The 57,671-nt window shown below is 58.1% G+C and carries 46 protein-coding genes and 9 pseudogenes (1 of these 55 running past the window's edge); 40 read left to right on the top strand and 15 right to left on the bottom strand.

The features are described 5' to 3' along the window. Nucleotides 1-59, top strand: partial view of a hypothetical protein gene (locus FQ187_RS24485; RefSeq protein WP_149631446.1) — the final stretch only. Its footprint begins 337 nt before the window's first position; the window shows 59 of its 396 coding nt (coding positions 338-396); its start codon lies beyond the left edge, outside the window; its stop codon occupies nt 57-59. A gap of 98 nt (nt 60-157) precedes the next feature. Further along, a pseudogene (locus tag FQ187_RS24480) lies at nt 158-408 on the top strand (DUF2933 domain-containing protein). A 2-nt stretch (nt 409-410) separates the two neighbouring features. Here the strand turns inward: FQ187_RS24480 and copD are convergent. From copD to FQ187_RS24460, 4 genes are all read right to left on the bottom strand, one after another. Further along, nucleotides 411-1,349, bottom strand: coding sequence for a copper homeostasis membrane protein CopD (gene copD, locus FQ187_RS24475; protein WP_149631445.1), 939 nt, complete (start codon nt 1,347-1,349; stop codon nt 411-413). Nucleotides 1,350-1,352: 3 nt separating this feature from the next. Then, nucleotides 1,353-1,736 carry a copper homeostasis periplasmic binding protein CopC gene (copC, locus tag FQ187_RS24470; RefSeq protein WP_149631444.1) on the bottom strand — a complete coding sequence of 128 codons (384 nt, stop codon included), beginning with the start codon at nt 1,734-1,736 and terminating at the stop codon, nt 1,353-1,355. A 309-nt stretch (nt 1,737-2,045) separates the two neighbouring features. Next, nucleotides 2,046-3,428: a heavy metal sensor histidine kinase gene (locus tag FQ187_RS24465; protein WP_149631443.1), complete on the bottom strand. Its 1,383-nt coding sequence runs from the start codon at nt 3,426-3,428 to the stop codon at nt 2,046-2,048. Then, nucleotides 3,425-4,120 (bottom strand): heavy metal response regulator transcription factor, encoded by a 696-nt coding sequence (locus FQ187_RS24460; protein WP_149631442.1) that lies wholly within the window; start codon nt 4,118-4,120, stop codon nt 3,425-3,427. The genes FQ187_RS24465 and FQ187_RS24460 overlap by 4 nt, the downstream gene beginning before the upstream one ends. Nucleotides 4,121-4,296: 176 nt before the next feature. Here FQ187_RS24460 and FQ187_RS24455 point away from each other — a divergent pair, with 176 nt between their 5' ends. The 9 genes from FQ187_RS24455 (at nt 4,297) to dmeF (ending at nt 13,749) form a co-directional block, all read left to right on the top strand. After that, the gene (locus FQ187_RS24455; RefSeq protein ID WP_149631441.1) at nt 4,297-4,833 is read left to right on the top strand and encodes a plastocyanin/azurin family copper-binding protein; all 537 of its coding nucleotides are present in this window, start codon (nt 4,297-4,299) and stop codon (nt 4,831-4,833) included. A 95-nt stretch (nt 4,834-4,928) separates the two neighbouring features. Beyond that, nucleotides 4,929-5,180: a DUF2933 domain-containing protein gene (locus tag FQ187_RS24450; protein ID WP_149631440.1), complete on the top strand. Its 252-nt coding sequence runs from the start codon at nt 4,929-4,931 to the stop codon at nt 5,178-5,180. 2 nt (nt 5,181-5,182) lie between these two features. Continuing rightward, nucleotides 5,183-7,531, top strand: a complete 2,349-nt coding sequence (locus tag FQ187_RS24445; RefSeq protein ID WP_149631439.1) for a heavy metal translocating P-type ATPase — start codon at nt 5,183-5,185, stop codon at nt 7,529-7,531. A 111-nt stretch (nt 7,532-7,642) separates the two neighbouring features. Then, the gene (locus tag FQ187_RS24440; RefSeq protein ID WP_149631448.1) at nt 7,643-7,843 is read left to right on the top strand and encodes a heavy-metal-associated domain-containing protein; all 201 of its coding nucleotides are present in this window, start codon (nt 7,643-7,645) and stop codon (nt 7,841-7,843) included. A gap of 203 nt (nt 7,844-8,046) precedes the next feature. Then, complete coding sequence (locus tag FQ187_RS24435; protein WP_149631438.1) at nt 8,047-8,253, top strand: co-regulatory protein PtrA N-terminal domain-containing protein; 207 nt, start codon at nt 8,047-8,049, stop codon at nt 8,251-8,253. 220 nt (nt 8,254-8,473) lie between these two features. Beyond that, nucleotides 8,474-10,438, top strand: coding sequence for a copper resistance system multicopper oxidase (locus FQ187_RS24430; protein WP_149631437.1), 1,965 nt, complete (start codon nt 8,474-8,476; stop codon nt 10,436-10,438). 12 nt (nt 10,439-10,450) lie between these two features. After that, a complete protein-coding gene (locus FQ187_RS24425; protein WP_149631436.1) occupies nt 10,451-11,407 on the top strand; it encodes a copper resistance protein B in 957 nt (318 codons plus the stop codon). 781 nt (nt 11,408-12,188) lie between these two features. Continuing rightward, nucleotides 12,189-12,467, top strand: coding sequence for a metal/formaldehyde-sensitive transcriptional repressor (locus tag FQ187_RS24415; RefSeq protein ID WP_149631435.1), 279 nt, complete (start codon nt 12,189-12,191; stop codon nt 12,465-12,467). 7 nt (nt 12,468-12,474) lie between these two features. Continuing rightward, the gene (dmeF, locus tag FQ187_RS24410; RefSeq protein ID WP_149631434.1) at nt 12,475-13,749 is read left to right on the top strand and encodes a CDF family Co(II)/Ni(II) efflux transporter DmeF; all 1,275 of its coding nucleotides are present in this window, start codon (nt 12,475-12,477) and stop codon (nt 13,747-13,749) included. A gap of 22 nt (nt 13,750-13,771) precedes the next feature. Here the strand turns inward: dmeF and FQ187_RS30545 are convergent. Both FQ187_RS30545 and merR read right to left on the bottom strand, forming a co-directional pair. Then, nucleotides 13,772-13,900: pseudogene (locus tag FQ187_RS30545) on the bottom strand (cytochrome B); the annotation flags it as partial. Between the two features lie 196 nt (nt 13,901-14,096). Continuing rightward, nucleotides 14,097-14,494: pseudogene (gene merR / locus FQ187_RS24400) on the bottom strand (Hg(II)-responsive transcriptional regulator). 75 nt (nt 14,495-14,569) lie between these two features. On the opposite strand from merR, the gene FQ187_RS24395 reads away from it, so the two are divergent. The 3 genes from FQ187_RS24395 to FQ187_RS30540 are packed head-to-tail and all read left to right on the top strand — an operon-like array spanning nt 14,570 to nt 15,424. Further along, a complete protein-coding gene (locus FQ187_RS24395; RefSeq protein ID WP_149631433.1) occupies nt 14,570-14,917 on the top strand; it encodes a mercuric transporter MerT family protein in 348 nt (115 codons plus the stop codon). Between the two features lie 12 nt (nt 14,918-14,929). Beyond that, the gene (merP, locus tag FQ187_RS24390) at nt 14,930-15,205 is read left to right on the top strand and encodes a mercury resistance system periplasmic binding protein MerP (protein WP_149631432.1); all 276 of its coding nucleotides are present in this window, start codon (nt 14,930-14,932) and stop codon (nt 15,203-15,205) included. A 6-nt stretch (nt 15,206-15,211) separates the two neighbouring features. Then, nucleotides 15,212-15,424, top strand: coding sequence for a GDCCVxC domain-containing (seleno)protein (locus tag FQ187_RS30540; protein WP_149631431.1), 213 nt, complete (start codon nt 15,212-15,214; stop codon nt 15,422-15,424). A gap of 131 nt (nt 15,425-15,555) precedes the next feature. On the opposite strand, the gene FQ187_RS24380 is transcribed toward FQ187_RS30540, so the two are convergent. Continuing rightward, entirely contained in the window at nt 15,556-16,419 is an 864-nt protein-coding gene (locus FQ187_RS24380; protein WP_256667422.1) for a F510_1955 family glycosylhydrolase, read from the bottom strand. A gap of 83 nt (nt 16,420-16,502) precedes the next feature. Then, nucleotides 16,503-17,047: pseudogene (locus FQ187_RS24375) on the bottom strand (redoxin domain-containing protein). Between the two features lie 210 nt (nt 17,048-17,257). Between FQ187_RS24375 and FQ187_RS24370 the strand changes: the two are divergent. The 10 genes and pseudogenes from FQ187_RS24370 to FQ187_RS24330 all read left to right on the top strand — a co-directional run bounded on the left by FQ187_RS24370 (nt 17,258) and on the right by FQ187_RS24330 (nt 25,483). Beyond that, complete coding sequence (locus FQ187_RS24370) at nt 17,258-17,593, top strand: heavy-metal-associated domain-containing protein (protein ID WP_371925555.1); 336 nt, start codon at nt 17,258-17,260, stop codon at nt 17,591-17,593. Continuing rightward, nucleotides 17,593-18,012, top strand: a complete 420-nt coding sequence (locus FQ187_RS24365) for a MerR family DNA-binding protein (protein ID WP_149631429.1) — start codon at nt 17,593-17,595, stop codon at nt 18,010-18,012. The genes FQ187_RS24370 and FQ187_RS24365 overlap by 1 nt, the downstream gene beginning before the upstream one ends. Beyond that, a complete protein-coding gene (locus FQ187_RS24360) occupies nt 18,002-18,244 on the top strand; it encodes a DUF2933 domain-containing protein (protein WP_149631428.1) in 243 nt (80 codons plus the stop codon). The genes FQ187_RS24365 and FQ187_RS24360 overlap by 11 nt, the downstream gene beginning before the upstream one ends. A gap of 159 nt (nt 18,245-18,403) precedes the next feature. Further along, nucleotides 18,404-18,745: a hypothetical protein gene (locus FQ187_RS24355; RefSeq protein WP_149631427.1), complete on the top strand. Its 342-nt coding sequence runs from the start codon at nt 18,404-18,406 to the stop codon at nt 18,743-18,745. A gap of 98 nt (nt 18,746-18,843) precedes the next feature. Beyond that, nucleotides 18,844-20,100, top strand: coding sequence for a TolC family protein (locus FQ187_RS24350; RefSeq protein ID WP_149631426.1), 1,257 nt, complete (start codon nt 18,844-18,846; stop codon nt 20,098-20,100). After that, on the top strand, nt 20,097-21,581 hold the full coding sequence (locus tag FQ187_RS24345; RefSeq protein ID WP_149631425.1) for an efflux RND transporter periplasmic adaptor subunit: 1,485 nt from the start codon (nt 20,097-20,099) through the stop codon (nt 21,579-21,581). The genes FQ187_RS24350 and FQ187_RS24345 overlap by 4 nt, the downstream gene beginning before the upstream one ends. Beyond that, nucleotides 21,578-24,736: an efflux RND transporter permease subunit gene (locus FQ187_RS24340; RefSeq protein ID WP_149631424.1), complete on the top strand. Its 3,159-nt coding sequence runs from the start codon at nt 21,578-21,580 to the stop codon at nt 24,734-24,736. Before FQ187_RS24345 ends, FQ187_RS24340 begins: the two co-directional genes overlap by 4 nt. A gap of 6 nt (nt 24,737-24,742) precedes the next feature. Then, nucleotides 24,743-25,118, top strand: a pseudogene (locus FQ187_RS24335) (copper-binding protein). Between the two features lie 8 nt (nt 25,119-25,126). Further along, nucleotides 25,127-25,300 (top strand): hypothetical protein, encoded by a 174-nt coding sequence (locus FQ187_RS30035; RefSeq protein ID WP_178122758.1) that lies wholly within the window; start codon nt 25,127-25,129, stop codon nt 25,298-25,300. Then, on the top strand, nt 25,301-25,483 hold the full coding sequence (locus FQ187_RS24330) for a hypothetical protein (RefSeq protein ID WP_149631422.1): 183 nt from the start codon (nt 25,301-25,303) through the stop codon (nt 25,481-25,483). A gap of 116 nt (nt 25,484-25,599) precedes the next feature. Here FQ187_RS24330 and FQ187_RS24325 read toward each other — a convergent pair whose 3' ends face one another. Genes FQ187_RS24325 through FQ187_RS24315 form a run of 3 tightly spaced genes read right to left on the bottom strand, consistent with a single transcriptional unit; the run spans nt 25,600 to nt 29,209 of the window. Beyond that, nucleotides 25,600-26,526 (bottom strand): LysR family transcriptional regulator, encoded by a 927-nt coding sequence (locus tag FQ187_RS24325; protein WP_149631421.1) that lies wholly within the window; start codon nt 26,524-26,526, stop codon nt 25,600-25,602. A gap of 5 nt (nt 26,527-26,531) precedes the next feature. Then, a complete protein-coding gene (locus FQ187_RS24320; RefSeq protein ID WP_149631420.1) occupies nt 26,532-28,745 on the bottom strand; it encodes a molybdopterin cofactor-binding domain-containing protein in 2,214 nt (737 codons plus the stop codon). After that, nucleotides 28,745-29,209 (bottom strand): (2Fe-2S)-binding protein, encoded by a 465-nt coding sequence (locus FQ187_RS24315; protein ID WP_129443731.1) that lies wholly within the window; start codon nt 29,207-29,209, stop codon nt 28,745-28,747. The genes FQ187_RS24320 and FQ187_RS24315 overlap by 1 nt, the downstream gene beginning before the upstream one ends. Nucleotides 29,210-29,327: 118 nt before the next feature. Between FQ187_RS24315 and FQ187_RS24310 the strand changes: the two genes are divergently transcribed. The 10 genes from FQ187_RS24310 to FQ187_RS24255 all read left to right on the top strand — a co-directional run bounded on the left by FQ187_RS24310 (nt 29,328) and on the right by FQ187_RS24255 (nt 48,987). Beyond that, on the top strand, nt 29,328-30,218 hold the full coding sequence (locus FQ187_RS24310) for a LysR substrate-binding domain-containing protein (RefSeq protein ID WP_129443730.1): 891 nt from the start codon (nt 29,328-29,330) through the stop codon (nt 30,216-30,218). Nucleotides 30,219-30,529: 311 nt separating this feature from the next. Continuing rightward, the gene (locus FQ187_RS24305; protein WP_090183042.1) at nt 30,530-31,459 is read left to right on the top strand and encodes an amidohydrolase family protein; all 930 of its coding nucleotides are present in this window, start codon (nt 30,530-30,532) and stop codon (nt 31,457-31,459) included. A gap of 4 nt (nt 31,460-31,463) precedes the next feature. Beyond that, nucleotides 31,464-32,369, top strand: coding sequence for an amidohydrolase family protein (locus FQ187_RS24300; protein WP_149631419.1), 906 nt, complete (start codon nt 31,464-31,466; stop codon nt 32,367-32,369). A 117-nt stretch (nt 32,370-32,486) separates the two neighbouring features. Then, on the top strand, nt 32,487-33,872 hold the full coding sequence (locus FQ187_RS24295; protein WP_149631418.1) for a UbiD family decarboxylase: 1,386 nt from the start codon (nt 32,487-32,489) through the stop codon (nt 33,870-33,872). Then, on the top strand, nt 33,869-34,480 hold the full coding sequence (locus FQ187_RS24290) for a UbiX family flavin prenyltransferase (protein WP_149631417.1): 612 nt from the start codon (nt 33,869-33,871) through the stop codon (nt 34,478-34,480). Before FQ187_RS24295 ends, FQ187_RS24290 begins: the two co-directional genes overlap by 4 nt. Next, complete coding sequence (locus FQ187_RS24285; RefSeq protein ID WP_129443726.1) at nt 34,477-35,514, top strand: GTP-binding protein; 1,038 nt, start codon at nt 34,477-34,479, stop codon at nt 35,512-35,514. The genes FQ187_RS24290 and FQ187_RS24285 overlap by 4 nt, the downstream gene beginning before the upstream one ends. Before the next feature lie 248 nt (nt 35,515-35,762). Next, the gene (locus FQ187_RS24275) at nt 35,763-37,118 is read left to right on the top strand and encodes a nucleobase:cation symporter-2 family protein (protein WP_149631416.1); all 1,356 of its coding nucleotides are present in this window, start codon (nt 35,763-35,765) and stop codon (nt 37,116-37,118) included. 12 nt (nt 37,119-37,130) lie between these two features. After that, nucleotides 37,131-38,519 carry an amidohydrolase family protein gene (locus FQ187_RS24270; RefSeq protein WP_149631415.1) on the top strand — a complete coding sequence of 463 codons (1,389 nt, stop codon included), beginning with the start codon at nt 37,131-37,133 and terminating at the stop codon, nt 38,517-38,519. Nucleotides 38,520-38,653: 134 nt separating this feature from the next. Continuing rightward, on the top strand, nt 38,654-39,826 hold the full coding sequence (locus FQ187_RS24265) for an XdhC family protein (protein ID WP_149631414.1): 1,173 nt from the start codon (nt 38,654-38,656) through the stop codon (nt 39,824-39,826). A gap of 491 nt (nt 39,827-40,317) precedes the next feature. After that, nucleotides 40,318-48,987: a GH36-type glycosyl hydrolase domain-containing protein gene (locus FQ187_RS24255; RefSeq protein ID WP_149631447.1), complete on the top strand. Its 8,670-nt coding sequence runs from the start codon at nt 40,318-40,320 to the stop codon at nt 48,985-48,987. 103 nt (nt 48,988-49,090) lie between these two features. Here the strand turns inward: FQ187_RS24255 and cydB are convergent, their stop codons facing one another. Together cydB and FQ187_RS24245 are read right to left on the bottom strand one after the other, a co-directional pair. After that, complete coding sequence (gene cydB / locus FQ187_RS24250) at nt 49,091-50,092, bottom strand: cytochrome d ubiquinol oxidase subunit II (RefSeq protein WP_149631413.1); 1,002 nt, start codon at nt 50,090-50,092, stop codon at nt 49,091-49,093. Between the two features lie 12 nt (nt 50,093-50,104). Next, on the bottom strand, nt 50,105-51,481 hold the full coding sequence (locus FQ187_RS24245; RefSeq protein ID WP_149631412.1) for a cytochrome ubiquinol oxidase subunit I: 1,377 nt from the start codon (nt 51,479-51,481) through the stop codon (nt 50,105-50,107). Nucleotides 51,482-51,771: 290 nt separating this feature from the next. Between FQ187_RS24245 and FQ187_RS24240 the strand changes: the two are divergent. From FQ187_RS24240 to FQ187_RS24220, 5 genes and pseudogenes are all read left to right on the top strand, one after another. After that, a pseudogene (locus FQ187_RS24240) lies at nt 51,772-52,394 on the top strand (transposase); the annotation flags it as partial. Between the two features lie 1,125 nt (nt 52,395-53,519). Next, entirely contained in the window at nt 53,520-54,215 is a 696-nt protein-coding gene (locus tag FQ187_RS24235; RefSeq protein WP_149631411.1) for a hypothetical protein, read from the top strand. Nucleotides 54,216-54,236: 21 nt separating this feature from the next. Continuing rightward, nucleotides 54,237-54,734 carry a PAAR domain-containing protein gene (locus tag FQ187_RS24230; protein ID WP_149631410.1) on the top strand — a complete coding sequence of 166 codons (498 nt, stop codon included), beginning with the start codon at nt 54,237-54,239 and terminating at the stop codon, nt 54,732-54,734. A gap of 133 nt (nt 54,735-54,867) precedes the next feature. After that, on the top strand, nt 54,868-55,473 hold the full coding sequence (locus FQ187_RS24225) for a hypothetical protein (RefSeq protein ID WP_218580710.1): 606 nt from the start codon (nt 54,868-54,870) through the stop codon (nt 55,471-55,473). Further along, complete coding sequence (locus FQ187_RS24220) at nt 55,470-55,883, top strand: hypothetical protein (RefSeq protein ID WP_149631409.1); 414 nt, start codon at nt 55,470-55,472, stop codon at nt 55,881-55,883. The genes FQ187_RS24225 and FQ187_RS24220 overlap by 4 nt, the downstream gene beginning before the upstream one ends. Before the next feature lie 55 nt (nt 55,884-55,938). Here FQ187_RS24220 and FQ187_RS24215 read toward each other — a convergent pair. Both FQ187_RS24215 and FQ187_RS24210 read right to left on the bottom strand, forming a co-directional pair. Continuing rightward, nucleotides 55,939-56,455, bottom strand: a pseudogene (locus tag FQ187_RS24215) (lysis protein). Further along, nucleotides 56,452-56,820 (bottom strand): annotated as a pseudogene (locus tag FQ187_RS24210) (cell wall hydrolase); the annotation flags it as partial. The pseudogenes FQ187_RS24210 and FQ187_RS24215, both read right to left, overlap by 4 nt. On the opposite strand from FQ187_RS24210, the pseudogene FQ187_RS24205 reads away from it, so the two are divergent. Then, a pseudogene (locus FQ187_RS24205) lies at nt 56,820-57,542 on the top strand (site-specific integrase); the annotation flags it as partial. The pseudogenes FQ187_RS24210 and FQ187_RS24205 sit on opposite strands and share 1 nt — an antisense overlap. Nucleotides 57,543-57,671 lie beyond the last annotated feature (129 nt).

Raw genomic sequence — 57,671 nt, 5'->3', positions numbered from 1 at the left:
AGCGCCCTGCTCCAGCTGGACCGCCTGCCCGCCTGATTTTCGTCCGTTTCAACGATTAAACCGACCTTCAGCGCACCGAATTCCGGGCGCACTTCCTGGCGCTACATCAACCTTGTCCGACGCCCTACTGGATTTCACTCCCCAGGAGTACCAAACCATGATGAGCTCACAGCACTCGAACAAAGGTTCTCTAATATTCTGGAGAAGCAAAACCGGCATAGCGCTCGGCATGCTGCTGGTCATCGCATTGTTCTATCTGGCCAGGGAACACTACGGCCATATCCTGGGTCTGCTGCCTTACATGATTTTGCTGTTGTGCCCACTGATGCATGTGTTCGGGCACCACCACGGTGGTCACAGTCATCACGGTGAAACTGCAGCTCAACCAAGGATGAGAACAGGACGTAGCTTTATTCAACCCCCATGTTCATCTCTGGGCTCAGGGTTCCTAACCAAGCGACAAGGCACACTATGATTATTGCTACCGAGAACTCCAGGGCCATACTGCGCCGCAAAACACTAACGGCGCCAGTGTATTCTCCGCTCTGGATTGATCGTTCTAAAAGTGGGCTCAAGTGAAAACGGTTCAGCGTAGCTAATACAACCATCGCTGCAAATAGTAAAATCTTCAAACACAGCAGCGCACCATAAGTGCTAAACGTTATCCCATCCAATGTTGGACCTACAATGAAAAGATAATTTACGATACCCGTAATACTTAGACTCACGACGATCAATGCACCAGCCGATTCAAACCCGGTAAGAACTCGGGAGAGAATTCGCACCTCTTGTTCGCCATTTAGAATTTTCGTGCGCAGCAGTAAAGCGAATGCGGCCAGCGCTCCCATCCAGCCGCCGGCTGCCAAAAGGTGAAAGATATCGCTAGTGAAATGTATATAACGACGATTGCCTTCGTCCATCGCGCCATGTCCTGTCCACGCCAGGGTAGCGAGAGCAATAGCACCAAGGACGGTAACCGCCCAAAGACTGAGGGTGGGGAAGCGTTTATTAAGTGTGACGGCTATACCGGCCAGCACCAGGGCTGCTATTCGGACCATCCAGGTTAGCCCGACGTCGGTACCCGTGATAACCATTTCGAAGATGTGTTGGCGAAGCTCCATAAACTCTGAAACGCCGCTCATTGCTTTCGCAAGCAGCAACATCGCGCCCAAAGACAGAAGTAAACCAACAACGACTGTACCGAAAAGGAGCGACTCAAAGTACAAGACAGCGCCGGATACCCGTTCTTTTCCCCTAAGGCTATACAAGCCAAAAATTGCCAATCCAAACAGCAGCATCAGGTCTAAATAAAGAACGAACCGAAGGGCGATGTTGATTGAGTCGCTCATGGATCATTTCACTTTAAAAGAGAAGTTGCCTGTGATGGGATGAGTATCGGAAGAGACCGCCCGCCATTCGACCTTATAAGTACCCGTGGTTAACGGAGCGGCAGGCGTGATAACCATCATTTTCGGATCATCGCCGCCTGCGACACCCGCCTTGACGCCCATTGGGGAATTCGGCATGCCTGGCATGTCGGTCATGATCAGTTTTGCCCCTGAGAACTGAGTCGTGAGGTTCTCAGAGAAGTGCAGCTCAATTTTTGAAGGAGCTGCCAAGGTCGAGCCTTCCGAAGGAGTAGAAGAAACTAGCTTTGGATGTGCTTGAGCAAGCGAGCTCAAGAGCAAACCAGCGGTAAGCGCAACAGCTACGGTGGTAGTTTTAAAGAATGACATGCAAGACTCCTCACAGCTTGAGCTGTTGATTCGAGGTTTGGTTGGGGGAGATCTAGTTTTTATTTCTCGATTCTTGTTAACACCACAGACGAATACCAAACGTAGGCCGCGTCCTGGTACGCACTGCACATAGGGAATAGGTCAAGACTCCCGCATCACAGTGCTGGTACACGATGCCACATGAAGGCCGACCGTTCGATTACAATTCAGTCAGCTTGGGGCCGGTTCGCTGGCCCAGATCGGGAGCGCCACCAGGCTACTCACTTTCACTCCCCCACTGCCGGGACCGTTCAGAGACCTGAAGACAAGTCAGTCCATCTCGGGGCAAGGGAGCTCCAAATGGAAGGCTGTTTGTCCGTTTGATGAAGTGCACCAGATCTTGCCCGCATGAGCTTCTATGATCGACCGCGTAATTGAGAGCCCCAGTCCAGCGTTGCTTGGGCTTCCTTCGCGCCGTGCCGGATCTACTCGGTAGAATCGATCAAAGAGCTTTTCAAGGTGTTCGGGCGCAATGATTTCTCCTGGGTTTTCCACGACCACCAATGTCGACATCCCTTTCTGTTGGATATCAACATTGATGGTCTGCCCCTCCGGGGTGTACCGCAGCGCATTAGAAAGCAAATTCGAGATAGCTCTGTGCAACATCAACACGTCACCCCGGACATTTCCTTGCCCCGAAACCGTAAGGTTGATGCCGCGCTCATCTGCCAGCAGGCGGTAGTACTCGAGCAGCTTCTCCACGACCGCCAAAAGGTCTATCGGTTTGTTCTCATGGATAATCAGACCGTTGTCAGACTTGGCCAGAAAGAGCATGTCATCGATCATCCGCGACATACGCTTCAAGTCATCCAGATTCGAATACAGATTGTCTTCGTAGTCCTCGATGCCCCTTTTTCTAGAGAGCACCACTTCGGTATGAGTCATCAGATTACTGACTGGCGTACGCAGTTCGTGAGCAATGTCCGCAGAGAAATTTGATAACCGGACAAAAGCGTCATCCAGCCTGGATAACATCGCATTAAACGACAACACCATCTGCTGAAGCTCTTTTGGTACCGGCGCTAAGGGGATGCGCTCTTTGAGTGATTTGGCCGACATCGACGCAGCGACCCTGGTCACCTGCCGAATAGGACGCATGCCACTGCTGGCAACCATCCAGCCCAGTGCGGCACTGACGAGCGCGCTGATCACCAACCCTATCCAGAACCATCGCTGAAGCGTCGCGAAGAAGGACATATGCTGAGTAACGTCAAAGATCAAAATGACGGTCAGTGGTTTGTCTTGCCCCGTAACGATGGCTTGTGCCGTCACCCCGCGGAACATCTGATCTTGGTCCTGCCATTCCCAGACATTGTCGTTTGTCGCCGTGCGGAAACTCTCCGGAACGTTTACTGGCCCCGGATCAGCGAAAAGCAATCTCCCATCGCTGTCCAGGATTAGGGCCGTCAAATCACGGTGAGCACCGAGTAACGCCTGTAGCTCAGGCTTAAAATCGCTGAATTGATCGATACTTTTCAGCTCTCCCAAAATTCTTTGGGTCGAGTGGAGCTTTTCGTTTAGAGCCTGCTGATCCAGCATTTTGAAATGATGCCGGCTGAGGTTATTGAAGCTGAGCCCGGCAACGGTGAGCACCGCCGTTACCGCAAGCATGAACATCAAACTCATGCGGGTAGTCAGGGATAGACGGTTCATTCCGGTTCCGATTCCGAATCGGGTGCATCGAGCATGTAGCCCATGCCGCGGCAGGTCTGGATCAGCTTCACCTCAAAGTCATCATCAATCTTCGCCCTGAGCCTGCGCACCGCAACCTCTATTACGTTGGTATCGCTGTCAAAGTTCATGTCCCAGACTTGCGAGGCGATGAGCGACTTGGGCAGCACTTCGCCTCGGCGACGGAGCAGCAGTTCCAGCAGCGCAAATTCCTTGGCCGTAAGGTCTATGCGTTTGCCCCCCCTAATGGCCCTGCGTTTGAGCAGGTCAACCTCAAGATCGGCCAATTTCATAAGGGTTTGCGAGGGCACGTTATTACCGCGACGAAGCAGCGTCCTGACTCGAGCCAACAACTCAGAAAATGCGAACGGCTTGATGAGGTAGTCGTCAGCGCCGAGCTCAAGGCCCTTGACTCGATCCTCAACACGGTCTCGCGCAGTCAGAAAAAGCACCGGGACGTCCTTCCCTGACAAACGCACCTTCTGAAGGACTTCCCACCCATCCAGTCCCGGCATCATGACATCCAGAATCAGCAGGTCATATGCTTCGCTCAGAGCGTGTTGAAGGGCCTCGGTTCCGTTGGTGAAACGATCGACATTGAACCCAGCCTCAGTAAGGCCCTGTTGCAAATAGATACCTATTTTCGGTTCGTCTTCAGCAACCAGAAGTCTCATGGGATGGCACTCAGTGATGATGAGGCTGAGTTTGCATCGAATTAGTCGAGCCAACCAGAAACTGACAGAAAAGTAATCTTGGCTTCAGCTTGATGTCAGCCAGCATTGTCTAGCTTTAGAACACTTTTACCTACTCATCCGGCTCTCTAGCCAGTGCTACTCACTCTGAGGTTCCTATGAAAGCTAAATTTGCCATCCCGGTTATCGCTGCAATAACGCTTCTACTCGGTTCTACAGCCATGGCCAGCGTGGGCCACGGGAAAGATGACAGTGGCCAGCCAGGAGCGTCTGCCGACGTTACTCGTACGATTGAGATGAAAATGGGCGATATTTTCTTTGAGCACAAAAACATTGATGTCAAACCTGGAGAGACGGTTCGCTTCGTCCTGCGCAACGTAGGCTCGCTACTGCATGAATTCAACATCGGCAAAGCAACTGCCCATGCCACGCATCAAAAAGAGATGGCAGCTATGTTCCAGAACGGCACGCTCAGTCCTACCGGAAAAGGGCAAGATATGAGCGATATGGGACATAGCATGGGTGGTATGAAGATGGTCGGGATGAAGCACGACGACCCCAACAGCATTCTGATCGAACCTGGGGCAACCAAAGAGCTAATCTGGACCTTTCCCAAGAGCACAGGTCTGGAGTTTGCCTGCAACGTTCCCGGCCACTATCAGTCGGGAATGGTGGGTCAGTTTGAAGTGAAATAAACGTGGCTTGATCGATCACAGCCTCAAAGCGAGTATTGGCTACTCTCAGTCGCAGATGTCACCGCAACGCTTGCGAGGACAGTGGGGACTACATCATGACTAATCTTCCGCATTCAGTTGAAAACGCGCCCTCCTCCTTCTGGAGGAGCAAAACAGGTGTCGTACTGATCATGCTGGTTGCAATCGGTGTTTTCTACGTCATCCGGGAGCACTTCAGCCATGTCTCACCTTATCTGCCCTATCTGATTCTGTTGATCTGCCCGTTGATGCATTTTTTCGGGCACGGCCATGGCGGTCATAACCGACACGTGAGTTCGCAAACCAACAAGGATGAGAAGGGAAACTAGTCATGCCTGACGCCACGAGTCACCTCGAGCAAAATCACGCCCATCCGGTAAAACTCCAAGATGGAGATCTACGCGATCCGGTGTGCGGCATGGCGGTTACCCCACCGAGCAAGTTCAGTGAGCTTTATGAGGGGCAGACCTATCAGTTTTGCAGTCTGAAGTGCCAAGAGAAGTTTCGAGCTGATCCTGATCGCTATGTCGAGAGCCCGTCTGTTCCCGAACACATTAGCCAGCCAGAGCCGCAGGCGGGTACTGAATTCACGTGCCCCATGCACCCTGAGATACGTCAGTCAGGGCCCGGCATCTGCCCTAAATGTGGCATGACATTGGAACCGGTCATGCCTGGGCTGGAAGAGGAAGAAAACCCCGAGTTCAAGGATTTCACCCGTCGCTTTTGGTGGTCGTTGCCATTAACCATGATAGTGACCGTGCTCGCCATGGCGGGACATTCCCTGCAACTCTTCCATGGGACTACCCAGAACTGGATCGAGCTAATCCTTGCGACCCCCGTGACCCTATGGGCCGGTTGGCCGTTTTTTGTGAGGGGCGTGGCATCCATTCGTCATCGCAGTCCCAATATGTGGACCTTGATTGGCCTGGGGACAGCGGCTGCGTATCTTTACAGCGTCGTAGCCACCCTGTTTCCCCAGAGTTTTCCCGTCACCTTCATGCAAGATGGCCGTATCGGCGTCTACTTCGAAGCCGCAGCAGTGATCATCTCGCTGACCTTATTCGGGCAGATGCTTGAACTCAAAGCTCGATCACAAACGTCTGCGGCAATTAAGTCTCTTCTTGGTCTGTCTCCGAAAACCGCACGCAGGATCAATGCCGATGGCACAGAGGAAGACATCCCTCTGACGCATGTGCATAAGGGTGATCACCTACGGGTAAGACCAGGTGAAAAAGTGCCTGTCGATGGCTCGGTACTGGAGGGCGAAAGCGCGGTCGATGAGTCGATGCTGACCGGCGAGCCCCTACCAGTGATGAAAAGAAGCGGAGATAGCCTGATCGGGGCCACGCTCAATACCCATGGCAGCCTGGTGATGGAAGCGCAAAAGATTGGTGCCGAAACTGTGCTGTCGCAAATCGTACAGATGGTGGCCCGTGCCCAACGCTCTAAAGCCCCCATGCAGCGTATGGCTGACGTCGTTGCTGGTTACTTTGTGATGGGGGTAATCGGGATTGCCCTACTGACTCTTTTGGGGTGGGGGCTGTTCGGCCCTGAGCCCAGCTGGGTCTTCGGCCTGATTAATGCGGTCGCCGTGCTGATTATTGCCTGCCCTTGCGCTCTCGGGCTCGCGACCCCTATGTCGATCATGGTGTCCACGGGTAAAGCGGCCAGCATGGGCGTACTGTTCAGAGACGCCAGTGCCATCGAAAACCTTTGCAAGATCGACACGCTGATCGTCGATAAGACTGGAACCCTGACAGAGGGACGCCCGGTGTTTCACAGTGTGGAGGCCACGCAGAAGTTCGTCCCTAATGATGTACTTCAACTGGCCGCCAGTCTCGATCAAGGCAGCGAGCATCCTCTGGCTCATGCCATTGTTGATCATGCTCGTGCTGAGAATCTTGTTCTAACCAGACCTGAGTCGTTCGAGTCCGGTTCTGGAATCGGGGTCAGCGGTTTGGTAGATGGCAAGAAAATCCAGCTGGGTAATACCGCCTTGATGGAAGAGGCTGGTGTGAACATCAGTCCTCTCAAAAACCGTGCAGAGCAATTGCGCCTTGAGGGCATCAGCATCATCTACCTGGCGGTCGACGGAGTACTGGCCGGATTGCTCGCAGTGTCAGATCCGATCAAGCCAACCTCCAAAGAGGCGGTCACCAAACTCAAGGCTGACAATGTAAAAATCATCATGGCCACTGGTGATGGTCTCACCACGGCACAAGCTGTCGCCAAGGAGATGGGCATTGAAGAAGTCCACGGTGAAGTGAAGCCTCAGGACAAGGAGCGTCTTGTCGCTGACCTTCAGAAATACGGTCGACGGGTTGCCATGGCTGGCGACGGTATCAATGATGCACCGGCCTTGGCCCGAGCAGATGTGGGCATCGCGATGGGTACAGGAACAGACGTCGCGATGAACAGCGCGCAGCTCACCTTGGTAAAAGGCGATTTGATGGGGATTCTTCGAGCGCGCGCCCTTTCTGTCGCGACGGTAAAAAACATGCGGCAGAACCTGGGATTTGCATTTATCTACAACTCGATGGGTATCCCGCTCGCAGCAGGTCTGCTGTATCCACTGACCGGACATCTCTTATCGCCGATGGTCGCCGCCATCGCCATGAGCGTCAGCTCCGCATCCGTCGTGTTCAATGCGTTGAGGCTGAGGAACACCCGTATAGAGTGAGGCCTCGACACCATTCAAGCCTGGGTTCAGACAACCCTTGACCTTCCTATCGTGTCAACGTTGATGCTGTGGTTGCGGCTGAAGATGCCGCTCAATACGAGAGGAATAACCATGTTCGTCTTAGATGTGTCAGGCATTGGTTGCGGCAGCTGCATTAGAAAAATCACCAACGCCATTCAATCGCTGGATAACACGGCAACCGTTTCGGTGGATCGTGATACCGGGAAGGTCAACGTCGAAAGCAACGAAAGCCCAGAGCGCGTCCGCGAAGTTGTTGACGCGTTGGGTTTTCCTTCGGAAATCAGCGCCTGAGGGAGCTGGTCAGTTCACGCGCTTACGTTTCTTATGAGCACTGTCTCCTTAGAATCGCAACCTGACACAACGGTAATGCACACTTAAGGCTCCTGACAGGAGGAGAGTTTTAAGATTGCGTCGCGTCTTGAACTCTACCCCCACGAATTACGTCTTGATGTAACTTCAACGGGGGTATCCAAATCTCATCCGAGGATACCCAAATGAAATCCATGAAAACCCTGTTTGTCATCGCAGCCCTGACCGTCTCTTCTCTGGCAATGGCTGAAGGCGGCAGTGATCGCGCATTGGCACGCATGGAAGTGGCCAGACAGAACTCAATGGAAACGTCCCAGGTCGCCCAAAAGCAAGGCCCCCAATCACCCGTAGCAGAAAGCAAAGCCAAAGAGGGCGACCACGCTAATTGCTGAATAGCCTGGCGCACTCCCAAGCTGACAGAAATGTAATCACTGTGGTTGTCCAAATGTGGCAATTTCTGAGCTCGCTTGCCGTATCAATTCGTCTTTGGTGACGGTGGGCGAAGTTCATCCGGGCTCTACACGAATTCCCGAGAGAGTGCCTTCAACCTGTATGAGCAACTCACGGGTTGTTTCGCACAGCTTCCCTTTTGACTGATTGGACATAAACGGCATGCATTCCAAAACCTCCAGGCGGACATTCGTTAAAGGTCTGGCCGCTGGCGGCATTCTCGGCGGCCTTGGTCTGTGGCGCACTCCTGTATGGGCAGTGACCAGCCCTGGCTTTCCGAGCGTACTGACCGGCAACGAGTTTGATCTGTTTATTGGTGAAACCCCGGTAAACATCACCGGTTCGCCGCGCACAGCCATGACCATCAATGGCACTTTGCCGGGGCCTCTGCTGCGCTGGCGCGAAGGGGAGACGGTTACACTACGGGTGAAAAACCGCCTGGACCAGGACACCTCCATCCATTGGCACGGGATCATCCTGCCGGCCAACATGGATGGGGTGCCGGGCTTGAGTTTCCATGGCATCGCGCCCGATGGCATGTACGAGTACAAATTCAAGGTTCATCAGAACGGTACGTACTGGTACCACAGTCATTCGGGCATGCAGGAGCAGTCAGGCGTTTACGGTCCAATCGTGATCGACTCAAAAGAGCCTGAGCCTTTTCAATACAACCGCGATTACGTGGTGATGCTGACCGACTGGACCGATGAAGATCCTGGTCGCGTCATGGCCAAGCTCAAGAAACAATCGGACTACTACAACCACCACAAACCTACTGTTGGCGACTTCATCGACGATGTCAGCAAGCAAGGCTGGTCCGCAGCCGTGGCCGATCGGAAGATGTGGGCCGAAATGAAAATGAACCCCTCCGACCTCGCAGACGTCAGTGGGGATACTTACACCTATCTCATGAATGGCCAGGCCCCTAACGGTAACTGGACCGGGATTTTCAAACCGGGAGAGAAGCTGCGCCTGCGTTTTATCAACGGTTCGGCCATGAGCTACTTCGACGTCCGTATCCCTGGTTTGAAAATGACTGTTGTGGCCGCCGATGGCCAGCACGTCAACCCGGTCAGCGTCGACGAATTCCGCATAGCCGTAGCAGAAACCTATGACGTGATCGTGGAGCCTTCTAGCCAAGAGGCTTACACCATTTTCGCCCAATCCATGGATCGAACCGGTTATGCACGCGGAACCCTGGCGGTACGCCAAGGATTGAAGGCGCCGGTACCGGCGATCGATCCCCGCCCTCTTTTGACCATGGATGACATGGGGATGGGCGGTATGGCCGGCATGGACCATGGCAGCATGGCAGGCATGGGCGGCGGTGATATGAAGCAAGGTGACATGGCCGGGATGGATAACAGCAAGATGACCGGGTTGGACAAGGGCGAGATGTCCAACATGGCCGGCATGGACCACAGCAAGATGACCGGTATGGACAAGGGCGAGATGTCCAACATGGCCGGCATGGACCACAGCAAGATGACCGGTATGGACAAGGGCGACATGTCCAACATGGCCGGCATGGATCACAGCAAGATGGCAGGGATGGATCATGGCGATATGTCGGGAATGGCTGGCATGAGCGGCATGGGTGATATGCAGTCTCACCCAGCTTCCGAAACCAACAATCCCCTGGTTGACATGCAAGCCATGAGCGCTACGCCAAAGCTCAACGATCCCGGCATTGGCTTACGAAACAACGGCCGTCGCGTGCTCACATATTCTGACCTAAAAAGTACTTTCCAGGATCCTGACGGCCGCGAACCCAATCGCACCATTGAGCTGCATCTGACCGGTCACATGGAGAAGTTCTCGTGGTCGTTCAACGGCATCAAGTTCTCTGACGCCGAACCGTTGCGCCTCAAATATGGCGAGCGCCTACGCATCACGCTGGTGAACGACACCATGATGACCCACCCCATCCACCTCCACGGAATGTGGAGCGATCTTGAGGATGAGAACGGCAAATTCATGGTGCGCAAACACACGATCGACATGCCGCCCGGAACCAAACGCAGCTACCGAGTCACCGCCGATGCTCTGGGTCGTTGGGCCTATCACTGCCACCTGCTATTCCATATGGAAATGGGCATGTTCCGTGAAGTACGGGTTGATGAGTAAGGGAGACGGACTATGAGCACATATCTAAATCATAAATCGCTGATGGGTTGCGTCTTTGCCACTGGCCTGTTGGGCGCTATCCCTCCCATGGCGCTGGCTGGGGAAAGTTCAATGGATCACGGTTCGATGGAAACCATGGACCATAGCAAGATGGGGGTTATGGATCACAGCAAAATGAACATGAACCAGGGCCAAATGGACGGCATGGAGAGCATGGACCACAGCAATATGAGTATGGATGCAGGAGCGACCACCACGAGTCGTACCCCCATTCCCGTACTTACCGACGCTGATCGTGCAGCCGCCTTTCCACCGGTGGCTGGTCATGGCGTCCACGACAAAAAACTCAACTCCTTCATCCTGCTTGATAAGTTCGAGTATCAGGATGCGGACAACGGCAGCGCGCTGAGCTGGGATGCAAAGGGATGGATCGGTGGAGACGTTGATCGCCTGTGGTTGCGTTCGGAAGGTGAACGTACCAATGGTGTAACCGAGAGCGCCGAACTCACAGCACTGTGGGGGCACTCAATCGGCCCATGGTGGGATGTCGTCACCGGTGTACGCCAAGACTTCAAACCCGGCTCACCACAGACTTGGGGCGCTCTTGGTATTCAGGGGATGGCCCTCTACAACTTCGAAACCGAAGCGACTGCTTACATCGGTGAGAACGGCCAAACTGCCGCTCGGTTCGAGGGTGACTACGACATTCTGCTCACCAATCGCCTGATCTTGCAGCCGACCGCTGAAGCGAATCTCTATGGGAAAAACGATCCTCAGCGCGGCATTGGCTCGGGCTTGGCGAATACCGAAGTGGGCTTGCGTTTGCGCTATGAAATTGTCCGTGAGTTTGCCCCCTACATAGGGGTGACCTGGAATCGCTCCTACGGCAAGACCGCCGACCTGGCCGAAGACGAAGGACAAAAGACCAACGAGGCTCGATTTGTAGCCGGTATTCGGATGTGGTTCTGAGTCATTTTGCCTGAGCAACACCATCATGAACTTTGAGTGATCGCGGAAACTTCTCCCCCACTCAGGGTAGAAACATCAATCACGCCCATGCAGCGGGTATCGAAACTTCAGATGTACTTCTGTTGTTTCGCCGAAGGTTCGCACCGCTGCCAAGGCAAAGGAAAATATCCATGCAAAGCAACTTCCGCCTGCGAGCATTACGCATCGCGACAGTCGCGGCACTGTTCATTGGTTCAACGGCTCACGCAGCACAGGCCTTGACCATCGATGTTCATCGAGATGCAAACTGCGGTTGTCGGCCTTACTAAAGCTGGCACCGATCAGATCATTGCTGAATACCCAGGAACCTAATCTGAATTTTCCCTCAATCCTTGCATGGTCACTGCCCATGCAAGTGATGCTTAGACTTTTTGCTTCGTACCAGTAGCAGCATGAAAGCAGCCGCAGAAAATACCGCCCCAGCATAGAGGTCATTTCTGATCCGTAGGTTTGCCGGTAAGGCCCCTAGCCCCCACTTGCCAGCAGCATGAAAACACCTCCCTCCAGGTTGAAAATCCTGAATTCGGCTCCCTTCAACTCTAACGGCGTGGTGTCAGCGGTAAGAGCAGCCAGTCGCCACGACTGGATCAATTATGTCCCTCCGCGTAGCAATGCCAAGCCAAGCCAAACGTCAGCCTCTAGCCCTTTTTATGCCTACCAAATATCAGAACTCTATGGCGGGCGGACACGACAGCGTCTTAGTATACCCCCCCATAGTATATTTCGATGTCGAGATGAAATCATGAGTCACACCGTCCAGGACAAGAAAAAGCTATTGAATCGTGTCAGTCGTATTCGTGGCCAGCTCGAAGCGATCGAGCGTGCGCTGAACGAGGAGCGTGATTGCATTGAAGTACTCCAGCAAATTACCAGTTGCCGGGGAGCCATGAATGGTCTCTTGACCGTGGTATTGGAAGACCATATCCGCACGCATTTGGTTGACGCGGACTTTGCCGACGGCAAAGAGCCGAATGATGCCAAAGAGCAACTGATCGAAATCGTCCGCAGCTACTTCAAGTGAATTCAAAATGAACAACCTGTATGACGCACCGTTTAATGTCGGTCATGATCACGTCTTTCTAGGCGTAGGCCATGAAAAAAATGAGCGCAAAACATGGGCTGTGATTGCTCTGTGCACGGCCACGATGTTGGTCGAGATCATCGGCGGGAACCTGTTCGGTTCACTTGCACTGGTCGCGGACGGTTTACACATGTCTTCCCACGCCGTTGCCATGTTGATCGCTGCACTGGCCTACACCTATGCGCGCAAGCACGCCAATGATCGGCGGTTCGTGTTTGGTACCGGCAAGCTTGGTGATCTGGCGGGTTTCACGAGCGCCATCATTCTCGCGATGATCGCCTTATTGATAGGCTACGAAGCCGTTTCCCGCTTCCTGTCCCCGGTTCCCATTCACTTCAGCGAAGCGATTCCAATCGCCGTCGTGGGCTTGGCGGTGAATATCGCCAGTGCCTGGCTGCTGAGCGATCATGGGCATGACCACGTGCATAGCCATGGACACAGTCATGGGCATGCCCAAGGCGATGACCATGATGACCATCATGAAGAGATGCAGCGTATTGTCACTTCTGAGGGAGTGTTCGAACTGTCGATCTTCGAAGAGGGTATTCCACCTGTATTTCGCCTTTCCCGCGAAGGCTCAGGCTCCTTGCTCTCGGCAGGCGATGTCACGGTTACGACGATACGCCAGGACGGTTCGCGGCAAGTGTTTAACTTTATGCAGAAAGCCGGCTTTCTGGAATCCACCAGCGAAATTCCCGAGCCGCATGGTTTCAAGGTAGCAGTTGCCCTGCCATCCGGTGAACAGATCGTCGAGTTCGCAGAGCATGCTCACAACGTCCATGGTGTGGACAGCCGCGACCACAATATGCGAGCCGCTTATATTCACGTTATTGCAGACGCAGCCGTGTCCGTTATGGCCATTGTCGGTTTGCTGTTGGCACAGTTATTTGGCTGGCTGTGGATGGATCCGCTGGCCGGTATCGTTGGGGCACTAGTGATCGCCAACTGGTCCTACGGTCTGATACGCCAGACCGGTGTGATCTTGGTGGATGCCAGTGCAGACACTCGAGTTGAAGGCAAGATCAAGACGGTCATCGACGAGGTCGGTGACAAATTGGCGGACTTGCATGTTTGGCGGCTCGGCCCTGGGCATCTCGGAGCGGTGGTTTCGGTCATCACACGCGAGCCTAAACGGACCTCGCGGTTTTACCATCAGCATCTCGCCCAATTCAAAGGGTTGTCCCATCTCACTGTTGAAGTGCATCCGGAAGCGGAGGTCTGAGCAATGGCATGGCTGAGAGCTTCGTGAAGGAAAAAATCGGCGAGGTGTTATAGATACGCCAGCCGCTCATCACCAGGACGAGCACTGCGATGACGTTGATCCAGTGGGTCAGCCGTAACCAAATCGGGTGAATAGTTTGGGGGCTACTCATAATTTCTATCCTGTCGGTACAGCGCCGACGAATCCCCCCGACCACCACGAAATGTGCTGGCTCCCCCCCCCATGTTTAACCTGCAACTCCACTGGAGTTGCAAACAGCGCCGACCTGGCGACGTATCTATCAAGACTAGCATCGGCTTATAGACGCCGTTTTACATAATTCATCCTGGGTAAGCTGGTAAGCAGCATTACTCATGCTCCAGTGCCTCGATGATTGGACAATTCAACCTTCCATCTCCGGCGTCACATTGCTGCACCAAGCTGACTAGGTTCTTTTGCAACGCGGCAAGGTCGGCGATTTTCTGTTCAATCAGCGCCAGCTTGCTGACTGCTAATGCCCGGGTCTCGATGCACGCACAACCTTTATCCAGCCGTAACAGTCCACCGATTTCCGATAGCGTAAAGCCGAGCGGCTGTGCTCGTTTGATAAAGCGCAGGCATTCTGCCTGCTCCACCGCATAGCGGCGGTGACCACCCACCGGCTTGGTAGGCTCCTCAGCAGGCCAAGCCGCTGGTAATAGCGAATTGTCTCGACATTCACTCCAGCTGCATCCGCCAGTTTTCCAATGGTCAGCTCTTTCGACACCACGTTCCCCTTGACTCCGTACCTAGGTACAGGGTTTAGAGTATCACTTGGGCAAACAGGCTCAAGGAAACCGACATGGCATTTATCACGGGGAAAAATTCGCTGTTCGCCAGTGCGCTTGCCGCTATTGGTGCATCCGTATGTTGTGTCGGACCACTGGTATTGCTGACCCTTGGGATCGGCGGCGCCTGGGTCGCAAATCTGACGGCACTGGAGCCCTATCGCCCGATCTTCATCGGGCTGACGCTGTTATTTCTCGGTTTAGCCTTCTACAAGCTCTACCTTGTACCGCAGGCCTGCACTTCGGGTTCGTCTTGCGCTGTCTCTCGTCCCCTCAAGCGACAACGGTTCATTTTCTGGTTGGTTGCAGTACTACTGCTCGGCCTATTGGCCGTGCCTTGGTTCGCCCCACTGTTTTACTGAGAGAAGATCACCATGCGCCAACTACTGATTGCCCTGCTCGTCAGCTTACCCTTGGCAGCTCTGGCCGCCCCACCAGCTTCCGTTACGCTCGGCGTTCAGAACATGACCTGCGAGGTTTGCCCGATCACAGTGAAGAAGGCACTACAGAAGGTACCAGGCGTAACTGCGGTCACGGTCGATTTCGACAAGAAAACGGCCACAGTGACCTTCGACCCGGACCAAACCACGTACGAAGCGCTCACCAAGGCGACAATGAATGCAGGCTACCCCTCCACCGTGCAGAAGTGATGCCCCATGAGTACCATTGTTCTTGAGTCCGTGCTGACCTGCCCGCACTGTGGTTTCGCCCGGCAGGAAACCATGCCCACAGATGCCTGCCTGTACTTTTACGAGTGCAATAACTGCAAGAAACTACTGCGCCCTGATCCGGGCGACTGCTGTGTGTTCTGCTCCTTCGGCTCGGTGAAATGCCCACCCATTCAAGCGCAGCGAGGGTGTTGTGGATAGGAAGCACAGCAGGCTGATGCGCTGTTGCTGTTTTGATACAACAACTGCACACATCAGATGCATAAGGACGCTTGACCCAACACTCACAAACTGAATTTTGGCCTATCCCTTGGAGCACTCAGTCTGAGGAGTTATTCCAACGTTTGCCCCGCTTGTGCGATAGCTTTCCAGGTCTTGCCTTCGTCTTGCGACAGATAGACGTCACGCTTGATCGTCGCCATCGCCCACTCCTGAGCATTAGTAGGGCTCTGTGCCAGGTAAGCGACCGCATCCTGATTGAGTGGTGGCAAGCCGAGGGCGCTGATCTCGTGGGTCTTCAGGTCCAGGGTCGAAAGCAATGGCACCTTGTTAAAGCTGCCGAACCATAAACTCTTTCCGTCAATGCTGAAGCTGACGCTCAGCACCTGCACGTTCTGGATAACTGACTGGAAGTGCTCGCCGGCATCGCTCGATAAAAACAGGCCGCTGCTGGTCGCCACAGCAACTGTTTTGCTATCCGTAGGGTGCACCGCCAACGCACTTGGCTCTGGCCCCATTCCCTGCGCCGAAGCATGCTGCCAGGTGGCTCCGTCGTTCAGGCTGTAGTACAAGCCAGCAGAGGTCATTTTCGAGTTTGGGTGCGTGTTGTAAACGTAGATAGCGCCGCTGTCGAATCCACTGGCTAACAGATGAAAGTCCGACTCTCCTTGAAATCCAAGCTGCTGCCAGGTACTCCCGCCATCACTGCTCTTGATTAGCCCGAAAGGATTGACCAGGCCACCGCCACTGGCCGGATGGCCGCTGCTATAGATCGCCTGACGGCCGGCAGAAAAGCCCATGTAGTCGTGTTCAGGCCCAGGCGCCTTGCTCCAGTGGCCATCACGGTACAGGGCCAGGCCGTCATGGCTGGGGATGGACAGCTGTTGCCCATCCTGGCTGAAAGCGAGCCCGTGGACATGCTTCAAGGTGACCGTCGTCGCGGCGCCGGCAGTCAGGTGGGTGAGCCCAATCAACACTCCAATCGATATCGTCCGGCGTAGAGTCGTTCCCAGATACATAATCCCTTCTCCAATTGTGATTGAGCCCTTGCTGGTTGTTGTTACTTCGGCTGCGCCACGGTGCGCAGGCAGGGCTTCAACGTCTTGAAGCCCTGTGGGTATTTCTTTCTGGCCTCTTCGTCGGACACCGACGTGGGAATGATGACGTCCTCGCCCGGCCGCCAGTTCACTGGGGTGGCGACCGCGTGTTTGGCGTTTAATTGCAGCGAATCGAGCAGGCGCAACACTTCGTCAAAGTTGCGCCCGGCACTCATCGGGTAGATCAGCATCGCCTTGACCTTCTTGTCCGGGCCGACGATGAATACCGAACGCACCGTGGCGTTGTCCACGGCGGTGCGTGAACCGCCACCGGCATTCGGGTGAATCATGTCGTAGAGCTGAGCCCGACTATCTTGGTGTTGCGTTTGTCGAACTCCGGCTTGAGTCCAGCCATATAACCGAGTTCGGTGGTACAGACAGGGGTGAAATCCTTCGGATGCGAGAACAGGATTGCCCATTTGTCGCCAATCCACTCGTGGAAGTGGAGCGGGCCATCGGTGCTTTCGGCGGTGAAATCCGGTGCTTCGTCGCCAAGTATAGGAGACACACCAAGACAAGGCGAAAACCAGGGTATGTACCCTGTAGGCCATTGAATTAGAAAATCTTTCTGCGTCATCCGCATTAAACTGGTTACTCCGCCGACAGACCGGCCTCAATCCTCTTTTCGCGGACTCGTCCAGCAATCGAGTTGCTGCTTGACCTTACCGCAGTGGCAAGGTCCAACCTCATAGCAGAGAGGTTCCTCAGGAGGTTGCTGATGGCCAGCCTATTCCCCCATACCACTACCACCACGTCTAATCTTGTCCAGCAATGGACGCTCGGCGTAGCGGGAATGACCTGTGCCTCCTGCGTAGCACGTGTCGAGAAAGCATTGACCCGAGTGCCTGGTGTTTCTGCCGCCAGTGTCAACTTGGTCAGCGAAACGGCAACCGTCGAAGTTGATGTCAACGCAGCACTGACGCCCCTGCTCCAGGCCGTAGAAGACGCGGGCTACCGCGTGAACGAAGATGAACTGGTCTTGGCCATCGGCGGCATGACTTGTGCCTCGGGCGTCGGGCGTCGGGCGTCGGGCGTCGGGCGCGGGAGGATCTAATGAACATTGGTGAGGTGGCAAGTGTCAGCGGCTTGTCCACTCGAATGATCCGCTACTACGAGCGCATTGACCTGATCCCGCAGTCACAGCGCACGCTGTCTGGTTATCGCGTCTACTGCGAGCGCGATGTACACATTTTACGTTTCATCCACCATGCACGAGATCTGGGATTACCGATCGAGCGGGTTCGTGCCTTGTTAGCGTTATGGCGGGACCGCAATCGTCCTGACGACGAGGTTCAGGCCATCGCGCTGAGCAACATCGATGCGCTGAATGCGCGTATCACCACGCTTCAGGTCATGCGTGAGGCCCTGTCGTATCTGACCGAGCACTGCGATGACTCTGAGCAACCACTTGGGCCGGTTCTGGATGACCTATCTACCACGACTTGCCCGAAAGGAGAGCATCATGACTCGTAATAAACCCTCAATGATCCAACTGGGCGTCGGTGCTGCCATTATCTTGGCGGTAGCCTATGTCTTGTTTCCAGCTTTTCAAGCCTGGATCGTGGCGAACGCGCTGATCTTTCTGGTGCTGCTGTGTCCGCTGTCGATGGTGTTTTGTATGCGAAACATGCACAGGGATGCGCCCACTACGGGTGACACACAGGAGGTCAAACCGATCAAACGTGATCCAGGCGATAGGCCGTGAGCGGTAACTGTTTACATGCTCAACGAGTTGGACCTGGCTGTTTAGCGAGTCCTTGTTTTTACACAGAGAGGTTCTTATTGACCTTCAGACCCAATCCGACGGCCCTTTCTGACAGATTCGTAATTGTACAGTCCGCTACCAGCCGCTAGACTCCCCAGCATGAAACGCTACCTGCGGTGTTGTCTCATTTTCCTGATTAGCTTGGCGCTTCCCCTCAGCGGGATGGCGGGTGTTCAGGCGCCAACTGAGCCTTGCCCGATGAAGACGATGGGCATGGCGATGATGGACGGTATGGGGCAAGACTGCTGCCATGACATGAAAAGTCCCACCGAGCACGGCAAACCCTGTAAGCCAGGTCAGGAATGCAAGAGCGGCAGTTTGCTGCAAGTGTCGATTGTGAAACATTCCACCCGCTTTTCCAGTCCGCTGGTGCTATCCCTCTTCAGCGACTTCCTGCCCGTTCATGCCCCGTCCGGGGTCTGGCGACCGCCTCGTATTTGATTCCTGTACCACACTGAGGCTCATCCTGCTTTAGCGGGATGGCATTTCTGCGTGCATGTCTAAGAGGCGCGCAGTGGAACATCACAGGAATCGTGAACATGAACTCCAAGTGCTATTGCACAGGTTGGTCCCTAGTGGCCGGCCTGGCGGCATGCGTGCTGGCATTGCCGAGCCTGGCCGCCCAACTGACACTCGATGAAGCCTTGCAGTTGGCCGAAAACAACGCCCCGTCACTGACCGCCCAAGCCGCCAAACTGCACGCTGCCAGCAGTGCTGCTATTCCCGCCGGCGAACTACCCGACCCGAAGTTAAAACTCGGCGTGCAGAACTATCCCATTGGCGGCCCCAATCGCTGGAGTATTGACCAGGACTTCATGACCATGCAGATGGTTGGGGTCATGCAGGAAGTACCCAACCGCGACAAACGCCGAGCGCGCATTGACGTTGCCGATGCGGCCGTTGACCGAGCAGCGGCCGAAGGTCGTGTCGAGCGCCTGAACGTCCGTCAGGCCACGGCACTGGCCTGGATCAGCAGCTATTCCATCGAACGTAAAGAGGTCCTGTTCCAGGACTTTTACAAAGAAAATCGGCTGTTGGCCGATACCGTCCGGGCACAGATCGCCGGTGGTCGTGCCCAACCTGCCGATGCAGTGACACCCAAGCAGGAGGCGGCTCAATTAGCAGATCAACAGGACGACCTAGTCCGCCTGCGTGCTCAAGCCCGGGCTGCGCTCAAGCGCTGGATTGGGCCGGCGGCCAACGACGAACCCACTGGTGGCTTGCCGCAATGGCCCGTCGAGACCTCAGGTTACACCCGCAAACTGCAACATCACCCTGCGCTGGTGGCCTTTGTGCCGATGACTCGCGAGGCGCAAGCCAAGGTGCGTGAAGCCGAGGCGGAAAAGCAATCCGACTGGAGTTGGGAACTCGATTACCAACACCGTGGCAGTCAGTTCGGTGACATGGTCAGCGTGCAGTTCAGTTTCGATCTGCCACTGTTTCCCGACTCCCGTCAAAATCCAAAGATCGCTGCTAAACACGCTGAACTGAACCAATTGGAGGCTGAGCGTGAAGTCATGGTGCGTGAGAAAAACCAGCAACTGGAGGAGGATTTGGCCGAATACGAACGCCTGAATCGTGCCGTGCGCCGCAGTCAGGAAAGCCTGGTACCCCTGGCCAAAGAAAAGGTCGGACTGACCATGGCCAGTTACCGCGCAGGGAAAGGCGACCTGACGGCTGTCGTCGCGGCTCGACGTGAACTCATCGAGGTCCGACTCAAACAAGTCGACATCGAAGAACAGCGAGCCCTGACCAATGCGCGCTTGTATTTCAATTACGGGGAAACCAGCCTATGAGCACTCGAAAATGGAAAACGGCTGTGTTGACTGGCGTGTCGGTCGCCCTAGGGGTTGCAGGCGGCTACTGGTTCGCTCAGCAGCGTATGAGCGCAATGCCTGATGCGCTCACCGAGCAGAGTCCCAAGACACAAGACCAACGCAAGGTGCTGTATTGGTACGACCCGATGAAGCCGCAGCAGAAATTCGATAAGCCGGGCAAATCCCCCTTCATGGACATGCAACTGGTGCCGCAATACGCTGACGCCGCAACGAACGGCGCCGCCATCAGCATCGACCCAAGCCTGACCCAGAATCTCGGCCTGCGCCTGGCGACAGTCACCCGTGGAGTCCTCGCCTCTAGCCTGGACGTAGTCGGCGTGCTGGCGTTCAACGAGCGGGATGTCGCCGTGATTCAGGCGCGTACCGCAGGTTTTGTCGAGCGGGTCTATACCCATGCTCCCGGCGATGTGCTCAAAGCCAATGCGCCATTGGCGGATATCCTGGTACCGGAGTGGGCCGCGGCTCAGGAAGAATTCCTCGCATTGAAGCGTAATGGCGATGCTGACTTGCTGGTGGCGGCACGCCAAAGGTTGCACCTCACCGGGATGCCGGCGGCGCTGATTGCCCAGATAGAGCGCAGCGGTAAGGTCCAGCCGAACCTGACCCTCACCAGCCCCATTAGCGGTGTGCTGCAAGAGTTGGATGTACGTACGGGTATGACCGTGGCGGCCGGCGAGACTCTGGCTCGAGTCAATGGCTTGAGTAGCGTCTGGCTAGCCGTGGCCGTTCCAGAGTCGGAGACGGGATCGATCGTCCTCGGTCAAACGGTCGAAGCACGCCTGCCAGCCTTCCCTGGGACTGTGCTCAAAGGCGTGGTCAGCACGATTCTTCCCGAAACCAATCCGGACAGCCGCACCGTTCGCGTGCGGGTCGAACTGGCCAACCCTGATGGGCGACTCAGACCGGGTATGACGGCGCAGGTACACTTGAATCGTTCGACTGAGCAAAGCGTGTTGTGGGTGCCGAGCGAGGCGCTCATCCGCACCGGCCGGCGCACGCTGGTGATGCTCGCCGAAGCCGCGGGTCGCTACCGTCCGGTAGAGGTTCAGCTTGGGCAGGAAAACGAAGGCAAGACGGTGGTGTTGAACGGTCTGGAGGAAGGCCAGCAGGTGGTCTCCTCTGGACAGTTCCTGCTCGACTCCGAGGCCAGCCTCAAGGGCATCGTCGCAAGCACGCTGGAAATGCCAGCACCTCCAACCGCCGCCTCTGCCCTTCATGAGTCGGAGGGGCAAGTCCTACAGATCAATAGCAAAGACGTAACGCTCGCCCATGGTCCCTTCAAAACATTGGGCATGCCAGGCATGACCATGACCTTCCCATTGGCGGACCCTGCGCTCATGCAAGGGCTCAAATCGGGCGACAAGGTTCGGATCGCAGTGAGCCAAACCGATGATGGTTTGCGCGTTGAGCGTCTGGAAAAACTAGGGGGCCAGCCATGATCGCTGCCCTTATCCGCTGGTCTGTGGCCAACCGCTTCCTGGTCCTGCTGGCCACGTTATTCGTCACTGCCTGGGGCGTCTGGTCGGTTCAGAGCACCCCCATCGATGCACTGCCGGACCTCTCCGATGTTCAGGTGATCATCCGCACCCCCTACGCGGGGCAAGCGCCGCAAATTGTCGAGAACCAGGTGACCTATCCGCTGGCGACCACCATGCTCTCGGTACCGGGAGCGAAAACCGTACGCGGTTACTCCTTCTTCGGCGACAGCTTCGTTTACGTGCTGTTCGAAGACGGTACCGATTTGTATTGGGCTCGCTCACGAGTACTGGAGTATCTGAGCCAGGTACAAAGCCGCTTGCCAGCTACGGCCAAACCGGCCTTGGGACCAGACGCCACCGGGGTGGGCTGGATCTATCAATACGCCCTGGTGGATCGCACCGGTGGACATGATTTGGCGCAACTGCGCGCCCTTCAGGACTGGTTCCTCAAGTTCGAACTCAAGACGCTGCCCAACGTTGCGGAAGTGGCCACCGTGGGCGGTATGGTCAAGCAATACCAGGTGCAGCTCGACCCACTCAAACTGGCCAGCCTGGGCATCACCCAGGCGCAAGTGACCGAGGCGATTGGCAAGGCCAATCAGGAAACCGGTGGCGCCGTACTGGAGATGGCGGAGACTGAATTCATGGTCCGCGCCTCAGGCTATCTGAAGACCCTCAATGACTTTCGCGCGATCCCGCTGAAGCTCGGTGCTGGTGGCGTGCCAGTGACCCTTGGCGATGTGGCGACAATCCAACAGGGGCCGGAGATGCGTCGCGGCATCACCGAACTCGACGGCGAAGGCGAGACCGTCGGCGGTGTGGTGATTCTGCGCAGCGGCAAGAATGCTCGCGAGACCATTGCGGCGGTGAAGGCCAAGCTCGACGAACTGAAAAGCAGTCTGCCGGCCGGGGTGGAAATCGTCACCACTTACGACCGCAGCAAGTTGATCGACCGCGCCGTGGAAAACCTCAGCCACAAACTGATCGAGGAGTTCATCGTCGTCGCGCTGGTCTGCGGGATCTTTCTCTGGCACCTGCGCTCATCCCTGGTGGCCATTATCTCCTTGCCGGTGGGGGTGCTGATTGCCTTCATCGTGATGCGCTATCAAGGCATCAACGCCAACATCATGTCCCTGGGCGGGATCGCCATCGCCATCGGCGCCATGGTCGATGCTGCCGTGGTGATGATCGAGAACGCCCACAAGAAGATTGAGGCTTGGCACGTGGCCAATCCGGGGGAAGAACTGAAGGGTGAACGTCATTGGCATGTAATGACCGAAGCGGCGGCAGAGGTAGGCCCGGCGCTGTTCTTCTGTTTGTTGATCATCACTCTGTCGTTCATTCCAGTGTTCACCCTGGAGGCTCAAGAGGGCCGCCTGTTTGGTCCCCTCGCCTTCACCAAGACCTATGCCATGGCTGCGGCAGCCGGACTGTCGGTGACTCTGGTACCGGTGCTGATGGGCTACTGGATTCGAGGACGAATTCCCAGTGAACAACAGAACCCGTTGAACCGGTGGTTGATTCGGATCTATCAGCCAGCCCTGGACTCAGTCTTGCGTCGACCAAAGATCACGCTGTTGGTGGCGCTGCTGGTCTTTCTCAGCGCGCTATGGCCGATCTCTCGCTTGGGTGGCGAGTTTCTCCCCGCGCTGGACGAGGGGGATTTGCTCTATATGCCTTCGGCCCTGCCGGGGTTGTCGGCGCAGAAAGCGGCGCAGCTGCTGCAACAGACTGACCGTCTGATAAAGACCGTGCCTGAAGTCGAACACGTCTTCGGTAAGGCGGGCCGCGCCGAAACCGCCACCGACCCGGCACCGCTGGAGATGTTCGAGACCACCATCCAATTCAAGCCGCACGAGCAGTGGCGCCCTGGGATGACCCAGGAGAAGTTGGTGGAGGAACTGGATCGAGTGGTACGGGTTCCTGGGTTGACGAATATCTGGATACCGCCAATCCGCAATCGCATCGACATGCTCGCCACCGGGATCAAGAGCCCGATCGGGGTGAAAATTGCCGGCACCAACTTGACCGAGATCGATGCGGCCACCCAGGCGGTCGAGCGAGTGGCCAAGGGTGTACCCGGTGTCAGTTCGGCTCTGGCCGAGCGACTGACTGGTGGTCGCTATATCGATGTGGATATCGACCGCAAAGCCGCCGCCCGCTATGGACTGAATATCGCCGATGTGCAGTCCATCGTGGCCGGCGCTATCGGCGGTGAAAACGTCGGCGAAACCATTGAAGGGCTTGCACGCTTCCCGATCAACGTGCGTTACCCACGGGAGTGGCGTGACTCGCTCGGTGCCATGGAGCAGCTGCCGATCTATACCCCGCTAGGTAGCCAGATCACCCTCGGCACAGTGGCCAAGGTCAAGGTCAGTGACGGTCCGCCGATGCTCAAAAGCGAGAACGCACGACCTTCAGGTTGGGTGTACATCGATGTGCGTGGTAGGGACATTGCCTCTGTGGTCGCTGATCTACGACGGGTCGTCAATGATCAGGTCAAGTTGCAGCCCGGTATGAGCCTGAGTTACTCAGGACAGTTCGAGTTTCTCGAAAGGGCTAACGCACGACTCAAACTGGTGGTGCCTGCCACGCTGTTGATCATCTTCGTGCTGCTCTACCTGACTTTTGCCCGCTTCGATGAGGCTTTGCTGATCATGGCCACTCTGCCATTCGCCCTTACTGGCGGGGCATGGTTCCTCTATCTGTTGGGGTTCAACCTGTCAGTCGCCACCGGGGTCGGCTTTATCGCCTTGGCCGGTGTTTCCGCCGAGTTTGGCGTGATCATGCTGCTCTACCTGAAGAATGCCTGGGCCGAACGTGAAGACCTCGGCGACAGCACTGAGCGCGGTCTGGTTGCGGCGATTCGTGAAGGCGCCGTGCAGCGTGTTCGACCCAAGGCCATGACCGTGGCCGTCATCATTGCTGGCTTGTTACCCATCTTGCTGGGCAGCGGGACCGGCAGCGAGGTGATGAGCCGAATTGCTGCACCCATGGTCGGCGGCATGGTCACGGCACCCTTACTTTCCCTGTTTGTCATTCCGGCAGCCTATCGCTTGATGCGTCGCCGGCACCTCTCAGTTGAACCCGTCAACCCTCAAGGAAAAGTCGCATGACTTGCCCTGATTGCAGTTGCAAGCACCGTATTTACGCTGTCTCTTTCGGCCCACGTCAGCGGATATGCCGGGCATGAAAATGGATGGAATGGAGGGCATGCAGATGAAGCAGGAAACAACGCAGGCTCCAGTGGCCAAAGCCGAGGGCACGGTCAAGGCCGTCGATACCACGAAACATACGGTGACTATCGCCCATGGCGCCGTACCGGCCGTGCAGTGGCCCGCCATGACCATGGCATTCAACGCAACAACCAAACAATTGGCAGGCCTGAAGGCTGGGGATCGAGTAGCGTTTGAGTTTCGTGCCGAGGGAATGACAGCCACTATCGTGTCGATCAAGACCGTGACCCGCGATTTCCTCAAGCGCAATAATCTGATCTGAGGACGTTCATGAAGACCGCCGACGGCTTGCAAACACGCATCACGCAAATCAATCCGCGCCTGGGTGATTGGGCTTTCAACTTGCAATGCCATGGGCACTGGATAGCACAGGCGCGTCAGGCGCGCCTTGATCTGCTGGTGTTTCCCGAGCCGTCACTCACCGGTTATGGCTTGGGCGCATAAGTGCTGGAGGTCGCCTGTTCGCGGGATGACCCGCGACTGCTGCAACTGGCCAGCGAGTGCGGTGAGTTGCAATGCGTGGTCGGCTTTGTTGAACAGGCGTCACCCGGCGAGCTGTACAACGCTTTGGCTATCTTGCGCGAGGGTCGGGTACTGGCGGTGCATCGCTCCTGCCCTTGTCTGTAGAAAGGCCCCCCGCCACATTGCCAACCACGAAGAGTATCGAGAAGCCGATAAATCGGACTTCGCATTACAAGGTTGCAGTGGCATGAAGTTCGAGGTCGGGGGAACCCGCGACATTTTTATCTGATTTCTCTACAGGTGCGATCTTTTAAGTTCGCCCCCCCTTCCTCGAGGACTAACTCGCGCAACGTATCAAGAAACAGCTTGAGCACCGGCGAGTCATCGTCCGCGCGGTAAGTGGCGTACAGCGGCACTTCCGGCAATGCCGGTGTCAGGCGACGAAACACCAGCCCGGCTGGCGCCATCTGCTCAATGGACGCTGGCAACAGCGCCACACCGAAACCGGCCCGCACCAGGCTCAGCAGGGTTTGCACCTCGATCACCTGCTGACGAATCTGCGGAGTAAATCCGGCCTTGATGCAGCATTGGTAAAGAAAATCGGCAAACCGCGACTGCTTGAGTTCCAACGCTACGAATGGTTCCTGCGCCAGGTCCGAAGGAGCCAGGCATTCGCGTCGGGCCAACGGATGAGCAACGGGCATCACCACCCGGATCGGCTCGTAGATCAGCAGTTCATTGCGCAACTGCGGATCGTCATAGCCGACCCGGAACACACAGGCATCGATGCGTTTCTCCTTCAACGCCATGACCTGCGCCGCCGGGGTCATTTCATGCAGACGCCAATTGACCTGCGGATAGCGCTCCCGAAACAGATGCAAGGCCCGTGGCAGCACGCCGACCATCACCGAGCTGATCATGCCGATTTCCAGCTCGCCCAACTGCCCGCGGCCGGTCTGACGCGTCAGGTCCAGCGCACGGTTCAGTTGTTCGAACACCAGCGGCGCCTGTTCCTTGAGCATCTGCCCGGCCGCGGTCAGCTCGACCCGGTGATGACTGCGTTCGAACAGCGGCGTGCCGAGTTCTTCCTCCAGCAGACGAATCTGCTGGCTCAACGGCGGCTGACAGATGTGTAACCGCGTGGCAGCGCGACCGAAATGTAACTCTTCGGCCAGTGCCATGAAATAGCGCAGCAATCGCAGGTCCATGACGGCTATCCCAGAGTCAGTGGTGTCGAGCGCTGACGAACCCCGGTCAGGCTGAATAGCGCATTAGCGATGGCCGGGGCCACCGAAGGGCTGCCCAGTTCACCGACGCCGCCGGGTTTGCTCGGCTCGCCGTCCAGCACCAGGATGTCCACCGCCGGCATGTCGGACATGCGAGTCACCCGGTAGTCATGGAAGTTGCTCTGCACCACCCTGCCCTGTTTGATGTCCATCCGGTCGAACAGCGCGTGGCCGAGGCCCCACATCAGGCCGCCGTAAATCTGTTCTTCGACACCACCCGGCGACACGGCCAGACCGCAATCGACCACGCAGGTGAGTTTCTCGACCTTGATCACGCCATCCTTTTTCGACAGTCGCGCGACCACCGCGATGAAGCTGGTGTAACCCTGATTAGTGGCGATCCCCAATGCCGTCCCTTCAGGCAACGGCTGGCCCCAACCGGCGCGTTCGGCAGCGCTTTTGAGCACCGCGACGTGCCGAGGGCGATCGTGCATGTTGGCCAGGCGAAAGGCCAAAGGATCCTGCCCGGCACCGTGGGCCAGTTCGTCCATGAAACTTTCCACGGCAAACACATTGGGAATGAAACTCACGGAGCGATACCAGCCGCTGGGCACGTTGCTTTCGTGCCTGACCCAGACCAGGTCCAGATTCGCAGGACGATAAGCAAAGTCCCACGCGGTGATAGCCTCGGTAGTGCTGTAGTCCATGTGGTCGGGGCGTTCGAAATAGCCCGGCTCCCACTGCTCCGGCGAGGCGGGCGACACCGCATTGAGCTGCAACGCGGTCAACCGACCCTGAGCATCCAGCGCACCTTTGACTCGATGCAGAGTCGCCGGGTGCATGAACAGCGCACGCATTTCGTCTTCACGGCTGTTCATCAACTTGACTGGCACCTTGGCCTGCTGCGCCAGGTATGCCACTTCGAACAACCAGTACTTGGCCTCCCGCGCCCCGAAGCTGCCACCGGACACCAACTCATTGATGGTGACCTTGTCCTTGGCGATCTTGCACACCGTTTGCGCAGCTTCCAGCGCCGAGGATGGCACCTGAACGCCGCCCCAGTAGGTAATGGCGTCATTCTTCACCTCTGCTGTAATGCAGATCGGCTCCAGCGGGTTCTGCACCTTGTACGGCATGCGATAGTCGGCTTCGAGCAGCTTCGCGGCTTTCGGCCATTGAGCGCTTACATCTCCCGCCGCCATGGCTGACACCCGTTGTGTGGTCTTGTCGTCAATGGCCGCCGCTTGGGCCGTCGCCAGTTTATCGCTGTCGAATCCGGCCAGGGGCGAGTCGCTCCATTGCACCTTGAGCAATTCGCGGCCCTGATGGGCGGCCCAGTAGTTGTCGGCCAGCACGGCAACCCCCTCCTGATTACCGCCCAGCACGTCAGGTCTGCCAGGAATCGCAATCACTTTCCGCACGCCCGGCACTTGCAGGGTAGCGCTGGAGTCCAACGCCAGCACTTTCGCACCAACCACTGGCGTGCGCTGAATCACCGCCACCAGCATCTCCGGCAATTCCACGTCGATGCTGTACTTGAAGCGCCCGCAGACCTTGGCCGCCGCATCGCGCTTGTGCCGCAGTTTGCCGATGTACTTGAACTGCGCCGGGTCCTTCAGAGTGACCTTGGCGGGTGCCGGCAAATGCGCGGCGACACCCACCAATTCGCCGTAGCCAAGGCTGCGCTTGCTGGCGGTATGCACCACGCGACCCTCTTCGGTGTTGCAACTGTCGGTGCGGACTTTCCACTGTTTGGCCGCCGCCGCAATCAACAGTGCGCGGGCCGTCGCGCCGGCCATCCGCAAGCGATCGTATTCCAGCGACACGCTGGTGCTGCCACCGGTGGAATAGACTTTCCAGATCGGATGAATGTAGGCCTCGAAGAACGGATTTTCCGGGGTGATCACCTGCACCGTCATCGGGTTGACATCCAGCTCCTCAGCCACACAAGCAGCCAATGCAGTCTGGGTGCCGGTGCCGGAATCGTGCTTGTGCACCACCAGTTTCACCGTGCCGTCGGGCAATACACGGACCCAGGCATTCGGTTCGAATTCGCCGGTAGGTGCAGGCGCCTTGGGGGCCGACGCAGCGATGCCTGAGGGTAGATAGAACGCAATCGCCAGACCGGACGCAACGGTGGCTGCTTGCTTTAGGAAGATGCGGCGCGGCAGTTCGACCAGAGTGTCGTCGATAAAAGACATCACGCCTCCTTCGGCGCAGCAGCCGCGCGCTTGATGGCTTTGTTGATTCGCCCGTAAGTGCCGCAGCGGCACAGGTTGCCGGACATGGCGTTACGGATTGAGTCATCGGTGACCGCCGCCCCGGTGTTGAGCAGCGCGGCGGCGGACATGATCTGACCGGATTGACAGTAACCGCATTGCGGCACATCTTCGGCAACCCAGGCCAATTGCAGCGGATGCTGTTCGGTGGGTGACAAGCCTTCGATGGTGGTGATGCTGTGCCCCGCCACGGCGGCGACCGGCAGTTGACAGGAACGTACCGCGACACCGTCCAGGTGCACGGTACAGGCACCGCACAGGCCCATGCCGCAACCAAACTTGGTGCCGGTGAGTTTCAAGTGGTCTCGCAACACCCATAACAAGGGCATGGAGGGCGATGGCTCTACCAACTCGTGTCGTTCGCCGTTTACCGTGAATTCGATCATTGTCAGGCTCCAAGAGAGCGGCCCGTCTTTGTGCAGGCCTGGTCGCCGATTATTGGGAGCCTGCGCAAAAACGGGCCAGCGACGATTTCTGCCATCCTGTGTAAGTAGGACTAACAGCATGTACAAGCGATACCCGTCGGTGCAGTCCATGAGTGCCTTTATCCAGGCCGCTCGCAGCGGAAGCTTCTCCAGCGCCGCGCGCAAGCTCGACCTGACCCACAGTGCGATCAGCCAGCAGATCCGCAGCCTGGAAGACTTCATCGGCCAGCCGCTGTTCGTCCGCGAAGGCGGCGGCAGCAACCTGACCGATGCCGGGCAATTGTTTGCCAGCGTGCTGTCCGACGGCCTTGCGCAGATCGACCGGGCGCTGTCCTCGGTGAAAAACCGCAGCGTCGCGCAACGGTTGACGATCGATGTGGACAGCGAGTTGGCCCAGAGCTGGCTCAATCCACGGCTACCGGAACTGCTCGATTTATTGCCAGACCATGAAGTGGTATTGCTGTCGATGCCGCGATCGGATCGCAGTTCGTTCGAGCGGGTGGACCTGGCGTTGCGCTACGGGTATGGCGATTGGGAAGACTGCGAGATGTCGCAGATTTGTGGTGATAGCGTCCGGGCCGTGGCATCGCCTGCGTTGCTGGAAAGGCATGGTTTGCAGGTGCCGATTACTCCCGCGCAGGTGCTGGAATTACCTTTGTTGGGGTACACGCGCCGGTCGTGGATTCCCTGGCTGGATGCCGCGGGAATGACCCCGACAGAGCCGGGGGCGCGAGTGGTTTTTGATAATGCGGCGAACCTGATTGCTGCCGCCGAGGCTGGGGTTGGCGCGGGACTGGTGCGCGGGTTGCTGGCGGCGGATGCGTTGCGTTCGGGGCGGTTGGTGGAACTGAACGACGCGAAGATTGCGGCGCATTACAACCTCTACGCGGTGTGGCCGCCGGGACAGGCCGAGCGGGTGGCGCCGGTGGTTGAGGTGATCAAGACGCTGGCTCTGCAAACACTGATCTGACGCCTTCGCGAGCAAGCCCGCTCCCACATCTGGAATGCGTTTCCCTGTGGGCGAGCCTGCTCGCGAAAAAGGTCCGCACATCCACCACAAAAACCTGCCCGATATCGAACACGTATCAACCCCTCGCCCAATTAATATTGTACGAATCCGATCCCCCCTTCCAATACTCCTTCCCAAGCAGCCAGCGTCCCGAGCCGGGTGCGACCAGGCGAGGGAATGCGCAGCAATGCGCATAGAAATGGCCGATTGCCCGGGACATGGCTGCTGCGAACCGCAAGGTTCCCTTCCCCGCTATCAGGAGATCGACTTCAATGATCATCGATATCAGTTGCTATCCCACCGACCTGGTGGACCTCGCGTGGAGGCATGACGGTGACCCGTTCACCGGCGAGCGTCTGCTGGAGATGATGGATGGCCCCTACATGGTCAACGGCAAACCTCGCCGCATCGACAAAGCCTTCATCCAGCCACCACAAGGCAACACCATTTACACCTGGACCGACGGCGACCTCACCGGACGCGAGTCCATCGATGCCTACATGGCTTACACGCTGAAGATGGTCCAGACCTACCCGGATCGCTTCATTGGCTGCTTCGTCTACAACCCGCGCTGCGGTGTGGAAAACGGCGTCGAGGCAATCGAGCGCTACGTCAAGGAACACGGCTTCAAGATGGTCCAGATGCAGGCCAACATGCACGCCTATCGCCCGGATCGCGCGCTGGACTGGGTCCGTCCGGCCTTCGAGAAATGCGCCGAGCTGGGCATCCCGGTCAAGCTGCACACCGGCGACGGGCCTTACAGCATCCCGTCGGAATGGGTGCCGATGATCAAGGAGTTCCCCAACGTCGACTTCATCATGGCGCACTTCGGGGTACAGACTGGCGGCGTCTATGTCTTCGAACCGATGCAATGGGCGATGGAACTGCCCAACGTCTACTGCGAATCGGGCTGGTGCCTGCAATCGCGGATCGTCGAGTTCGCCAAGGTCTTGCCCACCCACAAAATCCTCTTCGGCACCGACACCCCGCCGAACGAGCCGGGCATGTGGCTGCGCCTGCTGGAAGTGCTCTGCCATGAGCCGCCGCAAGGTCTGAATCTCGACGAGGACACCCTCGAAGAATACCTGGGCAATAACACCGCACGGATGATCGGCCTCGAACCGACCCCGCCGCCACGTTCCGTGTCCGAAGCCGAGGCGCAGTTGAAGCGCCCTGTCACCACCCAACTGGCCAGGAGCTGAACCGATGATTATCGATACCCATCTGCACCCCACCAACCTGGTCGATGAGGCCTGGCGCCACACCGGTGAACCGTTTACCGGCGAGCGCATGCTCAAGCTGATGGACGGCCCGTACATGATCAACGGCAAACCGCGCCGCATCGACATGGGTTTCATCCAGCCGCCACCGGGCAACACCGGTTACCGCGACGGCAACCGCCGGGGCCGCGAAGGCGTGCGCGACTACATGTCCTACGTCGCCGAGCTCTGCGTGAAATACCCGGATCGCTTCATCGGCAACTTCAACTTCAACCCGCGCTGGGGACCGGAAAACGGTGCAGCAGAGCTGGAATTCCACATCAAGGAATACGGCTTCAAGATGCTCAAGCTGCACGCCAACATGCACGGCTATCGCCCGGACCGCGCGTTGGACTGGCTGCGCCCGGCGATGAAAGTCTGCGCCAAGTACAACATCGTGGTGCTCATCCACACCGGCGACGGCCCGTACACCATCCCGACGATGTTCTACCCGATCATCCGCGAGTTCCCTATGGTCAACTTCATCATCGGTCACTTCGGCATCCAGACCGGCGGCAACTACTCGTTCGAAGCGTTCTGGATGGCCATGGACACGCCGAACGTGTACTGCGAATCCGGCTGGTGCTTCCAGTCGCGGATCGTCGAGTTCGCCAAGGAGCTGCCGCGCAACAAGATCGTCTTCGGCACCGACTCGCCACCGAACGAACCGGGCATGTGGCTGCGGGAACTGGAAGTGCTGTGTTCGCCGGCACCGCAGGGCTTGGGGATCGATGAGGATCACCTTGAGGACTACCTGGGCAACAACATCGCCCGGTTGTGCGGCATCGAACCGACACCGCCACCCAAGGACCTGATCGAGGCGGACATTCGTCTGACCACGACTTACCTGTAACAACCGAAGCTTTTCAGGCGTACAGAAGAACCGGCGTTCGATCGACCGGCAGGCCAACGGCTTGTCGATCGAGCGTCGCCCTCAGCCCTGCGCGCCTGCTTTTTACGAGGTGAAACCATGACCCTCTCTACGCTCGGCGACACCCAGGACTTCCACGATTTCATCGACGCCTATCGCCGGCAATACCCGGACGATGTGCTGACCGTTCACCAATCGCTTTCGGCAGACCAGGACGTCACCGCCCTGGTCGATGCCTTGGCCACCCAAGGTCGCGATCCGCTGCTGATCTGCGAAAAAGTCGGCACGCTCGGCGTGCCGGTGGCCACCAATCTGTTCGCTTCCCGGACCCGCATCGCGCGGATCTTCGGCGTCCCCCCGGCGCAGTTGCACGAGACTTTCCAGACCCGCGCCAATCATCCGATTGCGCCCCGCTACGTGGAAACCGGTCCGGTGCTGGATGAGATTTTCGAAGGCGAAGCCGTGGACCTGGCGCTGCTGCCGATGCTCAAGCACTTCGACAGTGATCGCGGACCGTACATCACCAACGCCATCATCATTGCCGAAGACCCGGTCACCGGCATCGCCAACATGAGCTATCACCGCTCGATGCGCCATGCCCGGCAGACTCTCGCCACCAGCCTGCATTCGCGCGGTCACCTGTGGCGCATGCTGCAAACCGCCCGCGAACGCGGCGAAGAATTGCACGTGGCGATGGTGGTCGGCGCACACCCGCTGTTTATGCTTGCCGCAGCAGCACGTTTACCGTTCGGCAGCGATGAACGCGAAGTGGCCGGCGGCCTGTTCGGCGCACCGTTGGAGCTGGTCAAAACACCGCGCTATGGCATCGGCGTACCGGCCTATGCCGAGTTCGTCCTGGAAGGCGCCATCGACCCGGCGGCCTATGCCGAGGAAGGTCCGTTCGGCGAGTTCAGCGGTTACTCCTCGGACCGTTCGACCAATAATGTGCTGCGGGTCGACACCCTGATGCGTCGCAAGGACGCCTGGCTGGTGGACGTGGTCGGCGGGCGTTACGCCGAACACCTGACCCTGGCGCGGCTGCCCCGGGAAGCGGAGATGAGCGAGAAACTCAAGGCACGTTTCCCCGCCGTCACCGCCGTGCACTACCCCAACTCCGGCACGCACTTTCATTGCTACGTGGCGCTGGATCAAAGCCGCGACGGTGAGGCGCGGCAGATCATGCTCGCCCTGCTCGGCTGGGACCCATACTTGAAAACCGTGATCGCGGTGGACAGCGACATCGACATCACCGACGACAGCCAAGTGCTGTGGGCGTTGGCCACGCACTTTCAGCCGCATCAGGATATGTTCGTCATCGACGGTTTGCCCGGCAGTCCGCTGGACCCGTCGTCCTCGGTCAACGGCACCACGTCGCGCATGGGCCTCGATGCCACACGCGGTTCGGGGTTCGACGGGATCAAGGCGCAACTGGATCAGGATGTGGTCGAGCGCGCACGCAACCTGCTGAAGAGCTATCAGTCATGAACCGCCAGCGCATGGTGGTCGGCATCAGCGGCGCGTCGGGCTTCATCTACGGCGTGCGCCTGCTGGAGTTGCTGGCTGAGTTGAACATCGAAAGCCACCTGATCATCAGCCGTGCCGCGCTGCTGACCATGGCCCATGAAACCGACTACAAACTGGCGGACGTCACCGCGCTGGCGAGCCACTATCACCGCTCCGACGACGTAGCCGCCGGGATCGCCAGCGGTTCGTTTCGCTGCCTGGGCATGGTGGTCGCGCCGTGCTCCATGCGCACATTGGCGGAGATTGCCACCGGCACCTCCTCGGGGCTGATCGGCCGCGCTGCCGACGTCACCTTGAAAGAACGCCGGACCTTGGTGTTGATGGCGCGGGAAACGCCGCTGACCCTCGCCCACCTGCGCAACATGACGGCCGTCACCGAGATGGGCGGCATCATCGCCCCGCCGGTTCCGGCCTTCTACGCCCGCCCGCAAACCCTTTCGCACATGGTCGATCACAGCCTCGGCCGTGTCCTCGACCTGTTCGGCCTCGACGCCGGGACCGCGCTGCGCTGGGGTGAACCCGGCCCATCGGCCACCGGCCATTTCGCAACAACAAAGGAGCTCGCATGAACAGCCCATTCAACGCCCCTGCCCCGAACCGCAAAATTCCAGTGACCATCCTTACCGGTTTTCTCGGCGCCGGCAAAACCACCCTGCTCAACTACATCCTCAAGGAGAACCACGGCCGCAAGATTGCCGTGATCGAAAACGAATTCGGCGAAGTCGGCATCGACGGCGACCTGGTGCTCAGCTCCGAGACCGAAGAAATCTACGAGATGGTCAACGGCTGCGTGTGCTGCACCGCCGAGGTGCGCGAGGACCTGGTGCGCATCGTCCGCGAACTGGTGGCACGCCCGGTGCGGCTGGATCACATTTTGATCGAAACCAGTGGTCTGGCCGATCCGTACCCGGTGGCGCAGAGCTTTTTTATCAACGACCCGATTGCCGATGAAGTGGAACTGGACGCCATCGTGACCATGGTCGACGCCAAGCACATCGCCCAGCATCTGGAGGATTTGCAACTGGATGGCGTGGATAACCAGGCGGTGGACCAGATCGTCTGTGCCGACCGCATCGTCATCAACAAGATCGACCTGGTCAGCGAGGACGAGGTGGAGGTGCTGCGCGGCAAGATCCGGGGTCTCAATGCCACCGCAGATCTGGTGACCTCCAGCTACGCCGAGATCGATCTGTCGAAGATCCTTGGTATCGGTGCTTTCGAGTCCACGCAAAAACTGATGGAAATCGGCTCGGAGCACGATCACCACGCCGATGAACATCATCACGATTTGGATCATGACCACGACCCCAGCGTGTCTTCAGTCGGCATCGCCGTGGACGGCGCGGTGAACCTGGGCGCGTTCCACCGCTGGATAAGCACGCTGCGCACCGAGCAGGCCGACAACCTTTACCGCATGAAAGGCGTGTTGGCGGTCGTGGATCAGGATCAGCGCTACGTGCTGCAAGGGGTGCACAGTCTCGTCGAGTTCCGTGCCTCCACCTCATGGGGCACCGAACCACGCTCCAGCAAGATTGTGTTCATCGGCCGCGACCTGGACCGCGCGGCGTTGAACCAAGGCTTTGCCGCCTGCCTGGCAGGCTGAACAAGGCCCGGAGTCGGTGGATGGCGGCTCCGGGAACACAGTACGAAATGCCTGAGGCCAGGTGCAAAACCTGTGGGAGCGGGCTTGCTCGCGAATGCGGTGGGTCAGTCGACATCATCGTTGCCTGATCCACCGCTTTCGCGAGCAAGCCCGCTCCCACAGTGGACCGCAGTGTTCAATCCGTCGCGGCCTGGCATCAGAACGAATGCCCCTCTCTACAGCATAAAAACAGCAAGAGGTGATTCTCCATGTCGTCAGCCACTACCCCTTCCACGGTCCACCCGGTCGACCAGATTCTGCCGGTCCGCCAAATGCTCACCCTTGGCCTGCAACACATGGCCGTCTCATACATCGGCGCCATCGCCGTGCCGTTGATTGTCGCCAGCGCCCTGAAAATGTCCCAGGCCGACACCGTGGTGCTGATCAGCACCACGCTGTTCTGCTCCGGTATCGCCACTCTGTTGCAAACTGTCGGCTTCTGGAAATTCGGCGTGCGCCTGCCAATTCTGCAAGGCGTGGCGTTCAGCAGTGTCGGCCCGGTCATCGCCATCGGGACCAACCCGGAGGTGGGGTTCGCCGGGGTCTGCGGGGCGGTGATCGGCGCGGGGATCTTTACGATGCTCGTCGCGCCGTTCGTGGGCCGATTGCGCCGGTTTTTTCCGCCGGTGGTCACCGGCTGCATTGTCACAGTGATCGGTTTACAGCTGTTCCCGATTGCCTATGAGTGGGTCGGTGGTGGCCGCAATGCCAGCGATTTCGGGGCGCCGTCGTACTTGGCCGTCGCCGCCGTGGTGCTCGCGACCATTTTGCTGGTCAACCGCTATGGCAGCCCGCTGATGCGCAACATGGCGGTGCTGGTCGGGATGCTGGTGGGTGCGGGACTGGCTTACGGTCTGGGCATGGGCAGTTTTCACAGCGTGCAGGAATCGCCCTGGCTTACCGTGCCCTACCCGTTCTACTTCGGCCTGCCGACCTTCAGCCTGATCCCGATCGCGACCATGGTGGTGGTGATGATTGTGCAGATGGTCGAGTCCATGGGGCTGTTCGTGGCCATCGGCGAAATCGTCGACAAACCGGTGGAAGAAAAACAGGTGATCAACGGCCTGCGGGCTAACGGACTGGCAAGCACCATCGCCGGGATGTTCGCAGCGTTTCCGTTCATTGCCTTCATGGAAAACGTCGGGCTGGTGATTCTGACTGGCGTGCGCAGCCGCTGGGTAGTGGCGATCAGCGGTTTGTTGATGTGTTCCGTGGCGCTGGTGCCAAAGGCCGGGGCGATCATCGCGTCGATGCCGAGCGCCGCCCTCGGGGGTGCCGGGATTGCCATGTTCGGTGTGGTCGCCGCAGCGGGCATTCAGACCCTGGCCAAAGTCGATTACGAGCGCAACCGCTTCAACGTGTTAATCGTCGGGTTCACCATCGCCGCCGCCTTGGTGCCGGTGCTGGCGCCTGCCCTGTTCAAGCAAATGCCCGACTGGGCCCAGCCGTTCCTGCACAGCAGCGTGGTGATTGCCTGCCTGGTGTCGGTGCTGCTCAACGCCGCGCTCAACGGCGTCAGCGTTCCCGACAGCGCAGCCACCAAGCCTGCGCCCCACAGCCTCTGACTGGAGTAGCACATGACTCAACTTCAAAACATCCTGATCAAAAACCCGGTGGCGGTGATGACCGGCTTGCGCGGCACGCGTGCACGGGCCGGTAGCGTCGATATCCGCATCGTCAACGGTCGCATTGCCGAAATGGCCGAGGGCTTGGTTGCGCAACCCGGTGAGCGAGTGATCGACGCCCGAAACTCGGTGGTCTATCCCGGCTGGATCAACACCCACCATCACCTGTTCCAGAACCTGCTCAAAGCCGTGCCCGAAGGGTTGAATCAGGATCTGCAAGGCTGGCTGGCCAGCGTGCCCTACCCGCGTCTCAACCGCTTTACACCACAACTGGCGCAGATCGCCGCGCGATTAGGCATGGCCGAACTGCTGCTGTCGGGGGTGACAACCTGCGCCGATCACCATTACCTCTATCACGCCAACGGCACAACCGAGACCGGAGACCTGTTGTTCGACACGGCTGACGCGTTCGGGATGCGTTTTGTGCTGTGCCGGGGCGGCGCGCTGGAGTCCGCCAGCGCTCATCCGGGGTTCTCGAAAACGGCGCTGCAACCGGAGTCGCTGGAGCAGATGGTCGGTGACATCGAACGGCTCAAATCGCTGTACCACCAGGACACTCCGGATGCGATGCGTCGAGTGGTGGTGGCGCCGACGACGCCAACGTTCTCGCTGCCGCCCACCTTGCTGCGCGAGCTTGCGCACACCGCTCGCGGCCTCGGATTGCGCTTGCACACACACCTTTCGGAGACGCAGAACTACGTCAACTTTTGTCGCGAGAAATACAACTGCCTCCCGGTGGAATTCGTCGCCGAACACGAATGGCTCGGCCCCGACGTCTGGTTCGCCCACGCGGTGCATTTGCAGCCGGGGGAAATCCGCATGCTCGCGCAAACCGGCACCGGCATTTCTCATTGCCCGGTGAGCAACGCACGGCTGGGCAGCGGCGTCGCGCCGGTACCACAAATGTATGAGGCCGGGGTGCCGATATCGCTTGGGGTGGATGGCGTGGCGTCGAACGAGTCCGGGAGTATGGTCGGTGAAGCGCATACCGCGTGGCTGATCCATCGTGCGGAGCAAGGTGCGTCGGCCACCACGGCCGAAGACGTGATCCATTGGGGTACGGCCGGAGGCGCGCAGGTGTTGGGGCTGGGCTCGGTCGGCACGCTGGAAATAGGCCAGGCGGCGGATCTGGTGATCTATGGCCTCGATCATCCACGGTTCTTTGGCTTCCACGATATCGCGGTGGCGCCAGTGGTCGCGGGAGAGCCGATTGCCGTGCGGTACAGCATGGTCGGGGGGCGGCTGGTGGTCGACGACGGCGTGATTCCGGGGCTGGATCTGGAGCGCATGCGCGCTGAAGCGTGGGAGGGGGTGCAGCAGTTGATGCATGTCGTCGACTGATTTAACCGCGCCCGCCCCCCATGTGGGAGCTGGTTTGCCAGCGATGACGGCCTGAAGGTCAGTGCCAGGTGCAAAGGCCCCTCATCAGCAAGCCGGCTCCAACACGTTACACACCAACCTTCGGGAAACACACCATGTCCGGCCTCAACGACCTCCTCCAAGCCATTGAAACCAGCGCCCGGCAAGGCGAAGAAACCATCCTCGCCACCGTGGTCAAGGTCGAAGGGTCGGCCTACCGCCGCCCCGGCGCACGCATGCTCATCCCCCTCCACGGCCGAACCGTCGGCACCGTCAGCGGCGGATGCCTGGAACAGGACCTGGCCAAAAAAGCCTGGTGGCTGACCGACTCCGGCGAGCCGGTGGTGCGCCGCTACAGCACCGGCGCTACCGAGGATGAAGACGACGAGCAAAGCGCCCTGACCTTCGGCCTCGGCTGCAACGGCACGGTTTTCGTCATGCTCGAACGCCTGCGCGCGAAAACCCCGTCATTGGCCATCGAACTGTTGCGGCAGGTGCGTGACAGCCTGCAACCGGCGGCCATGGCGACCATCATTGCCACGTCACGCCACACGTCAGTGCGGGTTGGCGATCGGGTGTTGTCAGGCGCAGGCCCCGCGCTGCGCAATCGCGCACTCGACAGCAGCATCCGCAAAGACCTGCGCAAAACACTCACCGAGAAAAAATCCTCTCTGCGGCTCTACACCGACGCCCGTGGAGAAGTCGAAGTGTTCTTCGAATACGTGGCTCCGCCCCCGCGCCTGGTGATCTTCGGTGCCGGCCACGACGCCCAGCCACTGGTGCGCATGAGCAAACTACTGGGCTGGCACGTCAGCGTGATCGACAGCCGCAGCCACTTTGCCCGCCCTGAACGCTTTCCGCAGGCCGATGCGGTCATCGTCGCGAACCTCGACGCCTCCATGGTCCTCGGACCGTTGATCGAGGGGGCCGCGGTGGCCGTCATGACGCACAGCTACCGCCAGGACCGACACTGGCTCGGCCAATTGCTGCAAGGCGCACCGGCCTACATCGGCCAACTCGGCCCCCGCGAGCGGACCGAGCGCTTGTTGACCGACATTCGCCAACATAATCCTGCCCTGAATGCATTGCTACAGCTGCACTACCCCATGGGCCTGGACCTTGGCGGCGATGCGCCCGAAAGCGTCGCGCTCTCGATTCTGGCGGAGATGACGGCGGCGTTGAATCTGCGTAACGGCGGGATGCTCAAGCATCGGAGCAAACCGATTCATTACGTGGATTTGCTGGTGTGTGAAAAGTTGGAGGCAGCGGCAGCGGCAGCGGTCGATTGAGCTGGTTTCAAACGGCGACAGTTTCTCGGCACCATCGGATTACCACGGAGCTGATTCAGTCGCCAGGCTTGCCCGGGAGATTCTGGAAGAGATGGTCATGTCCCGGTAGGGAATTAAGTTGGCCCGGCTTCAACCAATACCTGACCTTGAGCTTGCTAGATACGGTGCGATATTGCGCATCCCGCGCTGAATGCATTCTTCTTTTCCCCCCGCCGGCGCGACGTAGTGAAGTGCGCTCTCAAGCCCTGCACTGCGACGGTCTGACGCCAACGCCAGTTATGTCGCAAGTTAGGTGGACATTACATTCCGATCAGCCGCTGACGCAGCTATGCTCGCTAGCATACAGACATCGGCTAGCGCCTTTGGCAGACTCCAAGCGTGCCGTAGTTGTGTGCTGCAAGGTGCTCGTGACGCAGCCATCAGGTCTCGAGCTGCGTCGGGAGCCCTCCCCCCTCATCACTCCATACATCGAGGGCGTCATGCAAGGGAACATGGACAGTCATTGGACCCACGTCTTCTTCCGGTTCTGGCGTCTGCCTGCCATTTACTATCGCCAGTGGAGCGAATCACGTCGTAAATTCGAGTACGAACCACTGCTGCGCTCGGAGTTGTTCAGCGCCGAACAGATGGCCAGCCATGGAACACTACTGGCCCAACAGCACCGTATTAGAGGCCGCACAGCGAAAGACTCGCTGCTGGCACGCCTGGCCGACAACGAGGCGACGCTAGCCAGTAGCTGCAAGGCGCTCGCTGCTGCACCGTTGTCCGCCCGGCGTGCAACACCGGCAGCGGAATGGTTGCTGGACAACTATTACCTGGTCGAAGAACAAATCCGCACCACCAAGTCTCACTTACCCCGAGGCTACAGCCGTGAGTTGCCGCAATTGGCCGATGGCCCGTCGGCCGGATTGCCACGGGTCTACGACATCGCTCTGGAGACCATTTCACATGGCGACGGCAGGGTCGATGGGGAGAGTCTGAGCCGTTTTCTAGTGTTCTATCAGACGATCACGCCACTCACGCTCGGCGAGTTGTGGGCGATTCCGATCATGCTGCGTCTGGCACTGATCGAGAATCTGCGGCGAGTAGCCTCGCGCGTCATGGCTAACCGGGATGACCGCAACCTGGCCAATGACTGGGCCGATCACTTGATCGAAACCGCCGAACACGATGCCAAAAGCGTGGTCCTGACGGTGGCTGACATGGCGCGCTCGGGGCCACCGATGACCTCATCATTCGTCGCTGAACTGGCGCGACGGCTACAAGGGCAAAGTGCCGCGCTGATACTGCCATTGGCCTGGATCGAGCAGATGCTCAGCGAGTCAGGACTCAATATCGAACGCCTGGTGCAGGTGGATGCCCAGCAGCAAGCAGCCGATCAGGTGTCCATCAGCAACAGCATCACCAGCTTGCGCCAGCTGTCGGCCACTGACTGGAAGGAGTTCGTCGAGCACCTGAGTCACGTTGAGCACGTGTTGCGCACAGACCCGGCAGGGATCTACGCGCGGATGGATTTCGCCACCCGCGATCACTATCGGCATGTGGTCGAACGCTTGGCGAAGAACTGTGACCAGGCTGAAGAAAATGTCGCGCAAGCGGCCATCGCTCTGGCCGATGCGCGGGTAAGGCCACCGCCCGAGGGCGACGTAGCCGGACATGTGGGTTACTACCTGGTGGGCCCTGGACTCAATGAGCTCGAGCATCGAATCTCCGCTCGAGTGCCCTTGGGCGAGCAATGGGCACGCCTGCTGCTTCGCGCACCGATGACCTTCTACCTGGGTCCGGTGCTGATCCTGTCAACGCTGTTCGCCTGGCCTTTCCTTGAGGCCGTTTATCGCGACGCAAGGCCTGGATACCTGCTGGTATTGCTCGCGATACCCACGCTGCTAATGTCCAGCCGCCTGGCCATCGGGCTGGTCAATTGGCTGATCACTCTCACCATGCCCCCCTGCATTCTTCCCCGACTGGACTACAGCCAGGGTATCCCGGTGCAAGCGCGCACGTTGGTGGTCATTCCCACGCTGATAGCCCATTGCGTAGATGTCGAAGAGTTGGTCGAAGGCCTGGAAGTACGCTTCCTGGCCAATCGGGATGCCAATTTGCACTTCGCCCTGCTCACCGATTTCATGGATGCCCCCACCCGGGAGCTGGAGCAGGATGCGAGCCTGCTGCTGCTGGCACGGCGGCTGATAGAAGCGTTAAATCAGAAATACCCCGACCCACACAACGACCGATTTTTCCTGTTGCACCGACCAAGACGCTGGAACGAGGCAGAGCAGACCTGGATGGGCTATGAGCGCAAACGCGGCAAACTCGCTGAGCTCAACGCCCTGCTGCGGGGCCGTGGCCAGGAGTGCTTTTCACTGATCGTTGGCGATATCCAGGCACTGACTCCCGTTCGTTACGTGATCTCCCTCGATACTGATACCCAACTACCGCGTGATGTTGCACAGCAATGCATCGGCGCGATGGAGCACCCGCTAAACCACCCCGTATTCGATCCGCATCAGGGCCATATCAGCAGCGGTTATGCGATTTTGCAACCGCGAGTGGGCATCAGTCTGCCGAGTACTGCACGCTCTTCCTATGCCCGGCTGTTCGGGAGCGATGCAGGCGTCGATCCCTACACCCGCGCTGTTTCGGACGTCTATCAGGATCTTTTCCAGCTCGGTTCATTCATTGGCAAAGGGATCTACGCCGTCGATGCTTTCGAGCACGCCCTGGAAGGCTGTTTCCCGGAGAACCGCATCCTTAGCCACGACCTGATCGAAGGTTGTTATGCCCGCTCGGGGTTACTCAGCGACGTGCAACTGTTCGAAGAATACCCGTCCCGTTACAGCACCGACGTCAAGCGCCGGCATCGCTGGATTCGCGGGGACTGGCAATTGCTGCCATGGGTCACGCCCTGGACGCCCAAGGCTGGTGGAGGGCTAGAGCGCAATTGCCTTTGCGCCGTGGCTCGCTGGAAAATTTTTGACAATCTCCGGCGCAGTCTGGAGCCGACCGCTTTCCTGACAATGTTGCTGTGGGGCTGGCTTGGAGCAATGGAGCCGCGTTCGTGGACCTTCGCGGTGCTTATCCTGGTACTGATCCAACCGCTGTCGAGCGCTTTGCAGGAACTCATGCACAAAACCGTCGATGTTCCGATCGAACAGCATTTGACAGCGGCTCTGGGCACCTCCAGCCAACACTTTACGCGGGCGGTCCTTCCTCTGGTTTGGCTGCCGTTCGAAGCCTTATACAGCCTGGATGCAATCGGCCGTACGCTGTGGCGCATGCTGATCAGCAAGCGTCGTCTGTTGCAGTGGAACCCTTCACGGGAAGTGGAACGCAGCGACAGCAACAAGCTATCTGAGCTGTACCGCACAATGTGGATAGCCCCAGTGCTGACGACGGTCCTTTTTGTACTGTTACTACCCACTCCGAATGTGCTCGCCTTGGCCGGACCATTTTTGCTGCTGTGGCTGACGAGCCCGGCCGTCGCTTGGTGGCTCAGCCGGCCTTCCCCCCGGGCGAAGTTCAATCCTTCAGCGCAGGAGCTGCGCTTCCTGCGATGTCTGGCGCGAAAAACCTGGGCATTCTTCGATCAATACGTCGGTCCGGCCGACAACTGGTTACCTCCTGACAACATCCAGGAGCAGCCCCACCCAGCCATTGCACACCGCACATCGCCGACCAATATGGGTATGGCGCTGCTGTCCCACCTGGCCGCGCATGACTTTGGCTACCTGAGTAGTGGACGGTTGCTGGAGCGCCTCGATCAGTCCTTGTCCAGCATGGCCGGCCTGGAGAGCTACCGCCGGCACTTTTACAACTGGTATGACACCTTGACGCTCAAGCCCTTGCCACCGCTCTACGTATCGACGGTAGATAGCGGGAATCTGGCAGGACTGCTACTGACCTTGCGCCCAGGGCTGTTGGACCTGATTGATGCGCCACTGTTTGATCTGCGGGTGGTCAACGGACTTATCGACACCCTGGATGTGCTGCAAGACACCCTCCTCGCCGCGGGCCTGGACGACCACGACGTACGAACCCTGCAAGACGAAGCGCTCGTGGCGCAGGCCCGGGTTGTTTCAAGCCCTGACGATGCCCCCGAGACTCTCCTGACCTTGCTGGAGCGAATGAGTGCACCCACTGCCCTCAGCCACTTGGCGACGGTCGGCGAAGCCGCCTTCTGGCTCGAGGCGCTGCGTGCACAATGTCAGGATCTGCAGGCCGAACTGCTGAGCTTCAGGCTGCCGCCCGCCATTGACAGGGCAGAGCCCTTGGCACTCAGCTGGCGCCAGTTGGCTCAACTCGATGTCGCTCGCTGGTTGCCGGCTCAGCAGGCTCAAGTGACGTCCGTGCAGCGCCTGGCTGTACAGCGCATTGCCTCGGTCACCCGCCTGGCCAATCTGGCCGACACCATGGCGGACATGGACTTCACTTTTCTCTATGATTCCCAGCGCGATCTTTTCGCCATTGGCTATAACGCCAGCGAGCACAAGCTGGATACAGGTTATTACGACTTGCTGGCCTCGGAGGCGCGACTGACCAACTATGTGGTTATCGCTCAAGGCCAGTTACCTCAAGAAGGCTGGTTTAGCCTTGGAAGGCTGCTCACCAGCAGCGGCGGCATACCCGTGCTGCTGTCATGGACAGGCTCGATGTTCGAGTACCTGATGCCCATGCTGGTAATGCCCAACTATGAAGGCACCCTGCTCGACCAGACCTGCCGCGCAGCAGTCGCCTTGCAGATAGAGTACGGCAATCAGTTGGGCATTCCCTGGGGGGTTTCCGAGTCGGGTTACAACATTCAGGATGCTCATTTCAACTACCAATATCGCGCATTCGGTGTACCAGGCCTGGGTCTCAAGCGAGGCCTTGGCGAAGACACCGTTGTCGCCCCCTATGCCAGCGCCCTGGCGCTGATGGTGGCCCCCGAGGCCTCGTGCCGGAACCTGCAGCGACTTGCCGCACTGGGCCTGGCCGGGCGCTACGGTCTGTATGAAGCCGTGGACTTTACAGAGGCGCGCTTGCAACGCGGACAGCGTTGCGCAGTCGTCTATTCCTTCATGGCACACCATCAGGGCATGAGCATGCTGGCGCTGACTTGCCTGCTACTCGACCGGCCAATGCAGCGACGTTTCGAATCCGACCCGCAATTCCAGGCGACCGCGCTGCTGTTGCAGGAGCGTGTGCCGAAGACCGCCGCACAGTACCTGCATGCCTCGAACGCGCCGGTTGTGGACAATGCATCACGAGTACGTGAAACCAAGCTGCGGGTCTTTGCCGATCCTGACCGCAAACGCCCTGCGGTGCAGTTGCTCTCCAACGGCCGCTACCATGTGATGGTCAGCAGTGCAGGCGCAGGTTACAGCCGCAGCAATGAAATTGCTGTTACCCGTTGGCATGAAGACTTCACCTGCGACAACTGGGGTATGTTCTGCTACCTGCGCGATGTTGCAAGCGGCACATTCTGGTCCGCCGCGCACCAACCGACATTGCGCCATCCGGAAAGCTACGAAGCCATCTTCACTGATGCCCGTGCCGAGTTCCGTGTGCGTGAGCAAGACTTCGACACCCATACCGAAATCGTCGTATCGCCGGAAGACGACATCGAGTTGCGCCGCTTGCACATCACCAACCGCGCGCGAACGCGCCGCAGTATTGAACTCACCAGCTACGCCGAGGTAGTGCTGGCTTCGGCCATCAGCGATGCCATGCACCCGGCCTTCAGCAATCTGTTCGTGCAGACCGAGCTGTTGCGCCCGCTGCAGGCAATCATTTGCACCCGTCGGCCGCGCTCCAGCCAGGAAACAGTGCCCTGGATGTGTCATTTGCTGGCAGCGCACGGTGTAGATGTCGATGCGATCTCGTACGAGACCGACCGTGCGCGCTTTATCGGTCGTGGGCGCAGTGTCGTGGCCCCGGCGGCAATGGACGATGAGGTCGAACAATTATCAGGAACCGCCGGCCCGGTACTTGATCCGATTGTATCGATACGTTGTCGCATCACCCTGGATCCCGGTCAGACGGCGACCATCGACCTGGTGACCGGCCTTGCCGACAGCCGTGACAACTGCCTGCACCTGATCGACAAGTACCGCGACCGTCATCTGGCGGATCGCGTCTTTGACCTGGCCTGGACCCATAGCCAGGTGCTGCTGCGTCAGCTCAACGCTTCACTGAGCGACGCACGTCTGTTCGAACAGATGGCCGCGTCGATCATCTATGCCAACGCCGCATTGCGGGCCGAGAGCGGTGTGCTGGTGGCCAACCGGCGCAACCAGTCCGGCCTCTGGGGCCAGGCGATATCGGGTGACTTGCCCATCGTGCTGCTGCAGATCAGCGACTTGGCCAACATCGAGTTTGTACAGCAGATGGTCAAGGCTCATGCCTATTGGCGTCAGAAAGGCCTGTCGGTAGATCTGGTGATCTGGAACGAGGACCAGGCCGGCTATCGCCAGCAACTGCAAGACCTGATTATGGGACTGGTCACCTCGGGCAGTGAAGCGAGTCTGGTCGACCGTCCTGGCGGGATTTTTGTGCGGCCGGCGCAGCAATTATCGAACGAGGACCGAACGCTGATGCTCTCGGTGGCCCGTCTGGTACTCAATGACGGCCACGGCAGCCTGGCCGATCAGGTCCATCGGCGCCGCGCGGACCCTCTGCTCCCCAGGCTCGAACCGAGTCTTGTGCGAGTGGAGCAACCACCAGTGGTCTGTTCCGCACAAACCGACCCGGCCTTGATATTGAGCAATCCCTACGGTGGCTTCAGCCCGGACGGTCACGAATACGTAGTGACCCTGCGCCCGGGCCAACCCACACCAGCGCCTTGGGCCAATGTGCTGGCCAATGCGCAATTCGGCACGGTGATTTCCGAAAGTGGCGGTGCTTACACCTGGAGCGAGAATGCTCACGAATATCGTCTCACCCCTTGGCATAACGACCCGATCTCTGACCCCAGCGGTGAGGCGTTGTACCTGCGCGACGAAGATACCGGGCACTTCTGGTCGCCGACCCCGCAACCCTGCCCGGGCAGTGGCCTTTACCGTACTCGCCACGGTTTCGGCTACAGCGTATTCGAGTATGAAGAGGATGGCATCCATACCGAGTTGTGGGTCTATGTGGCGCTGGATGCACCGATCAAATTCTCGCGCCTGAAAATTCGCAATACCAGCGGCCGACCGCGGCGTTTGTCGGCAACGTGCTACGTGGAGTGGGTACTGGGGGATTTGCGCAGCAAGTCGGCCATGCATGTGGTCACGGAGGTGGACCCATTCAGTGGCGCGCTGTTCGCGCGCAACGCCTTTTCGATCGAGTTCTCCGGGCGCGTCGCCTTTCTCGACACGGATTCGTCGGGGCGCAGTTTTAGCGGTGACCGTACCGAATTTCTTGGCCGCAATGGGAACCTGCAAGCGCCGGCAGCCCTGACTCGTGCTCGGCTGTCTGGACGCTGCGGTGGTGGCTTCGATCCCTGCGCAGCGATGCAGGTCGCACTGGATCTGGCGGACGGCGAAAGCCAGGACGTAGTGTTCCGCCTCGGCGCCGAACAGGACGCCAAATCAGCCACCCGCCTTGTGCAGAAATACCGCGGTGCCAAGGCCTCGGCGGGCGAACTGGACGCTGTGCGTCTGCATTGGCGCACGACCTTGGGGGCCATACAAATTCAGACTCCCGATCCAGCCGTCGATGTGCTGGTCAACGGCTGGCTGATGTATCAGGTCATCGCGTGCCGCTTCTGGGGGCGCAGTGGTTATTACCAATCCGGCGGAGCCATTGGCTTTCGCGATCAATTGCAGGACAGCATGGCAATGATCCATGCCGACCCGGCTGCCGCGCGCCGCCACCTGTTGCTCTGCGCCGCGCATCAGTACCCTGAAGGCGACGTACAACACTGGTGGCATCCACCGCAAAGTCGGGGTGTGCGAACGGGCTGTTCCGACGACTTTCTTTGGTTACCCCTGGCAACCAGCCGCTACGTGTACATCACCGGTGATCGTAGCGTACTGAGCGAAGTGGTGGGTTATATCGAGGGACGCGCACTCACTGCTGGCGAAGAGTCCTACTACGATCTGCCCGGCACTTCACAACTCCAGGAAAGCCTCTACCAACATTGCGTTCGCGCCATTGAGCATGGCCTCAAGCGCGGTTCCCATGGGCTGCCGTTGATGGGGTGCGGAGACTGGAATGACGGAATGAATCGGGTCGGAGAGCAAGGCCGTGGTGAAAGCGTGTGGCTTGGCTTCTTCGGCTACGAGGTGCTGCTGCAATTCTCCAGTACTGCGCAGCTGGAAGGCGACAGGGTCTTCGCCCAGCGTTGTACTGAGCAGGCGGCGACTTTACGTGTGAGCCTGGAAGATCAGGGTTGGGATGGCGCCTGGTACCGCCGCGCTTACTTCGACGACGGCCAGGTATTGGGCTCTGCGGGTAACGAGGAATGTCGTATCGACTCCATCGCGCAAAGCTGGTCGGTGCTCTCCGGGGCCGCGTCGCAGGTACGGTGCCGAACTGCCATGGACTCACTGGATCTGCACTTGGTCCGGCGCGACACCGGCGTGGTGTTATTGCTGGACCCGCCGTTCGACAAGGGAACCCTCGATCCCGGTTACATCAAAGGCTACGTACCCGGCGTACGCGAGAATGGAGGCCAATACACTCACGCTGCCGTTTGGGCAAGTATGGCCTTCGCCCGTCTTGGCGACAGCGACAAGGCATGGGAGCTGCTGCGTATGATCAATCCCGTCAGCCGTCGCAGCGCTGCACAAATCGAAACGTACAAGGTTGAGCCTTACGTGATGGCCGCCGACGTCTATGGGGTTGCACCCCACACAGGACGCGGCGGCTGGACCTGGTACACCGGCTCCGCTGGCTGGATGTATCGCCTGATCGTCGAATCACTACTGGGACTGACACGCTGCGCCAACTCGCTGCGCATTGAACCGGTGCTGCCAGCCGATTGGCCGGGTTTCACCCTCCATTACTGGTTCGGTGCAACCCTCTACCACATAGAGGTGCGCCAAAACGAAGACACAACACGCACACTCAGCCTGGATGGCACGCTACTCACCGATGCGACGTTAGGACTGCTGGACGATGGGATCGAACACCGTATTGTGGCGACTTGCCCGAAATCTACGGCGGGTAATGAGGGGCACGTCACATCAACTTCTTAACGACTGTTGTAACTGGGGCTCTGAGCGATAGCGCACAGAGTGTCTGTTTGGACTAGGCTGGAGGGAGAAAAGACTCATTCTCTGAACGGTAGCGTGGATGCAGTCAATCACGAGCGGCACGAACCTTCCCGCTAAAGACTTTAAAGCCATAGGTGTTGTATATCAGCGTCACTGGTATCAGGACGGCGAAACCGACCAACATGAAAACCTGACTGTTCGGACTGGAGGCGGCAGCTTGCAAGGTCAGGTGTGGCGGGACAATCAACGGATATAGCACTGCGATCATCAATGCGAACGCCAAAACGAAGATCCCCAATGCTGCGAACAGCGGCAGATACTGCCGGCGGCTTCGAAAACCCAAAATGAAGCCTATCAGCAGTGCAATGAGCAGTGTTGCGGCCGGCAGCCAGACAAGACGATTGGAAAGCCGATGCGCATATTGAGTGTCCAGTGTCGCTGTCCAGACAACCAGCACGGCCAGAAGCACCAGGGTTACGATGGCCAGCGCCCTCGCCTGTCGACCTGATCGCCGTTGCAGATCTTCGACAGTGCGCCAATACAGCCAGCAGGCGCCCAACCACGTGTAGCCCGCCACGAGCACCGCGCCACAATACAGCGGAAACAGACCTGACCACTCCCAGCCGTTCCCGCTGTACTGCCCGCCCTGATTAGGCACGCCTTGTACAAGCGTGCCCAACACAATCCCCTGAGTTGCCCCGGCTAGCATCGAACCGACCAGCAGCAAGCCATCGACCATGCGCTTGATATGATAGCTGGGCGAGTAGTCTCGAAATTCCAGCGCTACCGCGCGAAGAATCAACGCCAAAAACATCGCGATAAACGGCAGATAAAGCGCCGGCAGCAAAGTGGCGTAAGCCAGCGGAAACAACGCCAGCAGACCACCGCCTCCCAGCACGAGCCAGGTTTCATTGGCGTCCCAGATCGGCAAGATGGTCACTGCCATGGCACGACGGTGCTGACTACACCGGGTAAGGCCGAGCAGTACGCCAACACCAAGATCAGTGCCGTCCAACAGCACGTAGTTCAATACCGAGAACGCCAGGGCCGCAGCGGACAGCAGGATTATCCAGTCATTCTCCAACATGGATGTATGCCCTCAAGGTTTACCCGTCTCGTCAGCCAGAGTAGGTTGCGGCCCGGGCTCGCCCTCGTGAGGAGGCTCACGCAGTAGTCGCAGCAGCACCCATAGACCCACGCCGAAGATCACCCCATAAAACGACAGGATTGTCCACGTCGCCCCTACTACCTGCTGTCGAGACACCGAAGACAGGCTGTCAGCCGTGCGCAGCAATCCATAGACGGTGAAAGGTTGGCGTCCGACCTCGGTCACCACCCAGCCGCTCAACATCGCCAGAAATCCGGCCGGGGCCATCAGCACACAGACTCGGAGCATCCAACGCGCTGCGTACAGCCGTTGTCGCCAGCGCAACACCAGGCTGGCCAGGCCCTGCCCCACCATCAACAGGCCCAAGCCGACCATGAAACGGAAGGCGAAGAACACCGTTGGTACAGGCGGGATGTCCTCAGGCGGAAATTCGTCCAGGGCGGCGATGGTGCCTCTGAGGTCATGCCGTAAGTACAGCGAAGCTATGCGCGGAATCGCCACTTCCCAATGGTTGCGTCGCTCAGTCATGTCCGGAAGTGCGAACAAGCGTAATGGTTCGCCCGCACCATCAGGCGGGCGAGTCCAGGAGCCTTCGATGGCAGCGACCTTTTGCGGCTGTACTATAAGGCTGTGCTCACCATGAAGATCTCCCACCAGGATTTGCACAGGGGTGAGCAACACAATCACCCACAGCGCCATAGAGTATGTAAGCCGAGCTCGCGGGTTCTCGGGGCCCCGTAACAGCTGCCAGGCGCTGACACCGGCCACCAGCGTGGCGCTGCCGATCAGCGCGGCCAACGTCATATGCACAAGCCGGTAAGGGAACGACGGATTGAAGATGATCGCCCACCAGTTTTCGGCAATGAAGCGACCATCGGCACCAATGGAGTAACCGGCGGGTGTCTGCATCCAGGAATTGGCCGACAAAATCCAGAACGCGCTGATCAGCGATCCGAGGGCTACCGCACAGGTAGCAAAAAAATGCAGACGAGGGCCGACCTTTTTCAATCCAAATAACATGATGCCGAGGAAGCCAGCTTCCAGAAAAAATGCGGCCAGCACTTCATAGAACATCAACGGGCCGAGAATATCTCCTGCCTGAGTCGAAAGCCGCGACCAATTTAGCCCGAACTGGTATTCCAGAATCAGACCCGAGGCAGTGCCTACGGCGACGTTGAGGGCAAACACTTTTAGCCAGTAAAGGTAGACGTCCAGGTAGATCCTTCGCCTGCGCCACAGCCACAGTGCTTCGAGCACCACCAGAAAGTTGGCCAAGCCGATGGTGAAGGCCGCAAGCACGATATGAAAACTTATGCTGATCGCGAACTGGGCACGCGCCGCCATCAGCGCAGAATCAACCGCGTCCATACTGTGAACGCACCGTTAGCCAATGAGCGTGGGAATCAGCTATTAGTAGCAGCGAGCGATGGCTAGGAAGATAGCCGAAGGTGTTGGCAGGAAGAGGCATGGCACATGTCCGATGCAGTATTTGTCGGTTGACTCTCCTCAGTGCCAATGATTCCGAAAGTCAAAGTTCGAACAAAATACTCCTCCCTGGACAATCGGAATTGAGCGGCAGCTATTGGCCCATAGTGCGTAAAAACGCCTCCGCGAACCCTTGACTATGATTTCTGCGGATTTCATCGCAAAGATCGCCCATGAAGCGCTTGATTCAAGGTGAACATCGAGGTCAAAGCACCTTGCTTCCCGAGAGCCTCGATGACTACGTCAGCGATACCAATCCGGTGCGCGTAGTCGATGTCTTGATTGACGAACTCGACTTAGTCAATCTGGGTTTTGAAGGCGTGCCGGCGGCTGGAACGCAACGTCGAGCAGATGTGGTTGACCGGGCGTTTGATGCCAGATTTCAAGACCATCGCCAAATTCCGAAAAGATGACAGTAAGGCCATCCGAGGCGTCTGTCGCCAGTTCGTTGTGCTCTGCCAGCAGCTGGGATTATTCGGAAAATAATCTGGTCGCCATCGACGGCAGCAAATTCAAGGCAGTCAACAACCGCGACCGCAATTTCACCAGCGCCAAACTGAAGCGGTTAATGGAGAAAATTGAATCGAGTACAAACCGTTGCCTGGCCGCGCTCAATGCTGCCGATCGACGAGAGCGCACGTCCGCGGAATCCAAGGCGTGCGGCTGAAAGATAAAATCAGCCAAGCTGAAGACGCAAATGAAAGAGCTTCAAGCGAATGAAGTCCAGCTCAACGAAGTCGCCGGATAAACAGGTCCACTGACCGATCCTGATGCCCCCTCCATGATGACGCACGGGAAGCCCACGGCACACACTCCGAGCTAGATATCTGCTAGAGATTCCACCTGTGAGTTAGCAGCGGATTTGGCACCGACCAGGACCTTGCAAGAGATTCCGAGCTGACCGCTAGAAGCCGCGGCCGATGGATCTTTCGAGGGTTCAGCGGCACTCAATCGGTGCCAACTACCTGCAAAATGGTTTGTCACCAAAACAGCAAGAAGTCGGGTGAATTTGCGGTCTGTTTGGCACTGCGGTTTGGGCCCAAAAACGTCGAATTTGGAGGTATGAGTCAGGCTCTCGGACGCGATGGTTTGATTCCAAATCGGCCCCTGGGCTTTGTGATCAAAGGGTCTTCAGGAGGCCCACAGCCCGTCAGCAATCAATTCGAATAGATGCGCCCTCCCCGCGCTCTGTTCCGTTTCCCTAGCGCACAATCGGAAGTCCGGCTTTCGCTGCTTCCGTTTGTCTTCAAAGGCACGGCCCGCGTGACGTACAGCCGGTTTCGCTGATTTGGGATGGTGACCTTTAAGAACGAAGAATCGGAACTGAGCTTCCAGGGTTTAGCGCCGCGTAGCGGGTGAGGAAAAACGCCCTAATCGCCCGGAAACACGGCGTTTTCCAAGGCTATCTGACATGCGAAAAAGCTGAGAAAGAAGATAAATATCAAACAGGATTGGTGCCAAAGGCAGCGCGAAAAAGGGCCAAAAACGGCGTGAACTCACACCAGAGCCAGTGGTTTTGTAGGGGTAAAAACGACCAAACATAAAAAAGGGTCGCGAGATAAAATCTCGCAACCCCTTGAATTATATGGTCGGGACGGAGTGATTCGAACACTCGACCCCTAGCACCCCATGCTGGGGACATAAAACACCTAACCTATTGTTTTTAAAGGAATGCATGCCTTATTCAGTCGGGCAAAATATCCGTACCTTTGTGCTTATGCAAACGAGAAACCGTGGCCTCCAGCGGTGGTTTTGCGCGCACCCCTCCCCCGGCGTCCTGCCGACCGCACACAATCACACCTCCCCCACGCGACCGGCGATCATTGACTGGTTGTCAACCTAAACACTGTAAATATCGTTGAACGCGACTTCTGCCTGGGGCATTCTTCGCGACGCACATTTACATGGACGGTAATATTTGATGCGCCCTGCACCTATGGATGTGCCCATCCCCTGCGCCTGCACACTCGATACCTCGCTTCATCCCAGCGGCCTAAAAACCTCATTACGCCTTTATGGGCTAGTTCGCATCGTCGGTTTCGGCGACATACCTGCGAGCACGCCGGTTGAAATTCTTTGCGCAGCGTCCGGCGAAGGCAAGGCGATTCGAGCCTTCGTTTCAAGGCTGGACGCTGAGTTGGTTGCCAGGTCAATGCCTGACTCAGGCTATCGTGTCGTACCGCTGGCACAATTCGACCCCACTGGATTTATCCAGCAACACCAGGGTTGGCTGACCGTCCACATCACCTGTGGTTTTTCCTCGCAGCGCGACACGTTACGACTTGCAGATGGTGACTTGCCAAGCTTGGGCTGGTTTATTTATGCCCAGACAGGTCCCTGGAGTCCCTGGAGTCCGGGGAGCTTTATCCATTGGGGCGAAGAAGTCGCCGAGATATTGCTCAGTGCCTACCGCAGCGTTGGTATGCCCAATTACAACGCCTGGCTCAACCAGCTTGATGACTATTCCACGCAGGCCATGGACAACTGCGTCGAAATCGCCTGGCAGACGTTGCTGGCCTGCCGTCCCATGCGCGAAAACCACCGAGCACTGTTCAACCCTATGGATGAGTGCTGGCGCTTTTCCGACTCGCCCATCGACCCCTATTACCCCATTTGAAACCTTGAAAAGGAACTTCCCATGAGTGGCAAACCTGCTGCCCGAGTGACAGACCCCACCAATTGCCCGCTTCCGGGACATGGCACAAATCCGATTGCCAGCGGCTCCCCTAATGTGAACTTCGATGGCCTTGCCGCCGCTCGTATGACCGATAAATCCGCATGCGGGAGCCCGATCACCGGTGCCGTCAGTGCTACGGTGCTCATCAATGGGCTGAATGCCGCTACTCAAGGCAGTACCGGTGGCCACGGCAACGTGGTTATGGGTGGATCAGGCACGGTCATTATTGGCGACACCTTCGTACCAGCCCCCTTCAGCGGCGTGCTGCCGATGCCAGTGTACTTCAGCGACAAGTTCAGACTAGTTGACCAAGACTCGGGCGAGCCTCTACCCAATCTTGATTACGCCATCCAGCGCGCTGACGGCAGCATGGAACACGGTGTAAGTGATTCGATGGGGTATACGCATCTAGTGAGTTCGCACCTGCCCGAAACAATCAAACTGTTTCTGGAGGACTAAGGCATGGCAGCAGATGCTCTTCATACAACCGACTGCACACAATCCTCCTCAGACCAAAGAACAAGTTTCATTATTTCTGTTTTCCCAAAGGGGCAGACAGAGAGCGTCAATATCTATATTGGTGACTTTCATCATGGCTGAAGTGGTTAGCAAGAATGGCAGAAAAATGTCTCCCGTAGCCACCAGAGCGGTGACGCCCGTCAAAGACGCCACTCCAAAAACTGTATCGCTGGACGCCAGGAAACAGATAAGGCGGGCCGAGAATGAGGAGTATTTGAAGGATAAGAACGTGAAGGCATTTTTGGTTGCCATTGCCGAATCCGAAGGCGGTAGCTACCACGCGAAATATGGTTATGGCTGGGCGCCGGGTTTTCAATCCGGGAAATGGACTTTCACTGATGAGTCCACCCATCCGGGGGCCGGTTACGGCGGAAAAACTACGGCATCGGGCATGTATCAAATTACCATTGCCACTTGGAGCGAGTATGCCGGAAAGATGGGACTCACCGACTTTACGCCTAATACGCAAGACCTTATCGCGGTCGACATTCTGCGCACCCTCGGGGTGATCGACAAGATCAAGGCCGGCGACATCCCGGGAGCAATGCCGAAGGCGGCAACGAGGTGGGCGGCACTTCCCGAAGGGCCTGGTAAGAAAAATCATTATCCGCCGCAACCGTATGCCGAGTATCCAAAGTTTTTGGAGAGCTACAAATCGGCTGGAGGGACTGTCAAATGAAGTTTTCAATCCTCGCGCTCGTCGCACTTTATTGCATTGGCACCAGTGCAGCGTTTGCGGATGGCTCACAGGCGACAAGCGACAGGCGCGGACCGGCAGGCATCGCCGTCGGTGAGCCCCTGGTCACGGCCAGGGCCAAGCTCGTCAAACAAGGATGGAAGCCGACGCGGATGCATACCACCGATGGTTATGAATATAGTGGCGTGGAGCGGGAGCTGGCTGCACGCAAGCTCTTCGAGGTCGATGTCTGCTCTTTTGATAGCTCGCGTTGCATCTTGTTCTACTCAAAGAACGGCGCTTGCCTGCGCGTCGACACCATTGGGGAACAATTCAATGACATGACGGTTACGCGATGGGCCGATGAGTGTCCTGACGCGCCTCCAAAACCAAGTAAGCGCGGCGCGGGATAGCAACCGATCATTTTGAATGGGGCGACATTTGCCAGTACCTGGCCCCGCGCCGAACTCAGTGTGATACCCCCCTCACATACGCTTGGCACGCAGCCAGGGCAATCATTCCCCGGTCGCCTTCATCGGTGATGGCCGATAATTCTTTGAGCATGCGCTGGGTCAAGTTGGGCGCGCGTTCCTCCATGAACCACGCCGCCGGCTTCGGTGCCGGCTGACATTGAACAGCCACCGGTTGAATCCGAAGAGTCGAGGAGGACTGACAGCCGCAGATCAGAAGTGGCAAGGCGATCGCGCAGACGAGCCTGGTTGGCTTGAGCATTACTCAGTTCCTGGTAGTGGGATTGTTCGCTGGCTGACAGGCGCTGCTCGAGTGCCAGGCGCTTGTCCTGATCGGCTCGCACCTGGTCAGCGGCCGCGTTGCTGATGGCAGTCAAATCATCCTTGTGCAGACCCGCCTGTTCGGCCAACTGCTTTCCGTAATGCCAGTCTTGAACCTGCCACACGCCGCCGGCGGTGATTAATAGCAGCACCAGCACGCCAACCACGGCCAGCTTCAGCACCGAGGAACTCATGGCACATCCTTGAAGAAGACGTGGTGGCCTAGCTTCAGCGTCTGCTTGGCCTTCGCCGCCCAGTCCGGAGCCTTCGGCATGGTGGTCGCGTAGTAGTGCGTGGCGCCGCCAGTCGGATCAGGCACCTTTCCGGCCATCACCTGGTCAGCAGCGATCTGCGCTTGGGCCAGCTCGCGGAACGGGATCGACATCGCGCCACTCAGGTAGGCGAAGTTCGGATCGTTCCTGTTCCAGAAGCTGAACTGGTACGGCTTCTGGCACACACCGGCATAGCCCTCGCCCCACCACGATTTGGTTTTTCCATCGTCCACGCGGTTGCGAATGGTCCAGGCTACGGCGATCTGGCCGGCAAGACTTTCTCCGCGACAAAGTCGTCAGAGGTAAGCGACTTCAGGAAAGCACTGGATCAAGCGAAAGGGAAGAAGCGGAGCAGTACCTGATTCACCGCTTGGAGAAGCTGAGGCAAGAAAAGGTGTACGGCGTGCGCCAGGTGCGAACCTGGCGGGAGGCCGCCACGAAGTTTCTGGTGGACTTCAAGGACCAGGCGTCAATCGCCTTATCCGCGTCGCACATCGAGCAGCTGGATCCCTACATCGGCGACTTGCCGATCACGCATATTGATGACGGGACGCTTTCCGCCTTCAAGCGGGATCGGCAAAAGCCGACCAAGACGGCGACAGGTAAGGTGAAACCCGGCGTTTTGAACAGGACGGTAAACATTGCCCTGCAGCGAGTCGTCCGAATCTTGAACCTGTGCCACAGGAAGTGGCGAGACGCAGAAAAACGGCCGTGGCTGGAGAGCGTTCCGATGATCTCGATGCTTGAGGAAAAGAGGTCCGCCAGAAAACCCTACCCGATGTCTTGGGAAGAGCAGGCGACTTTGTTCCCCGAGCTACCGGATCACCTGCTGAGGATGGCCCTCTACAAAGTGAACAGCGGTTGCAGGGAACAGGAAGTATGCAAGTTGCGATGGGATTGGGAGATACGCGTGCCCGAACTGAACACCAGCGTGTTTCTGATACCTGCCGGATTCGGCGGGCGAAGTGAAAAAGCAGGGGTGAAGAACGGCGATGAACGCTTGGTGATCTTTGCAGTGGTCTAATTTCCCCGGACACCCCGATAGGTGGAAAATACACCTATTGAGGAGTTCTCCATGACCGACAAACGCAAAGTATTCGACGACAGCTTCAAGCTGGAAGTTGTAAAGATGATCAAG

It is taken from the genome of Pseudomonas sp. ANT_J28 (genome assembly GCF_008370005.1).
Classification (GTDB): Bacteria; Pseudomonadota; Gammaproteobacteria; order Pseudomonadales; family Pseudomonadaceae; genus Aquipseudomonas; species Aquipseudomonas frigoris.
The sequence above is the reverse complement of the archived record's forward strand: the minus strand, read 5'-3'. Positions and strand labels throughout refer to the sequence as shown.

Bases quoted from the DNA above. Each gene is read 5' to 3' on its own strand.
- FQ187_RS30540 (WP_149631431.1), top strand. From the start codon at position 15,212: ATGAGTACCATTGTTCTTGAGTCCGTGCTGACCTGCCCGCACTGTGGT.
- FQ187_RS24355 (WP_149631427.1), top strand. From the start codon at position 18,404: ATGAAACGCTACCTGCGGTGTTGTCTCATTTTCCTGATTAGCTTGGCG.
- FQ187_RS24270 (WP_149631415.1), top strand. From the start codon at position 37,131: ATGACTCAACTTCAAAACATCCTGATCAAAAACCCGGTGGCGGTGATG.
- FQ187_RS24430 (WP_149631437.1), top strand. From the start codon at position 8,474: ATGCATTCCAAAACCTCCAGGCGGACATTCGTTAAAGGTCTGGCCGCT.
- dmeF (WP_149631434.1), top strand. From the start codon at position 12,475: ATGAACAACCTGTATGACGCACCGTTTAATGTCGGTCATGATCACGTC.
- FQ187_RS24225 (WP_218580710.1), top strand. From the start codon at position 54,868: ATGGCTGAAGTGGTTAGCAAGAATGGCAGAAAAATGTCTCCCGTAGCC.
- FQ187_RS24365 (WP_149631429.1), top strand. From the start codon at position 17,593: ATGAACATTGGTGAGGTGGCAAGTGTCAGCGGCTTGTCCACTCGAATG.
- FQ187_RS24465 (WP_149631443.1), bottom strand. From the start codon at position 3,428: ATGAACCGTCTATCCCTGACTACCCGCATGAGTTTGATGTTCATGCTT.
- FQ187_RS24245 (WP_149631412.1), bottom strand. From the start codon at position 51,481: ATGGACGCGGTTGATTCTGCGCTGATGGCGGCGCGTGCCCAGTTCGCG.
- FQ187_RS24305 (WP_090183042.1), top strand. From the start codon at position 30,530: ATGATCATCGATATCAGTTGCTATCCCACCGACCTGGTGGACCTCGCG.
- FQ187_RS24300 (WP_149631419.1), top strand. From the start codon at position 31,464: ATGATTATCGATACCCATCTGCACCCCACCAACCTGGTCGATGAGGCC.
- FQ187_RS24290 (WP_149631417.1), top strand. From the start codon at position 33,869: ATGAACCGCCAGCGCATGGTGGTCGGCATCAGCGGCGCGTCGGGCTTC.
- FQ187_RS24255 (WP_149631447.1), top strand. From the start codon at position 40,318: ATGGACAGTCATTGGACCCACGTCTTCTTCCGGTTCTGGCGTCTGCCT.
- FQ187_RS24455 (WP_149631441.1), top strand. From the start codon at position 4,297: ATGAAAGCTAAATTTGCCATCCCGGTTATCGCTGCAATAACGCTTCTA.
- FQ187_RS24340 (WP_149631424.1), top strand. From the start codon at position 21,578: ATGATCGCTGCCCTTATCCGCTGGTCTGTGGCCAACCGCTTCCTGGTC.
- cydB (WP_149631413.1), bottom strand. From the start codon at position 50,092: ATGTTGGAGAATGACTGGATAATCCTGCTGTCCGCTGCGGCCCTGGCG.
- FQ187_RS24415 (WP_149631435.1), top strand. From the start codon at position 12,189: ATGAGTCACACCGTCCAGGACAAGAAAAAGCTATTGAATCGTGTCAGT.
- FQ187_RS24295 (WP_149631418.1), top strand. From the start codon at position 32,487: ATGACCCTCTCTACGCTCGGCGACACCCAGGACTTCCACGATTTCATC.
- FQ187_RS24445 (WP_149631439.1), top strand. From the start codon at position 5,183: ATGCCTGACGCCACGAGTCACCTCGAGCAAAATCACGCCCATCCGGTA.
- FQ187_RS24265 (WP_149631414.1), top strand. From the start codon at position 38,654: ATGTCCGGCCTCAACGACCTCCTCCAAGCCATTGAAACCAGCGCCCGG.
- FQ187_RS30035 (WP_178122758.1), top strand. From the start codon at position 25,127: ATGAAGACCGCCGACGGCTTGCAAACACGCATCACGCAAATCAATCCG.
- copD (WP_149631445.1), bottom strand. From the start codon at position 1,349: ATGAGCGACTCAATCAACATCGCCCTTCGGTTCGTTCTTTATTTAGAC.
- FQ187_RS24450 (WP_149631440.1), top strand. From the start codon at position 4,929: ATGACTAATCTTCCGCATTCAGTTGAAAACGCGCCCTCCTCCTTCTGG.
- FQ187_RS24285 (WP_129443726.1), top strand. From the start codon at position 34,477: ATGAACAGCCCATTCAACGCCCCTGCCCCGAACCGCAAAATTCCAGTG.
- FQ187_RS24440 (WP_149631448.1), top strand. From the start codon at position 7,643: ATGTTCGTCTTAGATGTGTCAGGCATTGGTTGCGGCAGCTGCATTAGA.
- FQ187_RS24395 (WP_149631433.1), top strand. From the start codon at position 14,570: ATGGCATTTATCACGGGGAAAAATTCGCTGTTCGCCAGTGCGCTTGCC.
- FQ187_RS24325 (WP_149631421.1), bottom strand. From the start codon at position 26,526: ATGGACCTGCGATTGCTGCGCTATTTCATGGCACTGGCCGAAGAGTTA.
- FQ187_RS24425 (WP_149631436.1), top strand. From the start codon at position 10,451: ATGAGCACATATCTAAATCATAAATCGCTGATGGGTTGCGTCTTTGCC.
- merP (WP_149631432.1), top strand. From the start codon at position 14,930: ATGCGCCAACTACTGATTGCCCTGCTCGTCAGCTTACCCTTGGCAGCT.
- FQ187_RS24235 (WP_149631411.1), top strand. From the start codon at position 53,520: ATGCGCCCTGCACCTATGGATGTGCCCATCCCCTGCGCCTGCACACTC.
- FQ187_RS24435 (WP_149631438.1), top strand. From the start codon at position 8,047: ATGAAATCCATGAAAACCCTGTTTGTCATCGCAGCCCTGACCGTCTCT.
- FQ187_RS24360 (WP_149631428.1), top strand. From the start codon at position 18,002: ATGACTCGTAATAAACCCTCAATGATCCAACTGGGCGTCGGTGCTGCC.
- FQ187_RS24230 (WP_149631410.1), top strand. From the start codon at position 54,237: ATGAGTGGCAAACCTGCTGCCCGAGTGACAGACCCCACCAATTGCCCG.
- FQ187_RS24310 (WP_129443730.1), top strand. From the start codon at position 29,328: ATGTACAAGCGATACCCGTCGGTGCAGTCCATGAGTGCCTTTATCCAG.
- FQ187_RS24275 (WP_149631416.1), top strand. From the start codon at position 35,763: ATGTCGTCAGCCACTACCCCTTCCACGGTCCACCCGGTCGACCAGATT.
- FQ187_RS24370 (WP_371925555.1), top strand. From the start codon at position 17,258: ATGGCCAGCCTATTCCCCCATACCACTACCACCACGTCTAATCTTGTC.
- FQ187_RS24345 (WP_149631425.1), top strand. From the start codon at position 20,097: ATGAGCACTCGAAAATGGAAAACGGCTGTGTTGACTGGCGTGTCGGTC.
- copC (WP_149631444.1), bottom strand. From the start codon at position 1,736: ATGTCATTCTTTAAAACTACCACCGTAGCTGTTGCGCTTACCGCTGGT.
- FQ187_RS24320 (WP_149631420.1), bottom strand. From the start codon at position 28,745: ATGTCTTTTATCGACGACACTCTGGTCGAACTGCCGCGCCGCATCTTC.
- FQ187_RS24220 (WP_149631409.1), top strand. From the start codon at position 55,470: ATGAAGTTTTCAATCCTCGCGCTCGTCGCACTTTATTGCATTGGCACC.
- FQ187_RS24350 (WP_149631426.1), top strand. From the start codon at position 18,844: ATGAACTCCAAGTGCTATTGCACAGGTTGGTCCCTAGTGGCCGGCCTG.
- FQ187_RS24460 (WP_149631442.1), bottom strand. From the start codon at position 4,120: ATGAGACTTCTGGTTGCTGAAGACGAACCGAAAATAGGTATCTATTTG.
- FQ187_RS24315 (WP_129443731.1), bottom strand. From the start codon at position 29,209: ATGATCGAATTCACGGTAAACGGCGAACGACACGAGTTGGTAGAGCCA.